The organism is Cohnella baijiui (assembly GCF_020731285.1).
Lineage (GTDB): Bacteria > Bacillota > Bacilli > Paenibacillales > Paenibacillaceae > Cohnella.
The window spans coordinates 1-57,671 of the sequence record NZ_JAJFOW010000038.1 but is presented as its reverse complement, the minus strand read 5'-3'; the positions used below and the strand labels follow the sequence as shown (position 1 = coordinate 57,671).

Annotated in this window: 43 protein-coding genes and 2 riboswitches (1 of these 45 running past the window's edge); of the genes, 4 read left to right on the top strand and 39 right to left on the bottom strand. The window is 62.3% G+C overall.

From position 1 onward, the window contains the following. Nucleotides 1-759 carry the 5' portion of an alpha/beta hydrolase family protein gene (locus LKX83_RS25540; RefSeq protein WP_227885669.1) on the bottom strand. 63 nt of this gene lie to the left of the window's left edge, so 759 of the gene's 822 nt are visible here — the first part of the coding sequence; the start codon lies at nt 757-759; its stop codon lies beyond the left edge, outside the window. Nucleotides 760-1,611: 852 nt separating this feature from the next. Here LKX83_RS25540 and LKX83_RS25535 point away from each other — a divergent pair. Next, nucleotides 1,612-2,823: a bis-aminopropyl spermidine synthase family protein gene (locus tag LKX83_RS25535; protein WP_227885668.1), complete on the top strand. Its 1,212-nt coding sequence runs from the start codon at nt 1,612-1,614 to the stop codon at nt 2,821-2,823. A gap of 350 nt (nt 2,824-3,173) precedes the next feature. On the opposite strand, the gene purD is transcribed toward LKX83_RS25535, so the two are convergent. The 15 genes from purD to LKX83_RS25460 form a co-directional block, all read right to left on the bottom strand. After that, nucleotides 3,174-4,433 (bottom strand): phosphoribosylamine--glycine ligase, encoded by a 1,260-nt coding sequence (gene purD / locus LKX83_RS25530; RefSeq protein ID WP_227885667.1) that lies wholly within the window; start codon nt 4,431-4,433, stop codon nt 3,174-3,176. A gap of 217 nt (nt 4,434-4,650) precedes the next feature. Beyond that, nucleotides 4,651-6,198 carry a bifunctional phosphoribosylaminoimidazolecarboxamide formyltransferase/IMP cyclohydrolase gene (gene purH / locus LKX83_RS25525; RefSeq protein ID WP_227885666.1) on the bottom strand — a complete coding sequence of 516 codons (1,548 nt, stop codon included), beginning with the start codon at nt 6,196-6,198 and terminating at the stop codon, nt 4,651-4,653. A 33-nt stretch (nt 6,199-6,231) separates the two neighbouring features. Continuing rightward, nucleotides 6,232-6,849, bottom strand: coding sequence for a phosphoribosylglycinamide formyltransferase (purN, locus tag LKX83_RS25520; protein WP_227885665.1), 618 nt, complete (start codon nt 6,847-6,849; stop codon nt 6,232-6,234). Further along, nucleotides 6,849-7,892, bottom strand: coding sequence for a phosphoribosylformylglycinamidine cyclo-ligase (gene purM, locus LKX83_RS25515; protein ID WP_227885664.1), 1,044 nt, complete (start codon nt 7,890-7,892; stop codon nt 6,849-6,851). The genes purN and purM overlap by 1 nt, the downstream gene beginning before the upstream one ends. Before the next feature lie 764 nt (nt 7,893-8,656). After that, nucleotides 8,657-10,201 carry an amidophosphoribosyltransferase gene (gene purF / locus LKX83_RS25510; RefSeq protein ID WP_227885663.1) on the bottom strand — a complete coding sequence of 515 codons (1,545 nt, stop codon included), beginning with the start codon at nt 10,199-10,201 and terminating at the stop codon, nt 8,657-8,659. Beyond that, the gene (gene purL, locus LKX83_RS25505; RefSeq protein ID WP_227885662.1) at nt 10,186-12,429 is read right to left on the bottom strand and encodes a phosphoribosylformylglycinamidine synthase subunit PurL; all 2,244 of its coding nucleotides are present in this window, start codon (nt 12,427-12,429) and stop codon (nt 10,186-10,188) included. Before purL ends, purF begins: the two co-directional genes overlap by 16 nt. Then, nucleotides 12,407-13,099 carry a phosphoribosylformylglycinamidine synthase subunit PurQ gene (gene purQ / locus LKX83_RS25500; protein WP_227885661.1) on the bottom strand — a complete coding sequence of 231 codons (693 nt, stop codon included), beginning with the start codon at nt 13,097-13,099 and terminating at the stop codon, nt 12,407-12,409. Before purQ ends, purL begins: the two co-directional genes overlap by 23 nt. Nucleotides 13,100-13,105: 6 nt before the next feature. After that, nucleotides 13,106-13,348 (bottom strand): phosphoribosylformylglycinamidine synthase subunit PurS, encoded by a 243-nt coding sequence (gene purS / locus LKX83_RS25495; protein WP_227885660.1) that lies wholly within the window; start codon nt 13,346-13,348, stop codon nt 13,106-13,108. A 65-nt stretch (nt 13,349-13,413) separates the two neighbouring features. Then, on the bottom strand, nt 13,414-14,304 hold the full coding sequence (locus tag LKX83_RS25490) for a phosphoribosylaminoimidazolesuccinocarboxamide synthase (RefSeq protein WP_227885659.1): 891 nt from the start codon (nt 14,302-14,304) through the stop codon (nt 13,414-13,416). Nucleotides 14,305-14,335: 31 nt separating this feature from the next. Next, complete coding sequence (gene purB, locus LKX83_RS25485; protein WP_227885658.1) at nt 14,336-15,631, bottom strand: adenylosuccinate lyase; 1,296 nt, start codon at nt 15,629-15,631, stop codon at nt 14,336-14,338. Between the two features lie 6 nt (nt 15,632-15,637). Then, nucleotides 15,638-16,933, bottom strand: coding sequence for a 5-(carboxyamino)imidazole ribonucleotide synthase (purK, locus tag LKX83_RS25480; protein ID WP_227885657.1), 1,296 nt, complete (start codon nt 16,931-16,933; stop codon nt 15,638-15,640). Next, nucleotides 16,930-17,415: a 5-(carboxyamino)imidazole ribonucleotide mutase gene (gene purE / locus LKX83_RS25475; RefSeq protein WP_227885656.1), complete on the bottom strand. Its 486-nt coding sequence runs from the start codon at nt 17,413-17,415 to the stop codon at nt 16,930-16,932. The genes purK and purE overlap by 4 nt, the downstream gene beginning before the upstream one ends. A 199-nt stretch (nt 17,416-17,614) precedes the next feature. Beyond that, a riboswitch (purine riboswitch) is annotated at nt 17,615-17,716 on the bottom strand. A 220-nt stretch (nt 17,717-17,936) separates the two neighbouring features. Next, the gene (locus LKX83_RS25470; RefSeq protein ID WP_227885655.1) at nt 17,937-19,328 is read right to left on the bottom strand and encodes an NCS2 family permease; all 1,392 of its coding nucleotides are present in this window, start codon (nt 19,326-19,328) and stop codon (nt 17,937-17,939) included. Nucleotides 19,329-19,466: 138 nt separating this feature from the next. After that, nucleotides 19,467-19,567: riboswitch (purine riboswitch) on the bottom strand. A gap of 768 nt (nt 19,568-20,335) precedes the next feature. Next, on the bottom strand, nt 20,336-21,856 hold the full coding sequence (guaA, locus tag LKX83_RS25465) for a glutamine-hydrolyzing GMP synthase (RefSeq protein ID WP_227885680.1): 1,521 nt from the start codon (nt 21,854-21,856) through the stop codon (nt 20,336-20,338). Between the two features lie 102 nt (nt 21,857-21,958). Beyond that, nucleotides 21,959-23,263 (bottom strand): polysaccharide deacetylase family protein, encoded by a 1,305-nt coding sequence (locus LKX83_RS25460; RefSeq protein ID WP_227885654.1) that lies wholly within the window; start codon nt 23,261-23,263, stop codon nt 21,959-21,961. 225 nt (nt 23,264-23,488) lie between these two features. Here LKX83_RS25460 and LKX83_RS25455 point away from each other — a divergent pair, with 225 nt between their 5' ends. Then, a complete protein-coding gene (locus tag LKX83_RS25455) occupies nt 23,489-23,863 on the top strand; it encodes a YciI family protein (protein ID WP_227885653.1) in 375 nt (124 codons plus the stop codon). A 21-nt stretch (nt 23,864-23,884) separates the two neighbouring features. Here the strand turns inward: LKX83_RS25455 and bcp are convergent, their stop codons facing one another. The 14 genes from bcp to LKX83_RS25385 all read right to left on the bottom strand — a co-directional run bounded on the left by bcp (nt 23,885) and on the right by LKX83_RS25385 (nt 42,268). Beyond that, a complete protein-coding gene (gene bcp / locus LKX83_RS25450; RefSeq protein WP_227885652.1) occupies nt 23,885-24,355 on the bottom strand; it encodes a thioredoxin-dependent thiol peroxidase in 471 nt (156 codons plus the stop codon). A gap of 330 nt (nt 24,356-24,685) precedes the next feature. After that, a complete protein-coding gene (locus LKX83_RS25445) occupies nt 24,686-26,839 on the bottom strand; it encodes a Sip1-related alpha-galactosidase (protein WP_227885651.1) in 2,154 nt (717 codons plus the stop codon). A gap of 101 nt (nt 26,840-26,940) precedes the next feature. After that, entirely contained in the window at nt 26,941-27,963 is a 1,023-nt protein-coding gene (locus LKX83_RS25440; protein ID WP_227885650.1) for an ROK family protein, read from the bottom strand. Further along, the gene (locus LKX83_RS25435) at nt 27,960-28,592 is read right to left on the bottom strand and encodes a D-sedoheptulose-7-phosphate isomerase (protein ID WP_227885649.1); all 633 of its coding nucleotides are present in this window, start codon (nt 28,590-28,592) and stop codon (nt 27,960-27,962) included. Before LKX83_RS25435 ends, LKX83_RS25440 begins: the two co-directional genes overlap by 4 nt. 17 nt (nt 28,593-28,609) lie before the next feature. Further along, nucleotides 28,610-31,054: an alpha-mannosidase gene (locus LKX83_RS25430; RefSeq protein ID WP_227885648.1), complete on the bottom strand. Its 2,445-nt coding sequence runs from the start codon at nt 31,052-31,054 to the stop codon at nt 28,610-28,612. Nucleotides 31,055-31,249: 195 nt separating this feature from the next. After that, the gene (locus tag LKX83_RS25425) at nt 31,250-32,731 is read right to left on the bottom strand and encodes a sedoheptulokinase (RefSeq protein WP_227885647.1); all 1,482 of its coding nucleotides are present in this window, start codon (nt 32,729-32,731) and stop codon (nt 31,250-31,252) included. After that, entirely contained in the window at nt 32,728-33,990 is a 1,263-nt protein-coding gene (locus LKX83_RS34500; protein ID WP_227885646.1) for an amidohydrolase family protein, read from the bottom strand. The genes LKX83_RS25425 and LKX83_RS34500 overlap by 4 nt, the downstream gene beginning before the upstream one ends. 127 nt (nt 33,991-34,117) lie before the next feature. After that, on the bottom strand, nt 34,118-35,467 hold the full coding sequence (locus tag LKX83_RS25415; RefSeq protein ID WP_227885645.1) for an ABC transporter substrate-binding protein: 1,350 nt from the start codon (nt 35,465-35,467) through the stop codon (nt 34,118-34,120). A gap of 136 nt (nt 35,468-35,603) precedes the next feature. After that, the gene (locus LKX83_RS25410) at nt 35,604-36,431 is read right to left on the bottom strand and encodes a carbohydrate ABC transporter permease (RefSeq protein WP_227885644.1); all 828 of its coding nucleotides are present in this window, start codon (nt 36,429-36,431) and stop codon (nt 35,604-35,606) included. 12 nt (nt 36,432-36,443) lie between these two features. Further along, nucleotides 36,444-37,316, bottom strand: coding sequence for a carbohydrate ABC transporter permease (locus LKX83_RS25405; protein ID WP_227885643.1), 873 nt, complete (start codon nt 37,314-37,316; stop codon nt 36,444-36,446). Between the two features lie 5 nt (nt 37,317-37,321). Beyond that, nucleotides 37,322-38,335: a LacI family DNA-binding transcriptional regulator gene (locus tag LKX83_RS25400; RefSeq protein ID WP_227885642.1), complete on the bottom strand. Its 1,014-nt coding sequence runs from the start codon at nt 38,333-38,335 to the stop codon at nt 37,322-37,324. Between the two features lie 1,269 nt (nt 38,336-39,604). Further along, nucleotides 39,605-40,399 (bottom strand): ABC transporter permease, encoded by a 795-nt coding sequence (locus LKX83_RS25395; protein ID WP_227885641.1) that lies wholly within the window; start codon nt 40,397-40,399, stop codon nt 39,605-39,607. Between the two features lie 4 nt (nt 40,400-40,403). After that, the gene (locus LKX83_RS25390; protein WP_227885640.1) at nt 40,404-41,198 is read right to left on the bottom strand and encodes an ABC transporter permease; all 795 of its coding nucleotides are present in this window, start codon (nt 41,196-41,198) and stop codon (nt 40,404-40,406) included. Next, on the bottom strand, nt 41,195-42,268 hold the full coding sequence (locus LKX83_RS25385) for an ABC transporter ATP-binding protein (protein WP_227885639.1): 1,074 nt from the start codon (nt 42,266-42,268) through the stop codon (nt 41,195-41,197). Before LKX83_RS25385 ends, LKX83_RS25390 begins: the two co-directional genes overlap by 4 nt. A gap of 175 nt (nt 42,269-42,443) precedes the next feature. Between LKX83_RS25385 and LKX83_RS25380 the strand changes: the two genes are divergently transcribed. Beyond that, on the top strand, nt 42,444-43,448 hold the full coding sequence (locus LKX83_RS25380; protein WP_227885638.1) for an LCP family protein: 1,005 nt from the start codon (nt 42,444-42,446) through the stop codon (nt 43,446-43,448). 119 nt (nt 43,449-43,567) lie between these two features. Beyond that, entirely contained in the window at nt 43,568-44,884 is a 1,317-nt protein-coding gene (locus tag LKX83_RS25375; protein WP_227885637.1) for a glutamate-1-semialdehyde 2,1-aminomutase, read from the top strand. Nucleotides 44,885-45,017: 133 nt separating this feature from the next. Here the strand turns inward: LKX83_RS25375 and LKX83_RS25370 are convergent, their stop codons facing one another. The 9 genes from LKX83_RS25370 to LKX83_RS25330 form a co-directional block, all read right to left on the bottom strand. Then, nucleotides 45,018-46,028: a glycoside hydrolase family 53 protein gene (locus LKX83_RS25370; RefSeq protein WP_227885679.1), complete on the bottom strand. Its 1,011-nt coding sequence runs from the start codon at nt 46,026-46,028 to the stop codon at nt 45,018-45,020. Nucleotides 46,029-46,201: 173 nt separating this feature from the next. Further along, nucleotides 46,202-48,319, bottom strand: coding sequence for a beta-galactosidase (locus LKX83_RS25365; protein WP_227885636.1), 2,118 nt, complete (start codon nt 48,317-48,319; stop codon nt 46,202-46,204). A gap of 63 nt (nt 48,320-48,382) precedes the next feature. Beyond that, entirely contained in the window at nt 48,383-49,465 is a 1,083-nt protein-coding gene (locus LKX83_RS25360; protein WP_227885635.1) for a glycoside hydrolase family 53 protein, read from the bottom strand. A gap of 6 nt (nt 49,466-49,471) precedes the next feature. Continuing rightward, nucleotides 49,472-50,350 (bottom strand): carbohydrate ABC transporter permease, encoded by an 879-nt coding sequence (locus LKX83_RS25355; RefSeq protein ID WP_227885634.1) that lies wholly within the window; start codon nt 50,348-50,350, stop codon nt 49,472-49,474. A gap of 12 nt (nt 50,351-50,362) precedes the next feature. Next, nucleotides 50,363-51,259, bottom strand: coding sequence for an ABC transporter permease (locus LKX83_RS25350; protein WP_227885633.1), 897 nt, complete (start codon nt 51,257-51,259; stop codon nt 50,363-50,365). 209 nt (nt 51,260-51,468) lie between these two features. Then, nucleotides 51,469-53,190, bottom strand: a complete 1,722-nt coding sequence (locus LKX83_RS25345; protein WP_227885632.1) for an extracellular solute-binding protein — start codon at nt 53,188-53,190, stop codon at nt 51,469-51,471. A 127-nt stretch (nt 53,191-53,317) separates the two neighbouring features. Further along, complete coding sequence (locus LKX83_RS25340) at nt 53,318-54,949, bottom strand: response regulator (protein ID WP_227885631.1); 1,632 nt, start codon at nt 54,947-54,949, stop codon at nt 53,318-53,320. A gap of 15 nt (nt 54,950-54,964) precedes the next feature. Further along, nucleotides 54,965-56,704: a sensor histidine kinase gene (locus LKX83_RS25335; protein ID WP_227885630.1), complete on the bottom strand. Its 1,740-nt coding sequence runs from the start codon at nt 56,702-56,704 to the stop codon at nt 54,965-54,967. A 230-nt stretch (nt 56,705-56,934) separates the two neighbouring features. Beyond that, complete coding sequence (locus LKX83_RS25330; RefSeq protein ID WP_370639133.1) at nt 56,935-57,231, bottom strand: hypothetical protein; 297 nt, start codon at nt 57,229-57,231, stop codon at nt 56,935-56,937. Nucleotides 57,232-57,671: the final 440 nt, after the last annotated feature.

Here is a 57,671-nt window from a genome sequence, read left to right as displayed (position 1 = left end):
CGCCTTGAACAGCTCTTTTTTGTGCGCGCCTTGGGAGTAGGTGTGATCCGCCTGGAAGAGGATCGTCTTCTCGCAGCGCCCTTCTCCCCGGAGCCAAAACGTCTTCTCCAGCAGGAACGTGTAGTCCACCGGGATCGTCTCGTCGCCGGTGCCGTGCACGAGGAGGACGTCGCCCGGAAACTTCTGCGTCTCCTGGAACGGCTGATGCTTCATGAGCGCGTCGAAAAAAGCCGGCGTGATCGCATAGCCGAGATAGTCGGATTCGCCTTTGGTGACGGCCTCGTCGTACGTTTTCCGCCCCACGATGCGCAGGATGTCGTTGAACGGATACCCGACCGGCGACCAAAGGGCGAGCGACTTCACGCGGCGATCCCGCACGCCCGTCAGGAGGGCGACCGACCCGCCCAGACTGTGGCCGAGCAGCGTCACGCGCAGCGGATCGACGATGTCCAGTCCGAGGGCATAATCCAGAACGGCGCGCGTCTGCTCGATCATCGAATCCAGCCCATGCTCGCCATACACGCCCTCGCTCTCTCCGCAGCCCGCGAAGTCGAAGCGAATGACCAGGTTTCCCTGACTCGCGAACGACCGCGCGGCCAGCACGAACAAGCGATCGACCCCGATCCGGTTGCCGACAAAGCCGTGATTGATGATGACGAGCGGCAGCTTGCGGTCGCCGCGGCATTCCTCCTGCGGGGGGTAGTGGATGGTGCCGGCCAGTGTCAGACCTTCATATTTGATCGTCAGCGAACGTTCCATGACGCAGCCTCCTCGCTTATTCCTTTAATTCCGATTAATTTACTATGTTTTAAATCCTATCACCTTCGTCGTGTGCTGTCAAGCCGGGAAAAAAGATGGGATGAAGAGCAACAAGCAGCGTTCTCGGGGCCTTTGCGGAACCGGCAGCGATACTTTTGACGGTGCAGCGTGCTGGAGGCCGCTAGTTTCACATGCTCGAGGAGATTTGCAAATTTATCGATTCTATTATGGATGTTCATCTTCAATCACGATTGGCTTTTGGCCGCTATTGCCGTGTTATACATTAGAACTTCTCCGGTTTGGCCGCTATTCCAAATAGAGATGTTCCGACTCCTTCTTATTAGAATGCATAGTGTAGCATAACAAGAGTGAATTTATTCCTGAGGTACGCTCATGCTTGCTCATTTTGCTCGACTTGACTATAGAAATCGTGTGTTGTAATATGAAATAATTATCACTGAGGAGAGATGATTTATGTCGGCGGTAGTTCTTAACTAATCCAATTCCATACTTGAAGCTTTCAACAGTCCAAAGGACCAAATGCTGAGAAAGCATGGTTTGTTTTTTATGGACATTTTGAAGCTTCGGAATTTAGTTAAGAACAGCGGATAATAGTCTTAGCCTTAGTGCTGCCTATTCTTATGCACCCACAATCCGTGCTGCGTTCAGCTCGGATTTTTTATTTTTTTCGGTGTATATCTAGGTAGTGTCTCAAAAGGGCAGGGATGACGTTTGTTCATCTCTGCCCTTTTTGTTTTTCAAAAACGGGAGTGATGACATGTTGAAGGCGGATGGCACCGTGCAGACAGGACAAATGAATCAAAGTTGGGATGAGTTTATAGGAGGGATAACGTGAAAACGTACATTGAACAAGCAAGTCAACATATCCGGCTGCAAGAAGGGACACAGGTCATAGAGCAAGTGTTCCTCGAATGCTACCTGAAGCCGGGAATTTCAACGAAAGAACTGGCTCGTAAAACGCTTCTTCCGACACCTGTAGCTGCGGCTATCAAACGGGAATTGATAAAAGCAGGGGCGCTCGTACAGGACCGAGGGACCCGCTGCACGGCTGAAGGACTCGCATGGATCGAGCGGGAATGGGGATTCCGCGGTCTCGATCATTCCCTTTTTCACGAGTTGCTTGGTGAACCAAAATGGATTGAGGGTCTGAAGGAAATGCTCGCTACTTTGGAGGAGATTTTTGCGCTGCGGCCGTCCGTAGATGTTCAGATTGATCAATCTAAATGTACGCCGGAAACAAGCCTGCGTAGGGCTATACTTTGTTTGAAGCAGCATGCGTTGATTGGAAAGAGGATTTTATGCGTCGGCGATGATGACCTGGTAAGTGTATCCATCGGTCTTCTGCTGCAGCGGTTGTTTCCGGATCGCGGGCATACAGCAACGCATGTGGATGTTCTGGATATTGACGAACGATTCTTAGGGTATATTGAAACGATTGCAAAGAAGTGGGGGCTGCAGATTCATGGACACCGGTTGGATTTAAGGGAGCCGCTGCCAGAAAGCCTGCAAGGGAAGTTTGATTGTTTTTTCACGGATCCACCCTACACGCTCCAGGGGATGAGTTTATTCGTATCGCGCGGCTTACAGGCGCTGAAGAGGGAGAAGGGGCTACCGATTTTCCTGTCTTTTGCCCATAAACCTCCGGCGATTATGCTTGCCATGCAGCGGGAATTTGTACGCATGGGGCTGACGGTCAGCGCAAATTTCCCGCAATTTAACGCCTATGAAGGCGCGGAAATGATTGCGAATCGAAGCCAGATGTTCATTTTACGGACTACGGATCGTTCAAAACCCGAATATCCGGAGAAATTCACGGACGCCTTGTATACCGGCGAAGTGAAACAAACCCTCCGTACCTATCGTTGCAAGCAATGCTCAAGAGATGTACATGTCGGCATCCATGGAGAGATTGCGACCATCGAGCAGCTTAAGAATGAAGGGTGTGCGGGTTGCGGCCATGATACGTTTGAGATGATTGCCAAAAAGCAGGACATCCAAGTAGGGAACGACAAGGGTGATCCTACGGCAGATCGAAATTGGTGATTTGACTCAAGCCGGAAGGGACGAGATGCACGGAAAGGGAAAGAACTGAAACTTATAAATGCCGAATGACGGACAAACTAGGGACAAACCCATTCCGCGGAAGAAGGTGAACGGAGATGACGACGTTCGTGTCCTGGCTGTCCCACCACGTCCTGACGGCGATTCTGATCGTCGGCACGATCCTCGCGGTCGGCTATGTCGTGAAGAACCGCAAAAGCTTGTTTTACAAGCAATGATGCGCAATTTCCGCGCGCCTATTCAGGCGACACTTGGCATCCGCCAAAAAGAAAAAGCCGCCGAGCGACCCTTTCCGGGCGTTTCGGCGGCTTTGGCCGCGGCTGCCCGGCTTGTTAAACCAGGGCCTTGGCTGCGATATCCGTACGGTTGATCTTGCCTTCAAAGGAGATGCGCTCCGCGGCTTCGTACGCCTTGGCCCGCGCCTCGGCGATTCCCGCGCCCCGTCCGACGACGCCGAGCACGCGACCGCCGGCTGTGGCGATCTCGCCGTCTTTCTCCACCGTACCGGCATGAAACACCAGCGCATCCCCGGCCTGGTCGAGACCGCGGATCGGCAGCCCTTTCGGGTAGTCGCCCGGGTAGCCCCCGGATGCCAATATGACGCAGACTGCCGCCTCGTCGCTCCAGGCAATGTCAATTTCGTTCAGACGGCCGTTCAGCGACGCCAGGAAGATGTCTACGAGATCGGTTTTCAGCCGCGGCAGAACGACTTGGGTCTCCGGATCGCCGAAGCGCGCGTTGAACTCGATCGTCTTCGGGCCGTCGGCCGTGATCATGAGTCCGGCAAACAGCACGCCGCGGAACGGGCGCCCTTCGGCGACCATCGCGCGGGCCGTCGGCTTCACGATGCGCTCGATCGCTTCCTCGATGATCGCGGGGTCGATGTGCGGCAGCGGGGAGTACGTCCCCATCCCGCCCGTATTCGGCCCCTTGTCGCCGTCGAAGACCGGCTTGTGATCCTGGGCGGCCGGCATTGCGCGTACCGTCTCCCCGTCCACAAACGCTAGGATGGACATTTCCTGCCCCGCGAGGAATTCCTCGATGACGACCTTGTCGCCGGCCGCGCCGAACGACTTGTCCACCATCGTCTCGCGCAGCGCCTGTTCCGCTTCTTCGCGCGTGAAGCAGACGGTGACGCCTTTGCCCGCCGCCAGGCCGTCCGCCTTGATGACGATCGGGATCGGCTGCTCGGCCAGGTAATCCCGCGCCGCAGCGTAGTCCGTGAACGTCTCGTACTTGGCGGTCGGGATATCGTATTTTTTCAGCAGATTCTTCATGAAGATCTTGCTGCCCTCGATCTCGGCTGCGTTTTTGCGCGGCCCGTACACCGGCACCTTCGCCGCTTCGAAGGCGTCGACCGCCCCCGCCGCGAGCGGATCGTCCGGACCGACGACGACCAGGTTCACCGCGTTGTCCTGCGCGAACTGAACGAGCTTGTCGAACTCCATCTCCCCGATCGGCACGTTTTCGGCCAACTGCCCGATCCCCGCGTTGCCCGGCGCGCAGAAGATTTGCTCCACCTTCTCGCTCTTCTTCAGCGCCCAAATGATCGCGTGCTCGCGCCCGCCCCGTCCGATAACCAATATCCGCATGTCTTCAGTTCCCCCTCATCGCATGAAATGCCGACTTTATGAATGTGGCCGCGCGACGCCTCGTAATCCGACTATTTCGGGTTACAGTCCGCAATCTCGCGCCTCCGCGCCGTGCCCCCGGCCGCCCAAGCCTAATCCTCGTCCGCGCAGAGAAAATAGCGTTACGCCGTAACGCTATTTCTATCCGCCGGGTTCCCCCGATGCGGACGCGCTATGATCAGTGCTTGAAGTGGCGCACGCCCGTGACGATCATCGCGATGCCGTATTTGTTCGCGACGGCGACCGACTCTTCGTCCTTGATCGAGCCGCCCGGCTGGATGACCGCCGTGATGCCCGCCTGGGCCGCCAGCTCCAGCGTGTCGCCCATCGGGAAAAACGCGTCCGAAGCAAGCACCGCGCCCTTCGCCTTGCCGCCCGCTTGCTCGATGGCGATGCGCGCCGCGCCGACGCGGTTCATCTGGCCGGCCCCGACGCCGACCGTCTGATTGCCCGCGGCGAGCAGGATCGCGTTGGACTTCACATGCTTCACGACCTTCCACGCGAACAGCAGCTGCTTCAGCTCTTCCGGCGTCGGCTGGCGTTCCGTGACGACCTTCAGGTCGGACTCGTCCAACGAATGCACGTCGCTCTGCTGAACGAGCATGCCGCCTTCGACGCTCGTGACGAGCCATTCGGGCTCGCGCTCCGCCGCGCTGGCCGTCTTGCCCGTCGCGAGCAGGCGGATGTTCTTCTTGCGCTGCAAAATCTCGAGCGCTTCGGGCGTGAAGTCCGGCGCCAGTACGATCTCGAGGAAGATTTCGCTCAGCCGCTGCGCGGTTTGCGCCTCGATCGTCCGGTTCGCGGCGACGATGCCGCCGAAAATCGACGTCGGGTCGGACGCGTACGCTTTGACGTAAGCTTCGTCGATGTCTTTGCCGATACCCACACCGCACGGGTTCATATGCTTCACCGCGACGACGGCCGGCTCGTCGAATTCGCCGACGATCGCGAGCGCCGCGTTCGCGTCGTTGATGTTATTGTAGGACAGCTCCTTGCCGTGCAGCTGCTTGGCCGTCGTGATGTTGGCGCCCGAGGCGATCGGTTTGCGGTAGAAGGCGGCCTGCTGATGCGGATTTTCGCCATAGCGGAGCTCCTGCACCTTCTCGTAGGTGACGGTCAAGCTTTCCGGCAGCGGCTCGCCGAGCTGCTTGGCGAAGTATTCGGAAATGAGCGCGTCGTAGGCGGACGTATGGCGGAATACTTTGGCCGCGAGGCGCTTGCGCGTCTCGAGCGTCGTGTCGCCGCCGCCGCGGATCTCCTCGAGCACCTGCGCGTAGTCGCCCGCGTCGACGACGACGGTGACGAAGGCATGGTTTTTGGCCGCGGAGCGCAGCATCGTCGGACCGCCGATATCGATGTTCTCGATGGCGTCCTCGTAGCTGACGTTCGGCTTTGACACCGTCTCTTTGAACGGATACAAGTTCACCACGACGAGGTCGATATAGTCGAGCCCCAGCTTGTCCATCGCTTCGCGGTGCTCCGCGCTGTCGCGGATGGCCAGCAGACCGCTGTGCACAGCTGGATGCAGCGTCTTCACGCGTCCGTCCAAAATTTCCGGGAAACCCGTTACGTCCGAAATGCCGATGACCGGCACGCCTTCCTTTTCCAGCAGCGCGTGCGTCCCGCCCGTCGAAATGATCTGCACGCCTTGCTGTGCCAGCTCGCGGCAGAACTCCGTGATGCCCGTCTTGTCGGATACGCTGACCAGCGCTCTTCTGATCGCCATGATTCCCCAACACTCCTCTTCGCTATCGCTTGATTATCGTCTCACCGTTACGATCCGCCCGTTCAAAGCTACCCGGCCCTCGGCAATCCACCGGACCGCTTCCGGCAGCAGCGCATGCTCGACCGCGTGCACCCGCTCCGCCAGCGTTTCTTCCGTATCGTCGCCCCGAATCTCGACCGCTCGCTGCGCGATGATCGGTCCCGAATCCATGCCGCCGTCCACGAAATGCACCGTCGCCCCCGTCAGCTTCACGCCGTATTCCAGCGCCTGCCGAATCGCCCGGACGCCGGGAAAGGCGGGCAGCAGCGCCGGGTGAATATTGATCATCCGGCCGTAATACGGCGCGACGAGCACGTCCGTGATGAGACGCATATAGCCGGCCAGGACGATCAGCCCGATATCCGCTTCCCGCAGCTTGGCCACGATCTCCGCCTCGTAGGCTTCGCGGGACGGATACGCCTTCGCCCGAAACGCGAAGACGTCGATCCCGAAGCGTTGCGCCCGCTCGACGACGGGAGCGTCGGGCTTGTCGGTGACGAGCAGCGCGATTTCCGCCCCGAGCGCGCCGCGCCCGGCGGCTTCCGCCAGCGCTTGGAAGTTGCTCCCGCTGCCCGACGCGAAGACCGCGATCCGCAATGGGGTAGCCGGCATTAGAGCTCGACGCCCCCGAATGTGACGATGCGGCTGCCTTCGGTCACACGGCCGATGAGATACGCGGCTTCGCCGTTTTCCTTCGCGAGCGCAAGCGCCTGTTCGGCCTGCTCGGCCGGAACGACGAGCACCATGCCGATGCCCATGTTAAAGGTCGTGTACATATCGCGGTCGGAGATGCTGCCGTCGCGCTGCATGAGGCCGAATACCGGCTGCACCGGCCACGAGCCGCGCTCGATGTCGACGTTGACGCCTTCCGGCAGCACGCGCGGGATGTTCTCGATGAAGCCGCCGCCCGTAATATGCGCCATCCCTTTGACCCGAACGTGCTCCAGCAGCTTCAGAACCGATTTGACGTAGATGCGGGTCGGCTCGATCAGCACTTCGCCCAAGGTTTTGCCTTCCAGCTCCGGAAGCTTGTCCGCCAATCCGTAGCCTTGCTGCTCCAGCAGCAAACGGCGTACGAGGGAAAAGCCGTTCGAGTGGACGCCGCTCGAGCCGAGGCCGATGACGGCGTCGCCCGGCGCGATCGAGGAGCCGTCGATCGCCTTAGGCTTGTCCACGATGCCGACCGTAAAGCCCGCGATGTCGTACTCCCCGTCCTGGTACATGCCCGGCATTTCCGCCGTCTCGCCGCCGATCAGCGCGCATCCGGCTTGCTCGCAGCCGTCGGCTACGCCTTTGACGATCGCTTCGATCTTTTCCGGCACGAGCTGTCCGCAGGCGAGGTAGTCGAGGAAAAAGAGCGGCTCCGCGCCCGTCACGACGACGTCGTTGACGCACATGGCGACCGCATCGATGCCGATCGTGTCGTGCTTGTCCATCTGGAACGCCAGCTTCAGCTTCGTGCCGACGCCGTCCGTGCCGGATACGAGCACCGGCTCCTCGTACTTGTCCTTGTTCAGGCCGAACAGCCCGCCGAATCCGCCGAGCCCGGTCAGCACCTCGGGGCGGAACGTTCTTTTGACGTGCTTTTTCATCCGTTCGACCGCTTCGTTGCCCGCGGCAATGTCGACGCCGGCCTGTTTGTACGCTTCGGACACAGTGTAAGCCTCCCTGATAAGTTTCATTAATCGGAGCTTCTGCTGCAAAAGTGCAGGCAAATCCCGTCCACGGTCCCGCGGCATGACGGAAACCGGCGGGAGTTGGCTGCATCTTTGCAGATGGTGCGATTGTACATCTATAACGGTGCCATAAAGCCCGCTAGGAGCAAATTGGTGCAAGTATACATGTACTTCTGTGCTATAGCGCCCACTGCGAGTAATTAAGTGCAATTGTACAGCTATCTCGGCGCCATAAAGCTCGCTAGGAGCAATTAGGTGCAAGTATACATCTACTTCGGTGCCATAAAGCTCGCTAGGAGCAATTAGGTGCAAATGTACATCTATTTCGTCGCTTTATCGCCCATTTGGAGCAACTAGCTGCATTTGTACAACTAAATTTGTCCCATTTCCGTTATCGAGCCGTTTTTCACGAAAATAGAGGTATTATTGCAACTATATGGTCATTCTCGGGGAAAAGCGGGTCAAATAGGTGTAGGATTGCAACTAACCGCATCTGGCCGCATGCGTGCGGGATGGAGATGAAGCGCAGCGGCCGCCGCCATCGTGCTGCCAGACCGCTCACAGTCGCAGGCTCGCAGCCATGCGTCGGCCCGGCCGACCGCTCGCAGCCGCCGACTCGCATCCTACACGACGGGCCAGACCGGCCATCCCAAGGCGGCCGGCTTGCCCTAGCCGCCATGCGCTGCGCGCCTATCCGACGGCGCAATGCCTACCCGACGCGCAGTGCCCGCGCGTACAGCAGCTCAGTCGCAGCTGCAGGACGTCGCCTTGGCGTGCTCGAACTCCACCCGCGTCGGGTAGTCGTTCGTGAAGCAGCCGAGGCACAGACCGCGGTCCTGCTCGTCGGGATGGCCGCCGACGGCTTCGAGCAGCCCTTCGCGGCTCAGGAAGTAGAGCGAGTCTGCGTTGATCGCCTGGCGGATCTCCTCGACCGTCTTGCTCGAGGCAATGAGGTCGCGGCGGTCCGGCGTGTCGATGCCGTAGTAGCACGGGTTCGCGAAAGGCGGCGACGTGATCCGCACGTGCACCTCGAGCGCGCCCGCCTCCCGCAGCAGGTTGACGATGCGCAGCGACGTCGTGCCGCGGACGATGGAGTCGTCGATCATGACGACGCGCTTGCCCTGCACGACTTTGCGCACGGCGGAAAGCTTCATCTTGACGCCCTTCTCGCGCAGCTCCTGCGACGGCTGGATGAACGTGCGGCCCGTGTATTTGTTTTTGATCAGTCCAAGCTCGTACGGGATGCCGGTCTGTTCGGCGTAGCCGATCGCGGCGGAGATGCTGGAGTCGGGCACGCCCGTGACGATGTCCGCGTCGACGAACGCCTCCTGCGCCAGTTGCTGACCCATCCGCTTGCGGGACATGTGCAGGTTGATGGCATTGATGTCGCTGTCCGGCCGCGCGAAATAAATGTATTCCATCGCGCAGACGGCGCGGCGCTCGAGCTTGGCGAAGCGGTCCTCGCGCAGTCCGTCCTTGTCGAGCACGAGCAGCTCGCCCGGCTGGACGTCGCGCACGTACTCCGCGCCGATCGTCTCGAAGGCGCACGACTCGGACGCGAAAATATACGCGTCGCCCAGCCGCCCCAGGACGAGCGGGCGCAGTCCGTTCGGATCGCACGCGGCGATGAGCCGGTCCTTGGTCATGATCAGGAAGGCGAAGCCCCCGATCAGGCGGGAGAAAGCGTCCTTGACCGCCTCGACCAGATCTTTGGGCGAGCGCGCGATCATGTGCGCGATGACCTCGGTGTCGCTCGTCGTCTGAAAGATCGAGCCCATCTCCTCGAGCTCGCGCCGGATGATCGGCTCGTTCACGAGATTGCCGTTCGTACAGACGGCGAGATCGCCGTCCCGGTACTTGAATACGAGCGGCTGCGCGTTCGCGAGCCGGCTCGCGCCCGCCGTGGAGTAGCGGACGTGGCCGATCGCGTTCTTCCCCGTTAGGGCTTCCAGCCTGTCGCGGTCGAACACTTCCTTCACGAGGCCCATCCCGCGATGATAGTGGAACGTCCCCTCGTCGGACGTGCAGATGCCGCAGCTCTCCTCGCCGCGGTGCTGCAGCGCGTGCAGCCCGTAGTAGGCGAGCGAGGCGGCGTCGGGGTGGCCGAACACCCCGAAAACGCCGCATTCTTCCTTCAGCTTGTCGAAGATCTCTTCACGACCGTTGCCCTGGTTATAGTAGTCTCCGGTCCAGAAGCGCGCTTCGGCGGGCGCGAGGCCCTCCGTCTGCGTGCCGGGCAGCGCGGGGGCCGCGCCGGCGGGGCTTCCGGATTTTACTGCATCCGGCATGGGATCGCTTCCTTCCATTCGTGGCGGAATTCGTTCACAGATGCGTCGATAGCCGTATGTCCGTTCACCGCGATCGTCAGGCGGTCGCCGCCAACCGTGCCGAGCCGTTGCGCGGGCACGTCTTGGGCGGACATCCAAGCCGCCAGCTTCTCCGCTTGCTCCGGCTTCGCCGACAGGAGAATCCGCGATTGGGATTCGCTGAACAGCGCGAGGTCGGGACGCAGATTCGTCGCGAAGTCCACCCGGGCGCCGAGGCCGCGGCCGAAGGTCGCTTCGGCGACGGCAGCCGCGAGGCCGCCCTCGGACAGATCGTGCGCGGAGGCGACGAGCCCTTGGCGGATGGCGCCGAGGACGGCGCCGTGCAGCGCCTTCTCGACTTCGAGGTCGATCTCCGGCGGACGGCCTTCGGTGAGGCCGTGCACCGCGTACTGGAATTCGCTGCCGCCGATCTCCGCCTTCGTCTCGCCGAGCAGGAAGAGGACGTCGCCTTCGGCTTTGAATTCTTGCGTCGTGATATGATCCAGATCCGTAATCAGGCCGACCATGCCGACGACCGGCGTCGGGTAGATCGCGCCCTTCGTATTCTCATTGTATAGCGACACGTTGCCGCCGATGACGGGCGTCTCGAGGAAGCGGCAGGCTTCGGCCATGCCGTCGACGGCCTTTTCCATCTGCCAGAACACTTCCGGCTTTTCCGGAGAGCCGAAGTTCAGGTTGTCCGTGATGGCGAGCGGTTCGCCGCCGGAGCAGACGATGTTGCGCGCCGCTTCGGCGACGGCGATGCGTCCCCCGACTTCCGGATCGAGATAGACGTAGCGGCCGTTGCAGTCGGTCGTCATCGCCAGCGCCTTGCGCGTGCCGCGGATCGCGACGACGGCGGCGTCCGAGCCCGGCACGACGGCCGTGGACGTGCGGACTTGGTAGTCGTATTGGCTATATACCCACTCTTTGCTCGCGAGCGACGGGGAGCCGAGCACCTTTTTCAGCGCGTCGTTCAGGTCCAGCGCCTGCTCGTAGCGGTTCGTATCGATCGAGCCGTTTTTCAAGTAGTAGTCCGGCACCTTCGAAGGCTTTTCGTAAATCGGGCAGTCGTCGACGAGCGCCTTGACCGGCATGTCGGCGACCTGCTCGCCCTTGTGGAACAAGCGCAGACGACCGTCGTCCGTTACTTTGCCCACCTTGGCGCAATGGAGGCCCCAGCGCTCGAAGATCGCCTTCGCCTGCGCTTCGTGCCGCGGCTCGGTGACGAAGAGCATCCGCTCCTGCGATTCGGACAGCATCATCTCGTACGCGGTCATGCCTTCCTCGCGCTGCGGCACCTCGTCGAGGTACAGTTCCATGCCGTTGCCGGCCTTGCTCGCCATCTCGGCGCTGGAGCACGTGAGACCTGCCGCCCCCATGTCCTGGATGCCGAGGACGATGCCGGAGTCGATCAGCTCGAGCGTCGCTTCCATGACCAGCTTCTCCATGAACGGATCGCCGACCTGGACGGCGGAGCGCTTGGCCTCGGATTCGGCGGTCAGGTCTTCGGATGCGAACGTCGCGCCGTGGATGCCGTCGCGGCCGGTGGCCGGGCCGACGTAGAAGACGGGGTTGCCGACGCCTTTGGCGACGCCGCGCTGAATCTTGTCATGATCGATGAGGCCGACGCACATGGCGTTGACGAGCGGGTTGCCTTCGTACGCTTCGTCGAACATGACCTCGCCCGCGACGGTCGGGATGCCGATGCAGTTGCCGTAGCCGGCGATGCCGCTGACGACGTGCTCGAACAGGTAGCGCACGCGGTCGTTCTCGAGCTTGCCGAAGCGCAGCGAGTTGAGCAGCGCGATCGGACGGGAGCCCATCGAGAAGATGTCGCGGATGATGCCGCCCACGCCCGTGGCCGCGCCTTGATACGGCTCGACGGCGGACGGGTGGTTGTGCGACTCGATCTTGAACACGACGGCCTGCTTGTCGCCGATGTCCACGATGCCCGCGCCTTCGCCCGGGCCCATCAGGACGCGCGGTCCCGTCGTCGGAAAGCGGCGCAGCAGCGGCTTGGAGTTTTTGTACGCGCAATGCTCCGACCACATGACGCTGAACACGCCGATCTCGGTGTAGTTCGGCCGGCGGCCCAGAAAGTCGCAAATGAGTGCGTATTCGGAGTCGGACACGCCGAATTGCTTGTAGATTTTCTGCTCGGCGATCTGCTCGATTGTCGGTTCTTTAGCGGACACTTGCTGCGCCATTGCGTTCCCTCCAAGCGTTGAGTACTGACCTGAACATGCCGGCGCCGTCCTCCGAGCCGAGCAGCTCGCTGACCGCGCGTTCCGGGTGCGGCATCATGCCGACGACGTTGCCTTCTTCGTTGCAGATGCCCGCGATGTCGTCCACGGAGCCGTTCGGATTGTCGCCGGTATAGCGGAACACGATCTGCTCGTTCGCCCGAAGCCGCGCAAGCGTCTCGTCGTCGCAGTAGAAGTTGCCTTCGCCGTGCGCGATCGGGATGCGGATGACGTCGCCGTGCTCGTAAGCATTCGTGAACGCCGTCTTCGTGTTTTCGACCCGCAGGTCGACCGGGTGGCAGCGGAACTTGAGGCTCTTGTTGCGGATGAGCGCACCCGGGAGGAGACCCGCTTCCGTAAGGATCTGGAACCCGTTGCAGACGCCGAGGACGAACTTGCCTTCGGCCGCGGCCTTGCGGATCTCGTTCATGACCGGCGCGAATTGCGCGATGGCCCCGCAGCGGAGATAGTCCCCGTAGGAGAATCCGCCCGGCACGAGAATCGCGTCATAGGCCGACAGGTCGGTAGCCGTATGCCATACATAGTCTACGGGTTGTCCGACCGTGTCTTCGACCGCCTTCAGCATGTCGATGTCGCAGTTGGAGCCCGGAAATACGATGACCGCGAATTTCATGAGGTTTCAGCCCTCCAGTTCGAAGCGATAGTCTTCGATGACGGTGTTCGCGAGCAGCTTTTCGCACATCGCCTTGATGCGCTCCTCCGCTTGCGCGCGGTCGGTCGTCGACAGCTCGAGCTCCAGATACTTGCCGATGCGCACTTTGCCGACTTCGTCGAAGCCCATCGTGTGCAGGGAGCCGAGGACGGCGTTGCCTTGCGGGTCGAGCACGTTCTCTTTGATCGTCACGTAAACCGTTGCTTTCATGGGTGGGGTCTCCTCCTGATCTAGGGAAAAGTTAAAAATGCTTGATTGCGAGCTGCGCGAATCGTCTAATCTTCGCTCACGGCGAGACGGCGGTAGATGTCCCGGTAGCGCTCGGTCGTCGCCTCGACGACGGCGTCCGGCAAGCGGGGCGGCGGGCTGATCTTGTCCCAGTCCGAACCCGCGAGATAGCTGCGCACCGGCTCCTTGTCCATGCTGTCGATCTCGACGTCCAGCTTGTAGTTTTCCTGCGCCCAGAACCGCGAGGAATCCGGGGTGAACAGCTCGTCGATCAGGATGATGTCGTCGCCGATCAGCCCGAACTCGAACTTGCAATCCGCCAAAATGATGCCTTTGGCCTCGCAAACGCGGCGGCCGTATTCGTATAGATGAAGGCTCTTGTCCCGCAGCGCCTCGGCCAGCGGTTGGCCGACCCGGCGCGCCATCTCCTCGAAGGGGATGTCCTCGTCGTGGCCGATGTCGTTTTTGCCCGCAGGCGTAAAGATCGGCTGTTCGAGCTTGCCGTTTTTGCGGAGCCCCGCGGGCAGCGGAATGCCGTTCACTTCCCCGTTCTGCCGGTACTGCCGCCAGCCGCCCCCCGTGATGTACCCGCGGACGACGCACTCGATGTCGATGCGCTTCGCTTTCTTGGCAACCATGATGCGTCCGGCCAGCCTGTCCGGCTCGGAAACGAGATCCCCCAGCCGCGAGACGTCCGTATGGACGACGTGGTTCGGCTGAATCTCCTCGGTGAGCGAGAACCAGAAGGAGCTGAGGCCGTTCAGCACGCGCCCCTTGTCTGGCACCGCCGGGTCGAGCACGTAGTCGAAGGCGGAGATGCGGTCGGTGACGACGATCAGCAGATGCTCGCCGAGATCGTAGAGTTCGCGTACTTTGCCTTTGTGGAGCAGGGGGGCCCGGACGAGCCCCTCCGCGGTGGTTAACGCTTCGGTCGGCATGACGACCTCCTAGGGTTCGGAATGAGGAATGCTAGTTCAAGCCCAGACGCTCGAAAATGGTATCGACGTGCTTCAGGTGCCACGACGGGTCGAACGCGTCCGCGATCTCCTCCGCGGAGAGCGCCTCCGTGATCGCCGGCGTCGCGGAGACGATCTCGCGGAAGTCGCGCTGCTCCTCCCAGGCCTGCATCGCGCGCGGCTGAACGGTGTCGTACGCCTGCTCGCGGCTGAAGCCTTTGTCGATCAGCTTCGTCATGACGCGGCCCGAGAACGGCACGTTGTACGTGCTGCGCATGTTGCGCTTCATGTTCTCCGGGAATACGGTCAGGTTTTTCACGATATTGCCGAAGCGGTTCAACATGTAGTTCAGCAGCATCGTCGCGTCCGGCAGGATGATCCGCTCGACCGAAGAGTGGGAGATGTCGCGCTCGTGCCAGAGCGAGACGTTCTCGTAAGCGGTGATCATATGGCCGCGAATGACGCGGGACAGGCCGCTGATGTTCTCGCAGCCGATCGGGTTGCGCTTGTGCGGCATCGCGGACGAGCCTTTCTGCCCTTTGGCGAACGGCTCCTCCACCTCGCGGAATTCGCTCTTCTGCAGCGCGCGGATCTCGGTCGCGAACTTGTCGAGCGACGAAGCGATCAGGGCCAGCGTCGCCATGTACTCGGCATGGCGGTCGCGCTGCAGCGTCTGCGTCGAGATCGGCGCCGCGGTGATGCCGAGCTTGCGGCAAACGAACTGCTCGACGAACGGATCGAGGTTGGCGTAGGTGCCGACGGCGCCGGACATCTTGCCGAACTGCACGTTGTCGGCGGCTCGCTTGAACCGCTCGAGGTTGCGCTTCATCTCTTCGTGCCACAGCGCCAGCTTCAGGCCGAACGTCGTCGGCTCCGCGTGCACGCCGTGGGTGCGGCCCATCATCGGCGTCGATTTATAGCGGATCGCTTGGTTGCGAAGAATATCGATGAAGTTCGCGATGTCGCGTTCGAGAATTTCGTTGGCCTGCTTCAGCAGGTAGCCGAGCGCGGTGTCGACGACGTCGGTGGAGGTCATCCCGTAGTGGACCCATTTGCGCTCCGGCCCGAGGCTCTCGGACACCGCGCGGGTGAAGGCGATGACGTCGTGGCGCGTCTCCTGCTCGATCTCGTAGATCCGGTCGATGTCGAACTTGGCGTTTTTGCGAAGCTCCGCCGTGTCCTCCTTCGGAATATGCCCAAGCTCGGCCCACGCCTCGCAAGCGCACAGCTCGACTTCCAGCCACGCTTTGAATTTGTTTTCCTCGGTCCAGATGGCCCGCATCTCGGGGCGGCTGTAACGTTCGATCATATCTGATTAGACCCTCCAGATCTTTGATTGGTCGATCCACGCCAGCGCTGTCTCGACGTCCTGCGCGAGTACGTTGACGTGGCCCATTTTTCGCTTGATCTTGGCTTCGGCTTTGCCGTACAGATGCACCTTCGGCACGACGCCCAGCCGCTCGGCCGCGGGATCGGTCTCCCGCATCCATTCGAGCAAAGGCTCGACGTGCTCGCCGAGAATGTTGGCCATGACGACCGGCGTCAGCAAGCCGGGTTCGCCGAGCGGCAGATCGCAGATCGCGCGGATATGCTGCTCGAACTGCGACGTCTTGCAGGCTTCCATCGTGTAGTGGCCGGAGTTGTGCGGACGCGGCGCCAGCTCGTTCACGTAAAGCGCGCCGTCCGCCGCGACGAACATCTCGACGGCGATCAGCCCGACGACGCCTAGCGTCTCGGCAATCGACACCGCGAGCCGCTCCGCCTCCGCGCGAATCGTGTCGTCCACACGCGCGGGAACGATCGATAAATGGAGAATATTGCGAACGTGAATATTCTCCGCCGGCGGGAACGTTCGGATCTCGCCCGATGGCCGCCGGGCCGCGATGACCGAAATCTCGCGGTCGAAATCGATGAATTTCTCCAGGACGAGCTCGATGCCAGCCTGCTCCGCTTCCTCCCAGGCCGGCGCCAGCTCGGCCTCCTCGCGGAGCACCCACTGGCCCTTGCCGTCGTAGCCCCCGGTGGCCGTCTTCAGGACGGCAGGCAGGCCCAGGCGGGCGGCGGCTTCGCGCAGCGACGCGAGGCTGGCGACCTCGGCGTACGGGGCTACACGCGCGCCTGCCGCTTCAATGGCGCGCTTCTCGCGCAGCCGGTGCTGCGTCGTGTGGAGGAGGGCGCTGCCCTGCGGGACGTACGACTCGCTCTCCAGCATGGCGGCGACGCCCGCGTCCACGTTCTCGAACTCGTACGTGATGACATCCGACCGACGCGCCAGCTCGCGCGCGGCCTCGCGGTCGGAATAGCCGGCGACGATCTGCGCCGCCGTCTGGCCGCAGGGCGCGTCCGGCGTCGGATCGAGCGCCACGAACTTGTACCCCATCCGGCTGCCGGCATGCGCCAGCATCCGGCCGAGCTGCCCGCCGCCCAGGATGCCGATCGTCGCGCCGGGCAAGATCGTGCGCGGTTCCGCGCCGCCGCCCTCCGCCTTCGGGGACGCCGCTTGGCTCTCCCCTTGGCCGCCGAAGCCCGTGCCGACCGGCCCGCAGACATCGCCTTCGCACGAGAAGCCTTCGCCGTTCAGCAGCTGCTCCAGATCCCGGTTCAGGCTCATGGCAGCTCACCGTTGTCGAGCACGTGCTGCGTCGTACGTTCGCGGCGTTCCGCGACCCGCGCCTGCACCTCGGGGTCGAACGCTCCGATGATCTGGGCGGCCAGCAGGCCCGCGTTGGTCGCGCCGGCCGGGCCGATCGCCACCGTGCCGACCGGGATGCCGCCCGGCATCTGCACGATCGAAAGCAGCGAATCGAGCCCGTTCAAGGTCGAGGACTTGACGGGCACGCCGATGACGGGCAGGACGGTCTTCGCCGCCACCATGCCCGGCAGATGGGCGGCTCCGCCGGCGCCGGCGATGATGACCTTCAGGCCTCGCCCGGCGGCGGATGCCGCATATTCGAACATCAGGTCCGGCGTTCGATGCGCCGAAACGACTTTTTTCTCGTACGGGACGTTCAATTCCTCCAGCACGTCGCACGCTTTTTTCATCGTGTCCCAATCCGACGTGCTCCCCATGATGACGCCGACCATTGCCGCCATGGCCTGATCTCCACCCTTTCCCCGCAGATGTTCTTATAATGGAATAAAAAAAGGGCGACGGGTAACTGTTGTCAGCATTCCCCATCTCGCCCGTCTTCTCTCAAGACACCCTATTCGCTTCAGCCTGCGGCCCGCCGGACGCCACATAGGCGCAATGCGCGGACGGTCCCGTTGTCGCGGGTCGCCGGACCGGCATTCCACCTTGCGTCCAGGAGCTCGTAGTCCGAAAATTTAGGGTTCTCGGGTAGAGACGATCGGGCCGTATTCCCGATGATATACGAGCGATTTTCAAGTTCCAAGTTTCGGTCTTAAGTGTACCGCAAACCTTACATGCCTGTCAAACGAAAGGCGAACGCTTTTCTTGCTTGAATTTACGAATGTTCGGATTTTGACAAAACCCCTTTTTCGACAGGCCGAGCACGAATAAAACCCCGCCCTACCTCCCTCGGGGGGAAGTAAAACGGGGTTGGGAACCACCTGATTGGCAAGCCGTCAAGAGACGGCGCGAAATGCGGCCAAGCTTACCCTGCGGATCCGACGAAAATGTAGCGGGCGATGACGAGGACGAACAGAATCCACATCAGCCAATGGATCTGATATTTCTTGCCCCCGAACAGGCTCGATACGAGCGCCAGGACGACGTAAGCGATGATGCCGAAGGAAATGCCGTTTGCGATATTGTACGTGAAAGGCATCATGGCGACCGTCAGGAACGCCGGAATGCCGATGACCAGATCGGAGAAGTCGATCTCCTTGACGGATTGCATCATGAGCACGCCTACGATGATAAGCGCCGCGCTCGTCGCCGGCGTCGGGACCAACAGCGCGATCGGCGCGAGGAACAGCGAAAGCAGGAACAGCACGCCCGTCGTAGAGGACGTGAGGCCCGTGCGTCCGCCTTCCGCGATGCCCGCGGAGCTCTCTACGTAAGCGGTCATCGTGCTGGTGCCGAGCATGGCGCCGCCGCTGACGGCGACCGCGTCGACGAACATGGCCTTGCCTACGCGTTTGTTGCCTTCTTCTTTATTTTTGAAGAAGCCGGCGCGGTTGGCCGTGCCGACCAGCGTGCCGAACGTGTCGAACAGCTCGACGAACGTAAACGTCGCGATCGCGGACAGCAGGCCGGTCGTCATCAGATCGGCGAAGTCGAAGTCCCAGAAGTTCAGCTTGTCGAACTCCGGCACCCAGGTTGCGGACTTGAGCGAATCGAAGCTGACGACGTCGACGCCGGGGATCGCGCCGATCAGCGTCGTGATTAGGATGCCGAACAGGATCGCGCCCTTGACGCGCAGTACCATGAGGACGCCGATGATCAGCAGGCCGACGATCGTGAGCCAAACCGAAGGCTCCGCCAGGTCGCCGAGATGCAGGATCGTTTCGTTGCTGTTCAGATTGACGTAATTCCCGGCGCCGTAGTCGTTGAACGGGCTCAGGGAGATCGTCAGCAGGCCGCTGTTTTTCAGGCCGATGATGGCGATGAACAACCCGATGCCGACGGTAATTGCATGCTTCAGTCCGTCCGGGATGGCGACGAGCAGCATCTGACGGACGCGGGTAACGGTAAGAATGACGAAAATGATACCGGAAATGAAGACGGCTGCGAGTGCCATCGAAGGCGTAATCGGGTGCCCCGTGGCTTTGGAAGTGATGACGGTCGTGGCGAAGTAGGCGTTCAGGCCCATGCCGGGCGCCAGCGCGACCGGGAAATTGACGAAAAGCCCCATTGCGATCGTAAAGATGCCGGCGGCAAGCGCGGTCGCCAGGAAGATCCCATACGCGTCCAGCCCGGATCCTCCGAGGATGAGCGGATTGACCGCCAAAATGTACGCCATCGTCATAAACGTCGTGATCCCCGCCATGATCTCCGTGCGTACGGTTGTTCCCAGTTCTTTCAGCTTAAAGAAACGTTCCATCGTTTCAAAAGCTCCTCCCTTGTCTGGTGATATGAAATGGATAAACCGTATAAAAATCAAAAAACCTAGAAGAATTCTCCTCTAGGTTCCGCACAACCGCGAAAATCCATACGCCGGGGATCGCGCGAAGCCCCGTGCTTATGCGTTTTCGCTTTCCGTAGCTAGATCATTTGCGGTGACCTCGTAGAGACTTCCGGGCCGATTCCCGGAATTATACGAAAAGGATATATGCAGTTGTTGATTGTCCACAACCCATTCTAGGTATTTTGTAGGGTTGTGTCAACGGATTTTTCGAATGATGCCGCTCCGGGAGGTCCGAATGTTCGGAAAATTTCCGTTTACAGCGCTTGCATACGAAATTGTGCGTTCGAACCGGAGCAAATTGGACCATTTCCAAGGGGGTTGGCGAATACCTAGCCTGGCAAACCCCGCCTCAGGGGACATGGAGGATGCCGCAGCAGGGTTGCGGGCATGCCTCCTGTCCGCGCGCGGCTAGCAGCCGAATAGGGTATATTACGCTCCCTATTTCGCACGCACCCTCGTCCCAACGCCGAATAGGGAACAATTTGTTACCTATCTTGCTTCTAACCCCGCCGCACGGCCGAATAGGGAACATTTCGCTCCCTATTTCGCACGCCCTAACGTCCTCCGCCGATTAAGGAACAATTTGTTACCTATTTCGCACCCGGACCCACCGCAAGGCCGAATAGGGAACATTTCGCTCCCTATTTCGCACGTTCTCTCGTCCCACCGCCGAATAAGGAGCAATTTGTTACCTATTTCACACCTGATCCCGCCGCACGACTAAATAGGGATCATATCGCTCCCTATTTCGCACGCCCTAACGTCCTCCGCCGAAATAAGGGACTATTTGTTCCCTATTCCGCATCCATATTTCACATCCGCCTCGCCCGCCGCCGCCCCCCTCACCCCCAGGACGCGCAAAAACCTCCGAGCCCGGTAGCTCGGAGGTCGTATAGGCGCTTAGCGCCGCTTGCCGAATGGCGTTACTCCCACTCGATCGTGGCCGGCGGCTTGGAGGTGATGTCGTAGACGACGCGGTTGACGTTTTGTACTTCGTTAACGATGCGCACGGAGATCTTCTCCAGCACGTCCCACGGGATGCGCGCCCAATCGGCGGTCATGCCGTCGATGGAGGTGACGGCGCGGATGCCGACCGTGTACGAGTACGTGCGGCCGTCGCCCATGACGCCGACGCTCTTCATGCCCGGCAGCGCGGTGAAGTACTGCCAGATCTCGCGGTCGAGCCCCGCATTCGCGATCTCGTCCCGGAGAATCGCGTCGGACTCGCGGACGATCTCGAGCTTGTCCTCGGTCACTTCGCCGAGCACGCGGATCGCCAGCCCCGGTCCCGGGAACGGCTGCCGCCAGACGATCGCGTCGGGCAGGCCCAGCTCGGAGCCGACCTTGCGCACTTCGTCCTTGAACAGCGCCTTCAGCGGCTCGACGAGCTTGAACTTCATATCCTCGGGCAGACCGCCGACGTTGTGGTGCGACTTGATCGTCTGCGCCGTCGCCGTGCCGCTCTCGACGATATCGGTGTAGAGCGTGCCCTGGGCGAGGAAGGCGAAATCGTCGAACTTCGCGGACTCCTCCTCGAACACGCGGATGAACTCGTTGCCGATGATCTTCCGCTTTTTCTCCGGATCTTCCACCCCGCGCAGGCCGCCGAGGAACCGCTCGCTGGCGTCGATCTTCACGACGTTCATCTCGAACTTGCCGACGAACGTGTCCATGACGCTATCGGCTTCGCCCTTGCGCAGCAAGCCGTGGTCGATGAACATGCACGTCAGCTGGTCGCCGATCGCACGGTGGATAAGAGCGGCCACGACGGACGAGTCCACGCCGCCGGACAGCGCGCAGAGCACCTTCTGATCGCCCACCTCGCGGCGGATGTCCGCGATCGTGTCGTCGATGAACGACTCCATGCTCCAGTCGCCTTTGCAGTCGCAGATGCGGTACAGGAAGTTGCGGATCATCTCGTTGCCGTACACCGAGTGGCGCACCTCGGGGTGAAACTGAACTGCGTACAGGCGGCGCTCGGGATGGCTCATCGCCGCGACGGGCGCATGCGTCGTGCTCGCGTCGACCCGGAAGCCGGCCGGCAGCTCGGTCACGTGATCGCCGTGGCTCATCCAGACGGTCTGACGGGCTTCGAGGCCGTGAACCAGCTCGCTGCCAGGGGCGAAGTCCACGTCGGACTTGCCGTACTCCCGCTTGTGCGCCGGTTCGACCTTGCCGCCCTGCTGGTGCGTGATAAGCTGCATGCCGTAGCAGATGCCGAGGATCGGCACGCCGAGGTCGTAGACGGCCGGATCGACCGAAGGCGCGCCTTCGGCATAGACGCTCGCAGGTCCGCCGGAGAAGACGATTCCCTTCGGCTGCAGTTGGCGGATCTTGTCCGCGGGCGTATTGAACGGGAGCAATTCGCTGTAGACGCCGAGATCGCGAATGCGGCGGGCGATGAGCTGGTTGTACTGACCGCCGAAGTCGAGGACGACGATCATTTCATGCGCTTGATTATTCACTGTGTGAACCGAGCCTCCTAGGTTGCTAACGGGAATCGCGGCGAAGCCTGCCGATTGTACGTTTCGCTGGGTACAAGCAAATCAATTGTTGTCATTATAGCTTTGCCCCTCCGACAGCGTCAAGGCAACCGGATCGTCGGCCGGAGCCTTCAAGAGCGCCGTCCGGAGCGCGTCCAGCGGGATCATCGCGCCGCCGCTCTTCTCGACGACCGGGACGCGCCAGCTGTGCGCCTCGCCGGCTTCGTTCGTCGCGACGAGCGTCCCGCTGTCGAGAGACAGCGTCAGCGTGCGGTCTTGCGCCGCGTAGGTGGATTGCCGAGCTACAGGATCCCATTCCGCGGTCCCCTCCATCCGGTCCGCCCACAACCGCAAGGAGACATAGGGTGCTCCCTTGACGTAGACAAGATCCGATGGCAGCATGTTCCACTCCGCGAGCCAGGCGGCGGATGCCGCCTCGTCCTCCGGCGCGGCTGGCGGCGCGATCGCCTCGGCCGCGGGGACGGCCGCTCCGGCTCCGCCCAGCCAGGCGACCGCCGTCTCGAGCGAAGGCTCCTTGCGGCTCCATTTCAGCTGGTCGGCCAGCCGGAAGACGGTCGGCGTCACGGCGTCCGACAGCTTGCCGAACGTATAGCCTTGCTTTTTATAGAAGGCGATGATCGCGGGGAGCGCTTTGACCGACTCGTCGTGCCCCTTCCCGTCGTGCATGAGGACGATCATCTCGGTTTTCAGCTTGGTTCCCTTCACGTTGGCGACGATTTCGGAGGCGGGCACGTTTTTGCGGCGCGCGTCCCCGCTGTCGACGTTCCAGTCGAAAAGGATGTACCCCGCTTGCTGCAGCGAGTCGAAATACAACCGGTCGAAGTTGCCATACGTCCCGCCCGGCGCCCGCAGCAGCCGCGTCTGCACGCCGGCGGTGTCCGCAATGATTTTCTCGGTCGCAACGACCTGATCCGCGAAGTTGTGGAAACTGCCGTACAACTCTTTGTAGACGTGATCGTAAGTGTGGTTCCCGATCGCGTGCCCGGCCGCCGCGATGGCGCGCAGCTTGTCCGGATGGGCTTTGACCTCGGCGCCGAGGACGAAGAAAGTCGCAAGCACCTTCTCTTTTTTCAAAATGGCGAGCACCTGGTCCGTCAAGTTGCTCGGACCGTCGTCGAAGGTCAGGTAGACGGTCGGAGGATGCTTGACTGCCGAAGCGGACGCTGCTTGAGCCGAAGCGGACGCCGCGGACGCGATCGCCGCGCCCGCTGTGCCCGGAACACCCGCGATCCCGCCGGCGATGCCGACGAACGCGAGCAGTCCGAGCCATATTACCCACGCTTTGGCGCCGCTTCGTTTTCCGGCCCTTCTCCGCTTGCTTCCGTACGTTTGCGCCCGCTCTCTCATTTTCCGTTCCTCCCATATCGCGATAACCTATCATTTTCTAAAATATATGGGAGACTTCCAATCCATATGTCTCTATTATAAGAGACGCCGGACGCAGGCGACCATACGTATGCTAACCGGTTTGGCCTCTATGCGATATATTTTTTGAAAAGCCGTCGATATTTCGCCGCGCCGTTCGTCGTCTGGAATAGATACGCCAAAATCCGTTGAAAAGGAGATCGAACCATGAAATTTTTGTGCCTGGGGTACCTGGATTCCGAGAAAATGAACGCCTGCCCCAAAGAGGAGATCGATGAAGTTATGGCCGCCTGTCCGCCTCATCTCGAGCAGCTTTACCGGACCGGTCAAACGAAACTTGATGCCGGCCTCTCCCAGGACGCGAAATGCCTGCGGCGGGTCGGCGGGAAATTGTCGATCACGGACGGTCCTTTTATTGAAACGAAGGAAATGATCGGCAGCGCGTTCCTCGTCGAAGCATCGGATATGGAGGAAGCCATCCGCGTAGCCTCCCTGCATCCCGCCGTGCAGCTTGCCGCGGGAGAGCGGTTCGGATGGGGCGTCGAAATCCGTCCCATCCATTACTTCGAAAAGTTGGATTGACCGGCAAACGGCCGGCTCCTCCTACGTTTTCTTTGCCGCTTCCAGCACTTTGGCGATATGTCCCTTCACCCGGATGTTGCGCCATTCTTGCCGAAGAATGCCCGCCTCGTCGATCAGAAACGTCGACCGCACGATGCCCATGTATTCCCGGCCGTACAGCTTCTTCATCTGCCAGACGCCGTACTGCTCCGCGATGGCATGATCGGGATCCGACAGCAGCAGGAAAGGCAAGCCGAATTTGTCCGCGAATTTGCGGTGGGACTTGAGATCGTCGGGACTGATGCCGAGCACGACGGCACCCGTCTTGTCGAAGTCCGGCACCGCGTCGCGGAAATCGCAGGATTGCTGGGTGCAGGTCGGCGTATCGTCCTGCGGATAAAAGTAGATCACGACCTTCCGGCCGCGGTATTGGCTGAGCGAAACGGTCTTGCCGTTCGATGCGGCAAGCGCGAAATCCGGCGCCGGCGCGCCGATCGTTAATGGGGTTGTCATGCGGGTGACTCCTTCGGTTCGCTTTGGTTTGACAACAGCGTACCACGAGTCGAACCGCGGAGCAAAACCGGCCGGGGCTAGCAAGCGCTTTCGGCATTCGATGGCTTCATTTGACGTTAGCCGTCGTTGCCGTCGCCACTGCGCCAGATTTTGCCGTTATTTCCCGGGAAAAGAAAAGCCGGATTCGCCAACGTGCGCACGTTTGGCGAATCCGGTCAGGCGCGGGTGCGGAAGAGCGTCGGAAACCGACGAGCGGTCGAAAAAAGCGTTGGCGGCCGCCCGGGAGATGCGACATTACCCGAACGTCAAGCACGGTTTCGTATTTCGCCCTTAGCCGAAGCGGATGTCGACGTCGCGCGATCCGTTTGGCAGCACGACTTCATACAAGCCGCCGCCGAGCGGAGCGGCCTCGATGTCCACCCCGTCGATCCGGACGGCGGAGGGCGCGCGATCCGCGACGAACGCGAACGTCCCGCCTTCCTTCAGCCGGACCGTCGCCCTCCGCTCCTCCATCCGGCAGTCCGCGATCGCATGCGCGGACACGTATTTGTCCGTCAGCCCGATCGGGGCAAAGCCATACGCCCCTTGAAGCGGCACGATCGTATATAACGCGCAGCCTTCCGGGCCGAGACGGAACGGGACCGCCGCCTCCGCCCCGACGACCGACGCCGACCGGGAGAAATGCTCGTAAACGGCAAAGCGCTCGCCGGCCAGCCCCGGCACGTCGCCGGGGCCGACGGTCCCTTCGACATCGGCCGCGCCTTCGGTCAGATGGAAGGCCGCGACGACGCCCGCTCCGCCCGCCGTATTCCACAGCTTGAGCGGCACCGGCTCCCGGATCGGGTCGCGAAGCAGGCAGTCCGTCGTCGGGTTGGACGTCCGGTCGCAGCGCAGGATCGTCCCGTCCGCGTAGACGAGCGGCCGCAGCTTGGCGGCGTCGGTCCGGCCCGGCGGATCGCTGATATAGACGGGACCGCCGCTGACGGCGCGCAGCACCGCGTTTTGCACGTCGTCGTGGTTGCGCGTCCAGAACATATCCCAGTCGCCCCAGTAAAAAGCGCCGTGCAAATAAGAATTATAAGCGTTCTGCAGCGCATGCTCGGCGAACCCTCTCCGCTCCTGCGGCACGAAGTCGTCGCTGCTGCGGGAGACGGCCGAGCGCGGCCGGTTCCATACGCTGTCCGCCGACATGCCCATGCAGTTGATGATCGCGTCGTCGAAGTGCAGCGCGACGGACGCTTCGAGCGCGTCGTGCGAGGCGGCGGCCGCTTCGCAGGCGCCGTGCGCGCCGCTCCACAGATGGGCGACGGCGCTCTGGCTGTCCACCTTGACGAAGTCCACGCCTTGGCGCTTCAGCCATCCGTGCCAGCCGTGCCAAAAGCCGAAGCCGGCGCCGGGCTCGGGAGCGGGCAGCAGAAGGCCCCGCGCGTTCGTCCGCAAGAATGGCGCGTACGCGCGCGCGATCGTGCTATCGGGATCGACGCCGTTCCAGTAGCCGGCGATCGTGTGCCAGACGCCGACGCGGCCGATGCCGTACCGCTCCTTGAGCGTCCGGACCGTGCGGCCGAGACCGCCCGGGAACTTGACCGGGTCCGCTTCCCAGGCGGCGAGCCGCCCGTCCTTCACGGTCGACCAGCCGTCGTCGATCATGAACCACCCGACCGGAACGTCCAGCTCGCGCAGCTCCTCCGCCTTCGCGAGCACGCCTTCCTCGTTCACTTGGTGGTAGAACGCGTCCCAGCTGCACCAGCCGAGCTTGTCGAACAGCGCAGGATACGTCTTGGCCGCCCGCGTCCGTCCGGGATGCCCCAATGCCGCCATCGCCGCTTCCGCATGGCGCTCGACCAAGGCATACGGGTCCGCGCCTTCGCCGAAGACGAATGCCGCGCTCTCGAGCCGGGTCAGCCCGGCCCGACCGGTCGACAGCCGGATGCCGACGCCGCCCTCTTCTCCCTGGACGTCCGCTCTGACCGTAGGACTGCAAACGGGGAGCAGGTGCGCGTAGCCGCAGTCCGCCGCCTGGGCCAGCAGCGACTGCGTTCGCGCAGGCACCTCGGACCAGCGCGAGCCGAACGCGGGCCGCGCCCACCAGTCCTTGTGCTGATAGCCGGCCATCCATCGGCCCTTCGCCTCGCTTGCGGACAACCGCAGCAGCAGCGCGCCGTCGGGCGCGAAGACGGTTTGCCCGCCGAAGGCGTTGTCGTTTGCGATCTCGCCGGTAACGGTGCCGATCGCGAATGCGTCGTATCGACGCAGCGCGAGCGAAACCCGCACCTTCCCCTCGGAATTCGCGAACCGCAGCAGCGTCTCCCGGTATTCCCCGAGCCGGTCCGCGCCCGCGGACGTTTCCGCCTCCGCCGACGGGGACAGCGGCAGCGTCGTCGTTCCTCCCGCGCCCGCCGTGCCGGCCACTTGCGCTTCGCAGGCCACGCGCCCGCGCCACGCCTTATCCGCCGGCGCGATCAACGTCATCCATCCGAACATGCCGAGCGCCTCCGTTTCTTTCCTTCCGTTATCCGTTTCTTTCAGTTATCCGTTTCTTTTATTCCGTTAAACATTCGCTTCTCCATTCGCATATCGCGGGATTATATCCGATCCGAAATCGCCGCTTCGCCGGCCTGCTCCAGCGCGTGCATGGCGACCGACAGACCGGCCGCGTCGCCCACCTGCTCGCGCAGGGCCGACGGCAGGATGCGGCATGCCGCGAGGGCGTTCGGCAGCGCTTCCCGCCGCAGCTCCTCCAGCACGATCGGCGCGAGCAGCCGTTCCTGCCGCGCATAAATGCTCCCGATGACGATGCGCTCGGGGTTCAGCACGTCCACCAGCATCGCAAGCCCCCGGCCCAGCTGCTGTCCGACAAGCCGGATGACGACCGCCGCGAGCTCGTCGCCTGCAAGCGCCGCCTCCGCGACGTGCCGCGCCGTTATCTCGACCGGCGCGCCGTCCGCCGCAGGAGCGCCCAGCAGCGTCTCCCGCCCCAGCTTCCGCCAATCCTCGATCATGTCTTCGGCGAGTCGGGCGATGCCTCCGCCGCTGCAGAAGCCTTCGAACGATCCCGCCTTGCCGTAGCCGCGCGGGCCGTCCTCCGCGAGCCGGACGTGGCCGACCTCGCCGGCCATGTCGTTCGCCCCGGCGTACAGCTTGCCGTTCAGGATGAGGCCGGCTCCCATACCCGTGCCGAACGTGAGGAACACCATATGTTGCGCGCCTTTGCCCGCTCCCCAGCGCCACTCGGCCAGCGCGCAGGCGTTGGCGTCGTTCTGCAGCGCCACAGGCACGCCGAATCGCTCGCGGAACGGGCCGACGACGTCGATGTCGTCCCATCCGGGCAGGTTCGGCGGCGACAGCACGCGGCCCCGCGCGCTGTCGAGCGGGCCGCCGCAGCTGATGCCGATCGCCTGCAGCGCCCCGCCCGTCCCTTCCGCGTCCGCATGCTCCGCCAGCAGCTCGGCCAACGCTTCGCTCAGCGCCCCGATCGCCGTCCGGGGATCGGAAGGCGTCGGAAAGCTGCGCTTCCCGAGAAACAGCACCTCGTCCGCCGTCGCCGCGCCGACGACGACCGCGCACTTCGTCCCACCGATATCGACGCCCGCGAGCAACCGCCTCATGGGAAGAACGCCTCCTCCAGCCGGACGCACAGCGCATGGTAGATCGGCAGATGGCGCTCCTGGATGTCCGGCGTCCGGTCGTACGGCACGCGGATCGTCACGTCGCACAACGTCTTGAGCCGCCCGCCGCCCCGGCCTGTGAGGCCAATCGTCCGCATGCCGACCGCCTTCGCCACCTGCACGGCGCGCACCACGTTGGCCGAGCTGCCCGACGTGCTGAAGACGACGAGCGTGTCCTCGGGCCGGCCGTAGCCGTATACCTGCTGGGCGAACACCATGTCGGCCGCCACGTCGTTGATGTAAGCCGTCGCGAGCGCCGACTGGCTGACCAGCGAAATCGCCGGCAGCGCGCCTTGCAGCCGGTCGGCCAGGTAAGCGCCGTCCTCCTCGCCCCACATGAGCAGCTTCTCCCGCTCCGCCGGCGCGAGCCGCCGCGGCGACAGAAAGCCCTTCATCAGCTCTCCGACCACATGCTCGCAATCGGCGGCGCTGCCGCCGTTGCCCGCGAGCAGCATCTTGCCGCCCCGCGCGAACGAGTCCCGCGCCGTTTCGTAAGCGAGCGCAATGTCCTCCAAGCATGCCGACAGCTCGGGGTAGCGGTCCGTCAGCTCCTCGAATACGCCGTTCATCGTCCCCACTCCTTTCTTCAGCCGATTCCGCGCTCGAGCAGATCCGTCTCCGTCACGGCCGACGCCGGATCGCGCGGCACGCGGAACGTCTTGATCTCGTTCGGACCAAACGAGGCGCGGATGACGCGATTCCACAGCGGCAGCGCGATCTCCGCGGTCGTCGCCTGCTTCTCGGTTTCGTAGCATCTGACGATCAGGTCGTCGCCTTCTTCGGCAAGCTTGATCGCGCTCACCACGATGTTGTCCCGGTCGGTCGACACGTACGCGTCCCGCTGCGGCAGCGGCCCTTCGTGATGCGTCTCGATGACCGAGGTCGGCCGGCAGTTCAGCTCGGCGGCCCGCCGCACCGTCCCCGCCTGCTCCCAGCCGCCTTCGTGAGGCAGCAGCGAATAGGAGAAACGCTGGATGCCCTGATCGATAAAGGCGTACTCGCCGTCCGGCTCGGGCACGTACGGATCGTGATGCGCGTAGATCGGGCTGCGAAGCACGGTCAGCGCCAACTCTCGGTTCCGACAGCTGTAGCTGTATTTAGCGTCGTTAAGCAGGCTCATGCCGTACACGCGGTTCGTCTTGCGGGTGATGCCCGTCAAGTCGACCCAGCTCTGGCCCGGCTCCTCCTCGCCGTTAGTCTCCCGCTCGATCGTGCCGTACGGGATTTCGTAGGTCAGCTTGCTGAAGACGGTCTCGACCGGGAAGACCAGCTTCAGCATTTTGAACGTCTCGCGCCAATCGACCGTCACCTGCACGTCGATCTGATCCCGGTCCGGATACATCGCGAAGTCCTGGATCAGCTTGGAGCTGCCATAGGCGCTGACGACCCGGATGACCGACTTGACGGGGCCGTGCTCCGCACGGAATACCTTGACGGCCTCGAAGGCGCCGACCGGCTTGTCGAAGTGCAGGACGTCGTGGCTCCACGTATCGGAGCGGTCCTCGAGCACGACCGGCTTCGCCGCCGGGCCCGCGAACACCTCGTAATCGGTCCGCTTGTCGCGCAGGCTTTTGATCCACCCCGTATCGCGGTCGAATTCGAGGCGGAACCGGCCGTTTTCCAGCACCAGATCGCTGGCGGCGATCGGCTCGCCGACCGGACGCAGCGATTCGGATGCGAGGACGAGCCTGTACGTGCGGTATCCGAGCGGCGGCAGCTCCGCCATGAAGCTGAGCCGGAATCTCCCGCCGGCGGACGCCTGGGACCGGACCGTTTGGAACGGAACCGGGGCGCCGGTTTCGTCCGTCAGCACCGTCTTCGGGCCGATGCCGCCGACTTCGAGCTCCACGTTTGTCACGCTCGGCCAGGCGTGCGGGTTGAAGACGACGATCGGCTTCATCCCCTCGTCCTGCTCGATGCCGACGCGCCAGGACAGCGACTGGACGGCGTAGTTCAGCGTGCGGTCCGCGATCGCCATCGCCTCGCCGTACAGATAGCGCGCGTCCTCGTACGCCGACTCCAGGCTCGTGCCGGCCAGGATGTCATGGAATTGGTTGAACAGGACGTTTTTCCAGGCGCGGCCGAGATCCGCCTTCGGATACGGCTGGCCCGTGATCCAGGAGGCGAGCGCCGCGTACTTCTCCGCCGCGGCCAGCCGGTTTTCCGCCTGCCGGTTCCACTGCTTGATGCCCGAGTGGGCCGCGTAGCAGCCGCTGGCGTGATGCTGCAGGTCGTCGTGCACGACCGGCAGGTCGAGCCCCTTGTCCTCCATGTCCCGGAAATACCGGTCGGGCGTCGCGAAGACCAGCTTCGGCAGATCGGGCTCGCCGTTCAGCCGCCGAATGCTCTCGATGTTCTCCTTGGTTGGGCCGCCGCCATGGTTGCCGACGCCGTAAAACAGCATCAGGTCGTCCAGCGGCGCCTTGAACTCGCCGAGCGTCCGCCTGACGTGGCGATCCAGTTCCTGTCCCCAGCTCAAGTATTCGAATAGGATGCGGAACGTCAGGACGCGCGAGCCGTCGTCGGACTCCCACCAGAAAAGGCGGCCGGGCAATCCCTTCTCTCCAGGCATCGGACGCATCATCACGTAGTAGTCCATACCGCTCTTCTTCAATATTTGCGGCAGCATGCCGTGGTGGCCGAAGCTGTCGACGTTGTAGCCGACCTTGGCCATGACGCCGAGCTTTTCCTGAAAATAGCGCTGGCCGTACAAGCTCTGGCGGACGAAGGACTCGCCCCCCGGGATGTTGCAGTCGGGCTGGATCCACCAGCCGCCTACGATGTTCCACCGGCCCTCGCGCACCCGCCGCCGGATCTCCTCGAACATGCCGGGATCGTTGTTCTCCACCCACTCGTACATCGCCGCCGAGCTGGACGTGAAGATGAAGTCCTCCGATTCGTTCATCCGGTCGAGCGCCGAACGGAACGTCGCCTTGGCTTCCTGGAATCCCTCCTGCCACTGCCACAGCCAAACCGGGTCGAGGTGGGCATTGCCGATCATATACAGCTTCTTGTCCTTCATCTCTGCCATCGTTTCCTCTCTCCTTCCGCGTGCTTCCGCGGGATATTCCGCATCGACGGACCCGTCCGCTCCGCAAGCCTGATGCTTCTCCCCGGCGCTCGTTCCTCGTCGTGCCATTACTTCCTCCGTTCGCGTCCGTAGCCTGCCCGAGTCGAGACGTCACTTTCCCCCGTTCGCGTCCGCAGCCCGCCCCGCGTCGTGCCGTTACTTTCCTCGGTCCGCGTCCGCAGCGCGATCTGCGCGGTCTCCCGCGTCCGCTTCCTCGTTCTCCGCTGCTGTCAGAAGTGGCTGACCCATGCGCGCGAGCGCCGCCTCGTGGTCCGGATAAAGACCTGCCGCCACTGCCGCGTGAACCGCCGCGCCGAACGCGGCCTCTTCCCCGGCGGCCGGCAGCCGCACCGGCATGCCCAGCCGGTCCCGCAGGAGTCGGCGCAGCGCCGGATTGCGGCGGATGCCGTTGCCGGAGCCGATGGCGACTTGCGCGGCGGCGCGCAGCGGCGCAGGCATCGCGTCCCGGAATGCCGCGAGCTCGTCCGCGAGCCCCGCGAGGAAGCCCGCGGCGAGCCGCTGCGGCGACCAGTTGGCCTCGCCGAGGCCCACGATCGCGCCGCGGCGGTCCGGCTCCGCCCGCGTCCCGTAGAAGGACGGGTTCACGCGCGGGAGCGATAGCCCTTCGTCCAGCGCCCGCAGCGCGAGTCGGTTCAGCGTCTCGTAAATGCTCTTCCGATCGGGCACGGTCCCCGCAAACGCGAGGCACGTCTCCGCGACGAACCTGGCGAGCAGCTCGTAAACCTTGCCGCCCCCGAGCGTCGCGCCGACGAGCAGGTAGCCGCCGCCGGGGAACGGCCGCAGCTCCAGCCCGCTGGCCCCCACCACATCGACGTGATCCCCCGTGAAAGCCGACGTCTGCGCGCCCGTGCCGACGTTGAGCAGCAAGCTGCCCGTCAGGGCCGGCACCGCGCCGAGAAAGCTCGCCTGGTTGTCGCCGACGGCGCAGGCGACGATCCGGCCCTCCTCCGTCCGGCCGAGCGCAGCTTCGCCGGGACCGGCCACGTCCGGCAGCAGGCGCGGATCGATTCCCGCGCGCACGACGGCTGCCTCGTCGAACGCACGCACCTTCAGGTCGAACAGGCCTAGCGCCGCGGCGTGCGAGGCGTCCGTCCGCGGCGCCGCGAGGCCGCACAGCCGCATCGCGACGTAGTCGCCGATCGTGCACAAGTGGGCGGCCTCCGGCGGAACCTCACCGGAGTGCGCCAGCACGGCGTGCGTCACGAGGCCGTACCCCGCGGACAGCGGGTAGCCCGTCTCCTCCCGAAGACGGCCGACGTGCGTCCGCCCGTCCGACAGCTTCCGCTCGCCGCGGGCGTCCTGCCACGTATATAGCGGGCTGACCGCGCGGCCGCCGGCGTCAACGTAGAGCATGCCGTGCATCTGCGACGAAACCCCGATCGCCGCGACGCGCGCCAGCACGTCGCCGGGACATGCGTTCAGCAAATCCCGCACCGCCCGAACGATGCGGTCCGGATGCTGCAAACGCTCGTCTGCGCGCCTGGCGGGGACGTCCGCGCCATTCGGCGCGTCCGCCGCGTATACGGTCCGGCCGTCGTTCGCGTCAGCTGCAACGAGCCCCAGCGAAGTCGTGCCGATATCGATTCCGATCGTATAGACCGGCGCAGTCTCGGTCACTGCCATCCCTCCAGCCGATAGATCTCGATCAGATTGCCGCGGAAGATCCGCTCCGCGAACGCGATCGCTTCCTCCTCCCGCAGCGCGCCCTGTTCGACCTTCTCGCTGAGCGTTTCGCCCACGATTCGGCGCGCGAGCTGCAGATGCGCATAGGTGCCCTCGATATGGTTGTAGTCGCCGCCGAATCCTTGGATTTTGTTCGCAGGCACCATTTCGATCGACTGGTGCAGGATCGTCTTGGCCGCCGTAGGCGAGATGATATAAAGCCAGGTGAAGTCCGCATAGACGTTCGGAAAGTTTTTGGCGATGCTGAGGTACGCCTGATGATATGGAAATCCGCCGTGCAGCAGGACGAACTTCGCTTCCGGATACGCGTGAAACAGCGGAATGAGCCCTTCCACGTTCGAATGCGTGATGACGTTGCCGTTGCCCGAGACGCTCGTCTCGTGATGGCCCGTATGAATCTGGATCGGCAGGTCGTAGACCACCGAGCGCCGGATGATATGATGGATGAGATAGTCCTGCAGCGGAACGGTTTCCGCCTGGGAGAGCCCCTCTTCGAGGCGGCTGGCGAGCAGCCGGTTGAAGACGCGCTCGGCTTCGTCGAACGTCGGCTTGCCGCTGGCCAACGTGCGCCAGTACGCATGCCCCAGCTTGGTCGCGACCATGCCCTCCGACTTGAATCTATGCAATAAGGCGTCCACCAAGTCGAGGTATTCGCGGAAATCGCGCGCGGTCGCGCCCGCGTCCCGCTCGACGGCCAGGATGTCCTTCAGCGTTCGCAGTTTAAAGGTATAATCGAGAAACAGGATCGGCCGGAACCGGCCGTAATCGAGCTTGGTCGTCTGAATCAGCGTGAACGCCAGATCGATCCCCGACCGCTCGCCCAGCACGTGATCGTACCATTGCGGGTCGCGGGTGGCGGCCAGCACCTTCTCGTTGGCCTCCAGGATGCCCTGGACGGTCCATTCGGTCATTCCGTACAGCTCCTCCATCGACTGGCGGAACATCCGCGCGTACGTCGTGTTGGAGGTCCGCTCCCAGTAGGTCAGGAACGTCGCCGCCCGCTCTTCGTCCGAGATCGGAAGCTTGCGATCCAGCGCGCCCCGCGCCATGCCGGCGGTAATCAAATCGGAGTCCAGGTAGTGCAGCAGGGAGAAAAAGTCGTGATTCTCCCGGCGCCGGATGTCCGGGGTCGCCAAATGCTCGTGTCCGTCGATGATCCGGAGCTGGCGAATATGGTCGTGTATGCTTTGCACGGTAACTCTCTCTCCTTCCAAGCCGGGACGGAAGCCCGTCTTCGGCGGCGTTGCCGTCTGGACGTTCGGCGCCCGGCCGGAGGGGAATCCGCCGGATTCCCCTTGCCGGCCGATCGCCCGTCTGATCTTAGTCCGTCTTCAGTTCCGGGAACGCGTTCTTTACTTCCTTCTTGAAGTCGCCGACGACTTTGTCGTAAGGGGTGTTGTTGGTGATGCCTTGGCTGGCGACTTTCCGCCACAGGGAGAGGATGTCCTCGCCGTATTTGTCCGCGGACAGCGCCGGCATCTCCTTGATCGTGTCGTAGTACGGCTTCAGAATGTTCTGGTCGCCGAAGAAGGCCGACTTGAACGTATCGAGGTTTTTCTCGTAGACCGCCTTGTTGCCCGGCATGTTGCCCGTCTTGCCGAGGTTGTAGTCCTGCCATTCGGGGCTTGCGATATACTTGAGGAACTCGTAGGCCAGCTCCTTGTTCGGCGACTTGTCGTAAATGCCGCGGTACGTGCCGCCGGTGTAGAAGCCGAGCGGAGCCGGCGCCACGCCGAATTTGCCGACCGCCTTGTCGTCCTTGTTGTCGACCATGAAGCCCGCCCAAGCCGGCATCGACGTCAGGACGACCGTGCCGCTGTTGAGCGCGGTGCCCCAGCCCGCCGACATGAACGGCAGCTTCGCGTCGACGTTGCCCGCGCGGATCTTCTGCTGCAAGTCGTACGTCTCCTGCCACTTCGGATCGATGTTCAGCTTGCCGTCCTTCACCCAGGGCTCCGTGTTGTAAGCCATGATGTCGAACAGATCGCCCGCGTTCTCGATGAGATGGACTTTTCCTTTGCTGTCCGCGTACACCTTTTCGCCGAGGGCGATCAGTTTATCCCAGCTGCCGACCATCTCGCCGATTTGGGCGGGGTCGTCCGTGCCGAGGTATTGCTTCGCCGTCTCGCGCAAATACCAGAAGCCGCCCGGCGAGGAATGGTCGGAGATCGCCTTCAGCTTGCCGTCCGAGGAGCGGCCGAGGCCTTGCACGTAAGGGATGTAGTCCTTCACCAACTCTTCCCCGCCCATGGCCGACAGGTCGGTCAGGAACTTGGAGTCGATGAACTTGCCGATGTAGCCGCGTTCGAGATCGAAGATGTCCGGCAGATCCTTGCCCGTCTGCAGCGCCGTAAGCAGCTTCGTTTGGTACTGGTCGCCCGGGAACATTTTCACTTCGACCTGGACGCCCGGGTTTTTCTCCTCGAATTTCGCCGCCATATCCTTCACCTGGTCGAAGAACGTCCAGATGACGAGCTTACCCTTGAGCTCCGGCGCCGACGTCGAAGGCGACACGGAATCCGAAGGCGAGGCGGACGGCGAAGCCGTGTCGCCGGAGGAAGCGGAAGCGGGCGGCGAAGCGCCGTTTCCGCCCTTGCCGCCGCATGCGGACAGCAAAGTGATCATGAGCACGACAGCCAGCACGAACGGTAACCCTTTTCTGAAGTTCAAACCAATCGCCCCTTTGGATAGATTGAACTAGCCGCATTTCTCTGTCATTTCGACCCTTGTTAGCGTTTGCGTTTCCACAAATGACTTGCGCCTGCCCGCATCACCTCTTTCTCAGTTGTCCCCGTCTTCGGTTCGCTTAACCTTTGACCGCGCCGGCGGCCACGCCGCTGATGATCTTGCGGGACATGACCGAGAAAAAGACGAGCAGCGGCACGACGGAGATGACGATGCCGACGTATTGGGCGCCGAAATCCGACGAGAACTGCGACTTGACGCTCGCGATCATGACGGGCAGCGTTTGCTTGTCGTTGTCGAACAGGATGATCATCGGGGTCAGGAAGTCGTTCCATTTGCCGATGAACGAGAAGATGGCTAGCGTGGCGATGGCCGGTCCCATGAGCGGGAGAACGAGCCGGTGGAAAATCTGCAGCTCTCCGCACCCGTCGATCCGTCCGGACTCGATGATCTCGTCCGGGATGGACGCGTCGGCGAACTGCCGCATCAGGAAAATCCCGAACGCGTTGTACAGGGACATCAGAAGCAGCGGCCAGTACGTGTCCAGCAGGTTCATCATGTTCATGACTTTGTAGAAGCCGATGATGCCGAGCTGCCCGGGAATCATCATCGTGCCGAGCACGAACAGGAACAGCCCGCCGCGGTAGCGGAACCGGTACTTGGAGAAGCCGTAGCCGGCCAATGCCGCGAAGTACACGTTCAGCGCGGTCGCCGTGACGGAAATGAACACGGTGTTGGCGAAGCCTCGCCAGATGTTCACCGCCTCGGTCAGCCGCTCGTAGTTGTTCGCCAACTCGGCGCCGGGCCAGAGCAGCAGCTTGCTCGCGATGTCGGCGTTGGCGTGGGTGGACGTGATCATCATGCTGTAGAACGGCACAAGGCAAACGAACGTCACGGCGGCAAGGAAGAGATACACGAACGTTCGGGAGACGGTCAAACCGGATCGCATGGCGGGTACCTCCTAATCCTTCAGCCTGGACGCGCGGGCGGTGATCGCCGTAAAGAACATGACGACGATAAAGATGCCGTAAGCGATCGCCGAGCCGTAGCTGTAGTCGAAATTTTTGAATGCCGTCTCGTACAGGTACATGATCATCGTCCTGGTCGAATTGCCCGGCCCGTCGCCCAGCATGAGCGGCGCGTCGAACAGCTGCAGACCGCCGATGACGGACGTGATGAACGTGAACAGAAACACCGGACGGAGAAGCGGCAAGGTGATCTTGCGGATGATCGTCCCCTTGGTCGCCCCGTCCACGGCCGCCGCTTCGTACACCTCGCTCGAGATGGACTGCAGGCCGGCGATGAAGACGATCATGTTGAAGCCGAAATATTGCCAGCAGATGACGGAGGCGACGATGATTCGAGACCACCACGGGTTGTTGAACCAGTTGATCGGATCGTGGATGAGCCCGATGCTCTCCAGCATCTTGTTGATGCTGCCGGTCTGCCAGTCGAACATGAGACTGAACAGGACGCCGAGCGTAACCGGCGTGACGATGTGCGGGAAGTAAAAGATCGCTCGGAAGAAATGCTTGCCCTTGACGAACCGTTCGTTGAGAATGAGCGCGAGGGCGAGCGCCAGGATAAGCTGGGGAACGATTGACATCACCCAGATGACGAGCGTGCTTCCGATCGTCTGATAGAAGAAGCTGTCGTGCAGCAGCCGCGTGTAGTTGGCGGCCCCGACGTAGACCGGGTCGCTGAACCCGTCCCATTTGGTCAAGCTGAGGTAAAAGGTGTAAAGAATCGGCGCGAGGCCGACGACCGCGAAACCGATGAAGAACGGCGCGATGAAGAAATAGCCGTAAAACGATTTGTCGATCTTTGAATGCACAGGCCTCAACCCTTTGCGTGTGGAATGTCGCAAGAATCGCGAACGACGAGCGTGGGGCTTAACAGCCGGGCGGCGAACACGGGTGCCGGCTCCCCCTCGATGCGGCGGAACAGCCCTTCCGCCGCCTGCATGCCGATTTCGAGAAACGGCTGGCGCACGGTCGTCAAGGAAGGGAATACCCATTCCGAGATGGTGATGTCGTCGAAGCCGACGAGGGACAACTGGCTCGGTACGCTGAGGCCGTGCTCCTGAATGGCGCGCAGCGCGCCGATCGCCGTCTCGTCGTTCGAAGCGACGACCGCGGTGAAGCCTTGAAGCTTTAGAAGCCGGCGCATGGCCTGATAGCCGCCTTGATTGCTCCAGTCGGATTCGACGATCCATTCGGGACGGAACGGCAGCCCCAGCGCCTCCATCGTCTGGCGGAAGCCTTTGAGCCGGTACTTGTTCGCGCCGGCATGCTCCGGTCCGGCGATGTAGGCGATGCCGCGGTGGCCGAGTCCGTGCAGATAGGAGACGATCTCGGCGACGCCCGAAGCATTGTCCACATCCACCGACAAGAGCCCGTCCATCTCGCCGTGATCGCCGACGAGCGCGATCGGGTAATCCTCCGCTTTGTACGCTTCGAGATCCTCCGCCGCCCGCTTTTGGAAGCTGACGAGGATGAGACCGTCCACCTGCCCCTCGTAAAGCAGATGCAAGAAGGCGCGTTCGCTCTCGTAGTTGGACGTCCAGCTGTAGAAGATGCAATTGTAGCCGCGCTTGTTGGCGGTTGTCTCGATGCCCCGGATAATGCCGGAGTAGAACACGTTCGAAATGTTGTCCACGACGACGCCGATCGTATTCGTCTTGTCCATGACAAGCCGGCGGGCATTGGCGTTGCGGTGAAAGTTCAGCTCGCGGATCGCTTTGTCGAGCGCCTCCTGCGTCGCTTTCTTGACGGGCTGGCCGTTCAGGTAGCGGGAGACGGTGCTTTTGGACGTATTGGCAAGGCGTGCGACATCGTGAATGGTCGGTCCCATAATCATTCCTGCTTTCGGAAAGGTTGTTTCCCAGTTTTGGGAACGTTCCCATTTTAGCATGAAACACGGAGTTTGGGCATGGCTTTCGGATGTGCGGTTCCGTTCTCCGGTTGTCTGCATGAAATGAACGGCGCTGGGACCGCTTCGCTTCGAAGGAACGCTTCGAGAACCATTTTGGGAACGTTCCCATTTTGTCGGAAAAGACAACATCCGCATTAGATTTTTAATCGACAATCATTCTTGCTTCGCTCGATGCCTTCGGATCAATAACGTTGCCGGAGGACCGGTGCAAGGCTCGCTCCGCAATTTTGGGAACGTTCCTATTTTGAGCGAAAGTCCAACTTCATGTGCCCATATTATCCCGCGCTGCCGGTTTTGTCAACGCTTTTTTGTAAGCGCATCCTCAACCTTTCCGCTCCTCCTTTCGGTGATGCGCGATCTGCCTTCGCATGCACGCGTAAAGCGGCGTTGCTTCTCATTACCCGCTTGCCAAGGCTTCAACCCCACGCCCGGCAGCCTTTCGGGTCCCCGCTTTTCCCCCGCCGCATCGCGCCCATGCGCGAACGTCTTACCACTCATCGCCCTCTCCGACGCATTCACGCGACTATGTGCGGTAACTCTTACCACTCCCCCCTCTCCGACGCCGCATCGCGCCTATGTATGGTACGTTGTTCCGCTCATCGCCCTCTCCGACGCATTCACGCGACTATGTGCGGTAACTCTTACCACTCATCACCTTCCAGACACCATCTCACACCTATGTACGGTACTATTTACCGCTCATGCCCTCTCCGACGCCACAGCGCGCCCATGTACGGTACGTTGTTCCGCTCATCACCCTCCAGACGCCGTAACACGCTCATGTTCGGTACTTTTCCGTTCATCGCCTTCAGACGCATTCACGCGATCGAATGTGCGGTAACTTTTACCACTCATCCCTTCTCCGACGCCGCATCGCGCCCTATGTACGGTACGTTGTTCCGCTCATCACCCTCCTGACGCATTCATGCGACCATGTGCGGTAACATTTACCACTCATCGCCTTCCAGACGCCATTCCACGCCTATGTACGGTACTTTGTTCCGCTCATCACCCTACAGACGCCATTCCACGCCTATGTACGGTACTTTGTTCCGCTCACCACCCTACAGACGCCACAGCGCGCCCAAGCACGTTACTTTTCCCCGCTCCCCCCTCCCACCCCGCGGCCCATCAAAAAACCGCCCCTCCCCAGGCTTCGCCTGGAGAGGGACGGTCCATATCGCCCAATTACGAACCAGCGCCGCGGTAACGCTTGACGCCGCGGTTCCAGACGACGAGGCCGATCGCCCCGACGATGAGGCCGACGACCGGCGTCAGCCACGCCATCGATCGGTCCGCATGCTCTGCAAGGAAGTACGACGCCGGGTAAACGCCGACGAACGCGAACGGCAGCACCCACGTCAGCAGGAAGCGGATGCCTTTGTTATAAATCTGGATCGGATAGCGCCCGTAGCTCTGGATGTTGTACATGAGCGGGATGATGCCCGTCGGCGCGTCCGAGTAGAACGAAATCGCCGCCAGCGTCGTGTAGATACCCGAGTAGATAAGGACGGATCCGATCACCATCACGATCAGCACGAACGGATCATACCAATGGAACGGAAGCCCCAGCTCGCCCCATGCGGCGCCCATGATCCCGATGCCGACGAGCGAGCCGACCAGAGACGGGGGATCGACGTTTTCCAGCATGACCTGCGCGAGCGAATGGGCCGGTCGCGTCAGGATGCGGTCCATCTCGCCTTTGATGATGTACCGATCGCCGAAGTTCCACAGGTTGGTGAAACAGCCGAAGACGCCTTGGGCGATCATGAAGTAGCCGTAGACGAACACGACTTCCGACTGGTTCCAGTCTCCGAGCGCGGGCGTGTGCTGGAACACGACGAAGATGAAGACCAGGTTCATGAGCGAAAACATCAAATCGCTGACGACCTCGACCCAGAAGTCGGCGCGATAGGTCAGCTTGGTCTTGATATAGTTGGCGAGATACTCGCGAAACAGCTCGAACGTATAAGCGATTCGCATGGTTTCAACCCCCTTGCACGAACAGCCGGCGTCTCGCCGACCGCCACATCGCGAGAATCGGCACGATGAGCACGGCGAACCAGACGACCTGCACGAGAAGCGCGCTCCACGTCTCCGCACCGTTCAGCCGGCCCGTGAACACCGAGCCCGGCAGGTAGGTGATCGCCTGGAACGGCAGCCAGTTCAGCACCGCGCGCGCCCACTCGGGGAAAAACGCGATCGGTACGATGACGCCGGAGAGCAGATCGACTGCCACGCGCTTCATCCGCATGAGCCCTTCGTTGTTTTCGACGAAGAAGGCGAACAGCCCGGTCAAAATGTTGAGCTGCGAATTGATGAGGAAGCTGAACCAGATCATCACGAAGAAAATGATCCAGCGCATCGGGTCGGCCGGCAGCGTCACCGGAAAGATCAGCGTCGCGATGATCATCCCCGGCACCATGAACAGCAGGAGGCGGAACAGCCCTTCGCCGAAGCCCTGCATCATTTTCACCATCAGATAGGAGTACGGACGCGTCATCTGCACCGCCACGCTGCCGTCCCGGATGTCGTTCGAGATTTCCCTGTCGAGATTGTTGAAGTAGAAGGCCCGGGCCATCCAGGATACGGCCACGTACGTCGTCATCTGCGCAACCGTAAAGCCCGCCAGCGTGTCCGCCTGGCCGTAGATGGCCTTCCACATGAAGTAATAAGCGCCGATGTTAATGGCATAAATAATAATGCCGCTGTAATAATTCACGCGGTAAGCGAGCATCATGAGAAATCGGATACGGATAAAGTCGAGATAGGCGCTCGTCACGATCGAACCGCCTCCGCCCGTGCGGTGGGCTCGCGCTCGTCAAGGTTCGCGTCCGCGCGCTGTTGATCCGTCTCCGCGCTGCCCGTCCGGTAGATTTCGCGGACGATCTCCTCGGTACTCGTCTCGAAAATTTTGATATCGCTGATGTCCGTCGTCCCGACGACCCGCGACAGCACGTCCGACACGTTGATCTCGAGCGGGATCCACACTTTGGCGGTCTGCTCGTTCTCCTTCGTCCAGCGGACGTCGAGGCCGCCGGTCAGCGCCTCGAGCCGTTCGTTCGGGATCGGGTCGTTGAACTGGAATTGCACTTCGCGGCCTTTGCCCCACCGCGCCTTCAGCTCCTCGAGACCGCCGTCGTAGATAATGCGGCCGTCGTCCAGCATGATGACGCGGGAGCAGAGCGCTTCGATGTCCTGCAGGTCGTGCGTCGTGAGCAAGATCGTCGTGCCGTGCTCGCGGTTGAGCCGCTTCAGAAATTCGCGGATCTCCGTCTTGACGACGACGTCGAGGCCGATCGTCGGCTCGTCCAGGAACAAGATGGACGGCCGATGCAGCAGCGCCGCCGCCAGCTCGCAGCGCATCCGCTGACCCAGGCTCAGCTTGCGCACCGGGCGGTTCAGCAGCTCGCCCAACGCGAGCGTCTCTACGAGCTCGTCCAGACGCTGCTTGAAGTCGGCTTCGCCCACGCGGTACACCTTGCGCAGCAGGCGAAACGACTCGATCACGCCGATGTCCCACCATAGCTGGCTGCGCTGTCCGAAGACGACGCCGATACCCTGCACGAACCGTTCGCGGTCCTTGTGCGGGACGAACCCGTTCACTTGAATGTGGCCGGACGTCGGGACGAGTATGCCCGTCAGCATCTTGATCGTCGTCGATTTGCCGGCTCCGTTCTCCCCGATATAGCCGCAGATTTCGCCCTGCGGAATCTCGAAGCTGATATCCTTGACGGCCGTCACTTGGGTATGCTCCCGCTTGAACAGGTCGAGCATGGCGCCTTTGAGGCCTTCTCGGTTTTTCTGCACATTGAACTGTTTTCGCAGCTGTTTGACGTCGATGGCTAGCATATTTCCCTCCATTTTCGACTTTACTTGATTCTAATCGCCGAAAAACTTTATAATTTTAATGATTCGGGCTGCATAAACATACAGACGGGCTTCGGAAAATTCATTTGCCCGCTTTCGCCCGCACATGCTATCTTACAGGACAACTACACCTGCGTAAACGAAGGGAACCACAGGGATGCGGAAAAAGTGGAAATGGACGCTGATTAGCGTCTTGGCCGTGCTGGTCATCGTGCTCGGCTACGGCTCTTGGTACGTATACAGAGGTTATCAAGGCCTGGAAAACCTCCAGAAGCCGAAGGAAGAATCCCGCTTCGGCCAGTTCGAGGAGAAACCCGAGGAAAAACCGCCGGAATGGACCGGGACCGAGCGGGTGAACGTACTGCTCATGGGCGGGGACAACCGCGGCCTCGAGGAAGGCGAGACGGCCCGTTCGGATTCGATGCTGGTCGCTTCGTTCGATCCGGCCACCAAGCGGGTGCATCTGTTCTCGATTCTCCGCGACACCTACGTGAAGATCCCGGAGCACGCCTCCAACCGAATCAACGCCGCACTCTCGCTCGGGGGACCCAACCTGGCGATGAAGACGATCGGCGACCTGACGGGCCTCGATATTCAATATTATGTGTACGCCGATTTCCAAGGCTTCATCAAGCTCGTCGACGCGATCGGCGGCGTGGACTTCTACGTGGAGAAAGACATGCATTATACGTCCAAAGCCGACAAGCACATGTTCGACATCGACCTGAAAAAGGGCCAGCAGCATCTGGACGGGGATCACGCGCTCCAGTACGTCCGCTTCCGCCACGACGCGATGAGCGACTTTACCCGGACGGAGCGCCAGCGCGCCTTCCTGGGGGCCGTGGCCGACAAGCTGCAGACCGGCTGGAACATCCTGAAGCTCCCGGAAATCCTGAACAAGGTCAATCCGTACATCGAGACGAACATGTCGGTCGACGACATGTGGAAGCTCGCGAGCCTCGGCTACAAGTCCCATCAGGCGGGCTCCGCGCAGCTGCCTCCGATGAACCTGCTCACGGACAAAGACGTCGGCGGCTCCTCCGTCCTCGGCATCACGGACGAAGACAAGCTGCGGGACTACGTGCAGGAAGTGCTCGGCGAGGACAAGACGGAAGCGCCGGCCTCGCCTTCCGCCTCCTCTTCCGCTTCCTCGTCGCCTTGACGCTGGGAGCGCCTTACCGAACTGCCGTCTGGACGACAGACGGCGGTTTTTCTTTTCCCCGAGGCCTGGCCTAACCGTTCGGCACTCGAGAAGACCGTTATGACCAGGAGGATATTCATATGAACGCAAGAACCGAATCGGCACGGCTGTACGAAGCCGCGCAGCAGCATATCGTAGGCGGCGTCAACAGCCCCTCCCGCTCGTTCAAGGCGGTGGGCGGCGGCGCCCCGGTCTTTATGAAGCGCGCCGAGGGCGCTTATTTCTGGGACGTGGACGGCAACCGCTACCTCGACTATCTGGCGGCATTCGGTCCGATCATCACCGGCCATGCCCACCCGCGCGTGACCGAAGCGATCGTGCAGGCCGCGCGGAACGGCACGCTTTACGGAACGCCGACCGAAGGCGAGGTCGCGCTAGCCGAACGGCTGAAGCTGGCCATCCCGTCGATGGACAAGGTCCGCTTCGTCAACTCCGGCACGGAGGCGGTCATGACGACGATCCGTGTCGCCCGCGCCGCCACGGGGCGGAACAAGATCGTGAAGTTCGCCGGCTGCTACCACGGCCACTCCGACCTCGTGCTCGTCGCGGCCGGGTCCGGCCCGTCCACGCTCGGCATTCCCGACAGCGCGGGCATCCCGGTCAGCATCGCCCAAGAGGTCGTCACCGTGCCGTTCAACGAAACGGACGGCCTGAAGCAAGCCCTCGAGCGCTGGGGCGACGATATCGCCGCCGTCCTGGTCGAGCCGATCGTCGGCAATTTCGGCATGGTCATGCCGAAGCCCGGCTTCCTCGAGGACGTGTGCCGCATGGCCCGCGCGGCTGGCGCCCTTGTTATTTACGATGAGGTCATCACGGCGTTCCGTTTCCACTACGGGACGACCCAGACGTACGCTGCGGCGTTCACAGACTTCGCCGCAATCGAGCCGGACTTGACCGCCCTCGGCAAAATCATCGGCGGCGGCCTGCCGATCGGCGCCTACGGCGGCCGGCGCGAAGTGATGGCCCAGGTCGCGCCGCTCGGTCCCGCCTACCAGGCGGGCACGATGGCCGGCAACCCGGCGTCGATCGCCGCGGGCATCGCCTGCCTGGACGTGCTGCGCGAGCCCGGCGTCTACGACCGCATGGAGGCGCTGGCCATCCGCCTGGCGGACGGGCTTCGTGCGTCGGCCGACCGCCACGGCGTCCCGCTTACGATCAATCGGATCGGCGGCGCGCTGTCGACGCATTTTTGCGACCATCCGGTGACCAACTACGAGGAATCGCAGGACACGGACGGCGAAGCGTTCGCCCGCTTCTTCCGCGAGATGCTGGAGCGCGGCATCTACCTGGCCCCTTCCAAGTACGAAGCCTGGTTCCTCACCACGGCGCATACCGAAGCCGACATCGACGCCACGCTCGAAGCGGCCGACGCCAGCTTCCGGGCCATCAGCCGCTAAAAGCCCGTTCAGGCAGGCGCTAATGCGGATATCACTTGAAGTCCTATAGGCCATGGAAACATCAAAGAACCCCCTCGCAATCGGCAGGATGCGAGGGGGTTCTTCGCTTTTAAACGGCGCTATGCGCCGCGTTTCAGTTCAGGAAGCCTTCCAGCGCGGCAGTCGGCTTGCCGTCGGATTGCCAAGCGCCTTTGCCGTAGCCGCCGTTGTATCCCGGCGTCGCCTCCGGCTCCCAGTAAAAGACGCCCGCGCCTCTTCCGCCGGACAAATTGCGGATTTTCGTCTTGATGTCGGCGATGAAGCTCTTGGCTGCGGCGGGCTGATTGTAGTCCATGCCAATTTCGGTGATCATGATCGGCTTGCCGTAGCGGGCGATCATGTCGTTCGCGTTGGCGATCGTCTGGGTCACCTTCGTCGACCAGTCGGACGCGCTTGGATAGAGCGACATGCCGATCATGTCGAAGGTCGCTCCGTTCGCGACGAGACCGCCGATGTTCCAGACGAACAAGGAATTATCGTACCCGTTCGCCAGATGGACGATCGTCTTCGTGCCGCTGCTGATCGACTTGACGGCGTTGTTGCCCGTGTTGACCAGCCAGGCGTAGTTTTTCATGTTGGCCGAAGCCTTCCCGTCTTCCCACAGCATGCCGTTGTTCGTCTCGTTGCCGATCTGCACCCAATCCGGCGTCACGCCGTTCGCCTGCATCGTCGTCATAACGTCCCGCGTCCAATTCCATACGGCGTCCATGAGCTGCTGGAACGTATAGCCCGCCCAAGCTGCGGGCTTCGTCTGCTTGCCGGGGTCGGCCCAGGAGTCGCTGTAGTGCAGCGTCAGCATGACGCTCATCCCCGCCGCCTTGGCTCGTTTCGCCAGCGCGGCGGCGCGGTCCTTGTTCAGATAGCCGTTGCCGTAGTCCGAGGACGGATTGACCCAGACGCGGATGCGCGCGGAGTTGATCTGGTAGTCGTTTTTGAGAATGTCCAGAATATCGCGCTGCACGCCGTTTTTGTCCTTCCACTTGTAGCCCTGCGCTTCCATGCCGGCCACCCAGCTGATATCGGCCCCTTTGGCGAAGGCCGGCGCCGCTTCGGCCTTCCGCGGCTCCGAGCCCGCTCCCGCGAACCAAAGCGCGGCCAGCAGCATGACGGACAGCAGGCAGACGATCGACTTGCGAAGCATCATCCCGATTCCTCCCGTTAGTCGGATTGGGGGGAGCGTCGCTCCTCCAGGCTTAGCGTAAACGCTGGAGCGCCAGGAGCACAGGATGGGATGTGAACAATTCGGATGTTTTCACAAGGAGCTTCGGCGAAGCGGCCTTACCCGTTCGCGGATGCCCGCCGCAGCACCCGCGAGCCGTTGGCGGACAGCGTCAGCGCCGGCCCGGACAGCGGCTCGCCCGTTTCGGCGTCGATATAGACGCGACCGTCCAGAGGCACGATCCGCTCGCGGCCGCTGAAGTTCAGGACAAAGACGAAGTCCGTCTCGCCGTCTGTGCGCACCTGGGCCGTGACGCCGTCCGGCAGCGCCGTGTCCAGCGCGCGGGGCAGGCGCAGCGCGCTCGCCAGCCACCCGTAGAAGTCCGCGTAAAACGCCGGCTCCGCCCGCGTCGCCAAGTAGTAGGCTTTCCCTGCGCCGAGCCGATTCACCGTGAGCGCCGGACGCCCCGCGTAAAAGTCGCTGCCGTACGCCGCGAGCGCCTCCGCCCCCTCCAGGTGCACGAGCTCGCACAGCTCGCTGGACACATAGGCGCGGCCGAGGAGTATGCGTCCGCCTTCCGGCTCCTTCCGCTCCTCCGCCGCTCCGTTCGGCCCGTCGAGGGGGACCAGGCTGTTCGTTTCCCCGTCGTACAGCGCGTCCATCTCCTCGGCCCAAATGCCGAGCGTCCGCCGCAGCGGCCCGGGAAAACCGCCGAGATGGCACAGATCGCGCTCGTCCACGATGCCGGACCAATAGGTGGACACGAGGACGCCGCCCGCCTCCACGTACCGCTCCAGCCGCGCCCCCGTCTCTGACCGGCACAGGTAGAGCATCGGCGCGACGATCAGATCGTAGCGGCCGAGGTCGCGTTCCTCTTCGGAGCCGATGACGTCGATCGGAACGCCGAGCGCCCAAAGCGCCCGATAATGGTCGAGCACAGCGTCTTCGTAATGGACGCCGCAGTTGCGCGGCCCTTGCGCGTCGCAGACTGCCCACCGGTTGTCCCAGTCGGTCAGGATCGCCGCGCGTGCCGGCGTCGACGTGCCGACGACGTCCCGCAGCGCCGCGAGGGCGCCGCCCAGCTCCGCCACGTCGCGGAAGACGCGGGTATGCTCGTGACCGACGTGATCGACCACGGCGCCGTGCAGCTTTTCGCTGGAGCCGCGGCTCTTGCGCCACTGGAAATACTGGACCGTGTCCGCGCCGTGCGCGACGGCCTGGAGCGAGGACAGCCGGTGCATGCCCGGACGCTTCAGCTTGCTCACCGGTTGCCAGTTGGTCAGGCTCGGCGTGCTCTCCATGAGCATGAACGGCTTGTCCTTCAGCGAGCGGAACAGATCGTGGTTGAACGCAAACCACGCCGCCGTTCGGCTGTCGTCCGCCGCATCGTGCCAGGTCGGGTACGCGTCCCAGGCAATGACGTCGAGCAAGCCGGCGAAGCGGCGGTAGTCCAGCCCCTCGTACCAGTCCATCATGTTCGTCGTGACCGGCAGATCGGGGTTGAACGGACGCACGACCGCGATTTCATGGGCGCAAAAGTCGACCGTGCGGTCCGTGACGAACCGCCGCCAATCCAGGTTGTGCGCATGGACCATCGTCTCTCCATGGGGGGTCGGCGACTCGATCTGGGACCAGCTTGTGTACGTGTGCGCCCAGAAGCTCGTCCACCAGGCCGCGTTCAACGCGTCCAGCGTGCCGTACCGCGCCTGCAGCCATTCGCGGAACGCCTCCTGGCACAGCTCGCAGTGGCAGTCGCCGCCGTATTCGTTGGAGATGTGCCAGCCGACGACGGCCGGATGGCGCGCATAGCGCGAAGCGAGCTTGGCGTTCAGGATCGCCGTCTTCTCCCGGTAGACCGGCGACGTATAGCAGTGGTTGTGCCGATGTCCGTGCAGATTGCGCACTCGGTTCGCGCCGATGCGCAGCACCTCGGGGTAGCGCTCCGACATCCAGGCCGGCCGCGCGCCGCTCGGCGTCGCGAGCCAGGCGAACAGCCCTTCCTCCGCGAAGCGATCGAGTACGCGGTCCAGCCAGTCGAATTCGAACTGCCCCTCCTCCGGCTCCATCGCCGCCCAGGCGAAGATGCCGACGGCCATCACGTTGCAGCCGGCCAACTTCATGAGCCGGATGTCCTCCTCCAACACGGCCGGGTCGTGCAGCCACTGGTCCGGGTTGTAGTCGGCGCCGTGCATAAAGTCCGGAATGCTGCCGCTGATCGGCGGATGCTTTCGTAACATATCGACCTTCCCCTTTCTTTTTCCCTTTACAAAAATACGAGCTGAAATACCCGCCGAATCGGGTTATCCCTCTCCCCGCAGCGCCTCCATCGCCCGCAGCGGGCGGCCCTCGAAGTCGACCAGCGTCAGGTTGCTCCAGTTGTTGCCGTGCCCGACCGACCACATTGGTTTGACCGGCGTCCAGGCCGGCTCCCACCAGTAGTAGCCGTCGCCCAGGCCGCCCGGCGTCTCGCGCACGACCCGGACGAAGTCTCGCAGGCAGCGCGCCTGTCCTTCTTCCGTCGGCGAATAAGCCTCGGGCAGCTGCGCCGCGTCGTGGACGATGAAGTCGAGCCCCTCCCGCTTGTCCAGCGTCCACGGATAGGCCGTCTCCACGACATTAATCGGCTTGCCGTAACGCAGCGCCAGGCCATTCAGCGTCCGGCGCAGGTCGTCCAGCGTGCCGTGCCACCAAGGGTAGTAGGACAAGCCGATGCAGTCGAAGTCCGCGATCCCGTAAGCGCCCAGCCGGTCGAAAAACCGCTCGCTCGCGTCCAGGTCGCCGCCCCGATCGATATGGATCATGATCCGGACGTCCGGCAGCGCCTCCCGGGCGCCGTCCATGCCGGCGCGGACGAGGCCCGCCAGCTTGGCCCACTGGGCGTCGGTATCCCGGTCCCCGTCCACCCGGCCGTCGTCCCAGAGCATGCCCGGCGTGATCTCGTTGCCGATCTGTACCGTATCCGGAGCGGCGTCCGCCCGCAACAACGCCGTCAGCGCGTCCCGCGTATAATCGCGTACCGCCTCCCTGAGCGCCGCTTCGTTCAGCGCCGCCCAAGCCGCCGGCTTGCGTTGGTTCGCCGGATCGGCCCATCTGTCGGAGTAGTGAAAGTCCAGCAGAAATCCGAGGCCGAGCGCCTTGATGCGGCGCGCCACGGAGATCGTCCGCTCCAGATTGCAGTAGCCGCCGGGCGGATCGTTCCAAAGGCGCAGGCGAATCGCCGTCGTCCCCCTCTCCTGCAACACCTGCAGCAGATCGGCCTTTCGGCCGTCGCGATCGAAGTAAACGCCACCGGCTTCCTCGACCTCGTCCAGGAACGACACGTCCATCCCGACGGTAAAAGCCCTCTCCCCAACGCGTCCTTGCGTTGTTTGATCGTCCGCCATTTCCGCTCACTCCTTTACCGAACCCATGACCAGACCTTTGACGAAAAACCGCTGCAGGAACGGATACACGATGAGGATCGGCAGCGCGCCGATGAAGATCTGCGCCGCGTTGATCGTCTTCTGGGAGAGGAGGTCGAACTCCTGCTTCGTGAAGCTCATCGAGCTCATGTCCCGCGAAACGATGACCGTCTGCAGGTACGTGGCCAGCGGATACATATGCTTGTCGCTCAAATACAGCAGCCCGTCGAACCAGGAATTCCAGTGCCACACCATCGCGAACAAGCCAAGCGTCGCGAGGGCGGGCAGCGACACGGGCAGATAGATCCGCCAGAGGATGCCGAGATGGCCGCACCCGTCGATCAGCGCCGCCTCCTCCAGTTCCTTCGGAATGCCGCGGAAAAAGTTCATCAGCAGGATGATGAGCCAGACGTTTACGACGCCCGGCAGCACGAGCACCCAGAACGAATCCACCAGATGCAGGCGCTGGATGACGATATAGAACGGCACGAGGCCGCCGTTGAAGATCATCGTGAACACGAACAGCCAGGCGTAGACCGAACGCCCGCCGAACTGGGCATTCTCCTTGGACAACGGATACGCCGCTAGGCAGGCGACGGCCAAGATGGCGACCGTGCCGAGGACGGTCCGTTTCACCGCCACCCAGAGCGAGCTCAGGAAGACGGGATTGTCGATCGTCTTCGAATAGGCGATCGTGGTGAAGTCGACCGGCCACAGCCCGACCAGATTGCCGTCGGCCGCCGATTTGGCGCTGAACGAGACGGCGAGCACGTGGATCAGCGGGATGACGCAGGCGAGCGCCAGCAGCGACAGGAGGATGACGTTGAAAACGTTGAAGATGCGGTAAGGTACGGTCTTGCGATACATGCCGAAGCCTCCTTAAAACACGCGGTAGTTCGCCCACTTGTAGGCGAGCCGGTACGAGATGACGATCAGGATCATGCTGATGACCGACTTGAACAGCCCGACGGCGGTCGCAAAGCCGAACTGGCCGTCGCTGATGGCCGTGCGGTAGACGAACGTATCGATGATGTCGCCCTTGTCCATCACGAGCGCGTTGTAGAGGTTGAAAATCTGGTCGAACCCGGCGTTCAGAATGTTGCCGAGCGAAAGCGTGCCGACGACGACCGCGATCGGGAGCAGCGACGGGATCGTGATGTGCAGCGTCTGCTTCCAGCGGCTCGCGCCATCCATCTCCGCCGCCTCGTAGAGCGACGGGTTGATGCCCGCCAGCGCGGCGAGAAAGACGATCGTGCCGTAGCCGAACTCCTTCCACACCTCGGACGCGATGACGGTGAACCGGAACCAATCCCCGTCGCCGAGGAAGGGAATCGGCTTGATGCCGAACGCGGCGTGCAGCATCCGGTTGACGAAGCCGCCGTCCGCGGAAAGGAATTCGAGCAGGATGCCGCCCAGGATGACCCAGGACAGAAAGTGGGGCAAATAGACGAGCGTCTGGATCGAGCGGCTCAGGAGCCGCTGTCGCACTTCGTTCAGCAGAATCGCGAAGGCGAAAGGCGTGATCAGATTAAACGCGATTTTCAGAACCGCGATGAGAAACGTGTTCCAGATGACCTGGATGCTGTCGTGACGCTCGAACAGCAGCCGGAAGTTGTCGAGGCCGATCCAGGGCGAGCCGCCGATATGCAGCCAGGGCTTGTAGTCCTGGAACGCCATGACGATGCCGCCCATCGGCACATAGTTGAAGACGATCAAAAAGACGAGGGCGGGCAGGAGCATCAAATGGAACGGCCAAGTTCGTCTGATGTAACGCATGAAGGGTCCTCCTCGAACGGTATAGGGCGATTATAGCAACCGGCTCCGGCGCGAAGTAGCGGGCAAAACCAACATTGATGGCATTATCGCAACCAGTTGGCGAACGGTCCGCGCGAGCGGTTTCTCGGCGATGCGGAGGCGTTCATTCGAAAACGAAAGCCCCGAGGTCCGGCCGGGACCTCGGGGCTGGGAGGCGGGCTCGCCGCTCCTTATTTCGTGTTCTTGTACCAGTCGTTCACTTCTTGCGTCATCTTGTCTCCGCCCGTGGACTTCCAGTCGTTGACGAACTTGTCGAAGCTGTCCGCCGGCTTTTTGCCGTAGATGATCTCGTTAAACGTCTGCAGCTCGATCTTTTTCAAATAGTCCAGCTTGGACTGCATCGTCGGCGTGGACGGGCCGGTGAACATATCCTTGAAGGAGATGTCCGGCTGCGACAGCAGCACTTTGGCGGCGGCCGGCGTCTCCGGTCCGTAGTTGTTTTTGACTTCCTTCTCGAGACGGGTCGTCGGCTCGCTGCCGTCGGCGAGCTTCAGCAGCGCCTTCATCTGGGCGTCCGGGATGCGCGCGCCGTCCTTTACGAGCCAGTAGCGGTTGATGTTCACCTCGCCGCCCGGGATTTTGTCGAGATAGACCGGGTTGCCGCTCGCGTCGAGGTCGTAATCGTAGCCCTTGAACACGCCGACGTCCCACTCGCTTCCCGGCTGCGGATCGGCCAGATGCTCGAACAGATAGTTCTGGTAAGTGAACACCGCTTCGGGGTTTTTCATGTCCTTGTTGATGAGCGTTACGCCGCTCGTGAAGTTCGTGCCGTGGCGGCCGGCTTTGCCGTCCGGTCCGGTCGGGATCGGGTAAGGCTTCCAGACGGCCGTCGGGACGTTCTTGACCGTGTCGAGCAGCGGCCAGCCGCTCATCCAGTACGGCCCCGGGATGATGCCCGCCGTGCCCGCCACCGCCGGCTCGGACGTCTTGTTCTCGTCCCAGAGCGCCGCCTCGCTCGGAATGTAGCCTTTGTCGCGCCATTCCTTCAGCTTGGCGAGCGCCGACTTGGACGCCGGATTGATGGAGCCGTATTCGAGATTGCCGTCCGCCGCCGCGTTCCATTGGCCCGGAATCGTGCCGTAGGCGCCGAACACCCAGGACGGATCGCCCATCCACGTATTCATCGTCGTCTTGAAGCCGATCGACAGCGGCAGCACCTTGTCGGGCGCGAGGCCGTCCGGGTTTTTGTTCTTGAACGCGTCCATCACCTTCTCGAGATCGTCCAGCGTCTTCGGCGCCTCGAGGTTCAGCTTATCCAACCAGTCCTGGCGAATCCATAGCAGATAGTCGTGGTTGTACGCGTAGTCGAGAACCGGGATGCCGAGCTTTTGGCCGTCGCGGACGTACGGATTCCAGACGTTCGGGTCGAGGTTCATCGCCGTCTTCCACTTGTCGTTCGCGTACTCGTCGAACAGGCTTCCCACCTCGCGGAAGGCGCCGGTGTCGATCAAGTCCTGCGCGAGCTGGGCGTCGCCGACGGTCACGACGTCCGGCAGCTTCTGCCCGGATGACATCGCGAGGCGCATCTTCGTCGCGAACGCGCCGTTCGTATCCGTCACCGACCATAGCGAGTCGATCTTGATGCCGAGCGTATCGAGCGCCCACTTGGTCGCGACGTTGTTCTCGATGGACTCGCCGTTTTTGAACTTGAGCGCCGGATCGACGCCCCACACGGTCGTGATCGTCACGGGCGGATCGTACTTGTCCTTGTACGCGCTCGAAGCGCCGGATGCGGACGGCGATGCGCCTGCCGATGCGGGCGCGCTCTCGGATGCGGACGCGGACGGGCTGGCGGCCGGCTTGCCGCCGTTTCCCGCGCACGCGGACAGGCTGGCGACAGCCAGCATCAAGGCGGCGCCGGCAGCGAGCTTAGGTTTGGAGAAGGTGGTCATGGTCGTGTCCCCCTACTAGGCTTTATTTAGGCTTATGGCTAAATTATAAGGACGGGGGAAGCGCGAACCTACGTCATTAATCGAACATTTCTGCACCTTTCACAACCAATCGCCGCGCCGGGCGACCTCAGTCCCGGTACGCGTTGGGGGTCATGCCGTAAAACTTCTTGAACATCTTGCTGAAGTACTGCGGGTTTTGATAGCCGAGCTCGGTCGTGATTTCGTAAATCTTTTTGTTCGTGTGCTTGAGCAGGTAGAGCGCCTTCTCCATCCGGATGCGGATGATGTAGTCTCCGAGGCTTTCGCCGGTTTCGCTTTTGTACACTTTGGAAAGATAGACGGGGTGCAGGTACACCTTGTCGGCGATCGTCTTGACCGAGATGTCGAGGCCGATGTCGCGCGTCACGAGTTCCCGCACCTGCTTGACGAGCCGGCTGCGGGTGTGCGTATCGCTCTCGGACAATTCCCGCTTCAGCTTGGCCAGCAGCTCGAGCGACCAGGCACGCAGCCGCTGCGGCGACTGCAGCATGCGCCGCTCGGCGGCCGGATCGGGAGCGCCTCCGTCGATTTCGGCGACGAGCAGCCCTTGCTTGTGGGCAAGGTAGAGGCAGGCGTTGGCGATGCACAAGTACACCTCGTACAAATGCTCGTCCGTGTAGCCCTGCTCCATCCGCTCGAGGTCTCCGAGCACGTCCGCGATCTTCTCCTCGGCGGCTTCCCATTGTTTAGATTCGAGCAGATGGATGAGTGTCGGCGGCTTGTACAGCGACTCCAGCGACTGCACGCCGGCGCGCCGGCGAGGCAGATCCTCAAGGAAAAGCGCCGCCTCCCCCCGCGCGCCGGCGTGCTCGAACAGGGCGGTCAGGCCGCTCCGGTAGGCGGACGCCAGCTCCTCGGGAAACAGAAACCACGGGCTGACGACGATCGAGATGCTGCCCTTGAGATAGTTGCGCACCTGGCGTCCGATCTCGGCGGCCAGCCGCTCGAGCTCCGCCCGGATCGGCTTGGCTGCGATGCCGCCGGCTTCGTCCGCCGCCCGGTCTACCGTGGCGAGCAGCACCAGGCAGTCGTGCGGGGCTTTGCTGTGCCAGACGCGGAAGCCCGAGCCGAGCACCTCCTCGGCGATGTTGCCGACGGCGTACTCCATGAGCGATAGCGACTCGGCGTCGTACTCGGCGAAATGCCCGCCCAGGCGAATCTGCAGCATCAGGGCCGGCGCCTCCTGCGCGATCGGCACCTCGTACTGCCGCAGCTTGTCCGCGAGCGTCGCGCTTGGCAGCTGGCGGCCGAGCAGCAGATCGTGCATAAGGCGCTCGCGCAGCAGCGCCCGGTCGGACTTGAGATCGTAGAGCAGCCGATTGTACCGCTCGGCCTGCTCCCACTCGTCGCGCAGCGACGCGATCGCATCCGTCACGCTCCGGACGAACTCGTCGTCGTCGACGGGCTTCAGGATGTAGCCGGATACGCGCAGCTCGATCGCTTTTTTCGCGTATTCGAAGTCCGAGTGCCCCGTCAGCAGCAGGCAGCGCAAATGCGGCCACTGCTCGCCCGCCATCCGGACCAGCTCCAGCCCGTCCGTCTCCGGCATGCGGATGTCGCTCACCAGGATGTCGACCTCTCGTTCTTCCAGCATGCGCAGCGCGGCGGCAGCGGAATCTGCCGTATAGACGTGGCCGACGCCCATGCGTTCCCAGGGAATCGTCTTGCGGAGACTCTCGGTCACGTACACCTCGTCGTCCACCAGCAATATTTCGATCATCTGCCGTCCTCCTCTCTATCTGCCAAAGCTGACCCTGTTCCAACTGAGCTCGACGCGGAGACCGCCGCCCGGGCCCGCGGACAGCGCCACTCCCGCGTCTTCTCCGTAGCGAAGCTGCAGACGCTGGTTTACGTTCCACAGGCCGCAGCCCGTCTCCTCGGCGAGCGGCGCGGACAGCTTGTCCCGCAAACGCCGCATCGCGTCTGCGCTCATGCCTTTGCCGCTGTCTTCTACGACGATCGAGATCCGTTCGCCATCCTCGCCGGCCGTGAGCCGGATCCAGCCCTCGCCCGCTTTTCCCTCGATGCCGTGCAGCACGGCGTTCTCCACAAGCGGCTGAATGAGGAGCGGAGGCACCTCCAGATGGCGCAGCCAGGAAGGCAGCTCCACCTCGAAGCGGAGCCGTCCGAGACGCATTCGCTGAATTTCCAGATAACTCGTCACGAAGTCCAGTTCCTCCGCCAGCGTCACGAAATCCCGCTCCTGGCGCGTCGTGTAACGGTAGTAGCTCGAGAGGCTCGCCGACATGGCGACGATCGCCTTGTAGTTTTCCAGCTTCGCCATGCTCGAGATGAACGAGAAGCAATTGTAGAAAAAATGCGGATTGATCTGCGACTGGAGCTGTTTGAGCCGCGCTTCGCGGACGTGGATTTTCTCCAGATATACTTTGCCGAACAGTTCCTGGATCTGCTCCACCATCGAGTTGAACCGCATGAAAACAAAGCTGAACTCGCCGTTGCCTTTCGGCACGAGCCGGACGGAGTAGTCCTCCTGCTTGAGTCGCTGGAAGCTCTGGACGAGGCGCTTCATCGGCACCTGGACCTGGGCGTACAGCATGTACGCCAGCACGCACCCCATGAGGAGCAGCGAAGCGAGCGCCGCGTAGAACAGCAAGTTCGTCTCCCGGATCGGGCGGACGACGTCGGCGTAAGGGATATAGTCGATCAGATACCAGCCGGTGGACGCGGACAGCTTCGTATTGACGAGGTAGGTGCCGCCTTCCAGCTCGAGCGTCTGGTTGTTCGTTTCCTGCAGGCTGCCCCGCTTCAGCGTCTTCACCAGCTCGTCCGCCACTTGGCGGTCGGCCGTGGCGTTGTAGATCGTGCCGACGCCTTCTTTGTAGTAGATCGGATTGCGCCGGCTGTCGCTCTTGAACCGGTCGAGCATCGCCGCGATGTTGGAGCTGTCGAACCGTACCTCGATGATCAAGTCGGCTTGGTCCGGGCGGTTGAAGGCGTTGTAGGGCGAAACAGTAAACAAGGAGAACGTATAGGAGCTGCCGGCTTCCCCGCCCGTCGGCTTCACCTGCCATCCGGGCTTCATGCGGGCTTTGAGCTCGGTATCGTCGTAGGGGTCCGCGTCATTGTCGGTGATGACCCGGTTCAACCTGGGCGAATAGATATAAAGGGAGCTCCTCCAGTTGATCGAGCTCTCCTGCGTGCTCAGCTTTTGCTGGATGCGCTTTACGAGCGTAATCGATTCCAAATCGAGGTTCGGCGAGCCGGCCGGTAACGTATCCCTCAGCTCAGAAATATCCGGATCGTGGACGAGCAGATTCGGCCACATCGTGATCGAGTCGATATTCGCATCCACCTGGGATTGAAAAAATTCGAGCTTGCTTGTATTGGACTTGTTCAGCTCGTCCCGCAGCACCTCGGTTCCCCGATGGTTCGCCCAGTAGTAAACCGCCGCGATGGGCAGGAGCAGCAGCGCGAGGATCAGCACGATTTTGCGGAACAGGTTGATTCTGGGCATCGGGTGCGGGGCCCCTCCTATGCAGGCGTGATGGGTGCGGGAACAAGCCGTCGCCCGCGCGGACGCGGAGGAACGGCCGTATCCTTTATCTTATAATAGCGGGGCGGGCGCTTGTAGGAGAAGGTCGCAATTTTTCTGCACTTTTGACAGCTTTTCCGCGCTTCATGGTGGCGGACCGGCGCAAAAAGGGAGGGCAGCCTCGCGGCTGCCCTCCCTCGGTTCCTTCGCGCTTACTCTTGCCGGCCGTACCGGTCGTCGACTTCCTTCGCCATCTTGCGGTAAGCCGCCGTCTCCTCCGCCACGGGATCGCGCTCCGTCTGGATGCGGATCTCCCAGCGGGGCCGAAGCCGGTCCACCGCTTCTTCGGCGGGATCCCTCGCCTCGGCGTCGACCCCTTCGTTCAGCGCGCGGGCCAGCTCGGCCTCCGCCGGCGTCATGAAAGCCGCTTCGTCGTCGCGCACCGCCTCTTCCTTGGCGGCCGGTTCGGCCGGAGCCGGCTTGCGCTCGTCCTCTCGCTCTATCGGCATTGCCAACGCCTCCTCCGCTCTAGGATGATCGTTATCGCTCCTTCTCATGTGCGATACCGCACGGCTGACCGGCGGGAGGGCCGGGCGAGCTGGCCGCAAACGGTGGCTTTGCGGCTTGGGCGCGCGGAGATCGTCGACGGTTTCGACGAACTCGGGCCGTACATGGTACTTTAGGGGCGAGATAGTCGAATTTTTCGACGATTGTCGGCCACACACGGTGCTTCGGGCGGGAGTTCGTCGATTTTTACGTCTATCGTCGGCTGTCCACGGTACTTTAGGGGCGAGATAGTCGATTTTTTCGACGATCGCGTCCACCTAATGGTACTTTCGCCGCGAGTTAATCGGTTTTTCCGATTAACTACGACCACCAACGTTACTTTCGAGTCGAGTTAATCGGTTTTTCCGATTAACTACGACCACCAACGTTACTTTCGAGTCGA

Bases quoted from the DNA above. Each gene is read 5' to 3' on its own strand.
- LKX83_RS25455 (WP_227885653.1), top strand. From the start codon at position 23,489: ATGAAATTTTTGTGCCTGGGGTACCTGGATTCCGAGAAAATGAACGCC.
- LKX83_RS25430 (WP_227885648.1), bottom strand. From the start codon at position 31,054: ATGGCAGAGATGAAGGACAAGAAGCTGTATATGATCGGCAATGCCCAC.
- purH (WP_227885666.1), bottom strand. From the start codon at position 6,198: ATGGCGATCAGAAGAGCGCTGGTCAGCGTATCCGACAAGACGGGCATC.
- purE (WP_227885656.1), bottom strand. From the start codon at position 17,415: ATGGCGGCAATGGTCGGCGTCATCATGGGGAGCACGTCGGATTGGGAC.
- bcp (WP_227885652.1), bottom strand. From the start codon at position 24,355: ATGACAACCCCATTAACGATCGGCGCGCCGGCGCCGGATTTCGCGCTT.
- LKX83_RS25335 (WP_227885630.1), bottom strand. From the start codon at position 56,704: ATGCCCAGAATCAACCTGTTCCGCAAAATCGTGCTGATCCTCGCGCTG.
- LKX83_RS25470 (WP_227885655.1), bottom strand. From the start codon at position 19,328: ATGGAACGTTTCTTTAAGCTGAAAGAACTGGGAACAACCGTACGCACG.
- purS (WP_227885660.1), bottom strand. From the start codon at position 13,348: ATGAAAGCAACGGTTTACGTGACGATCAAAGAGAACGTGCTCGACCCG.
- LKX83_RS25410 (WP_227885644.1), bottom strand. From the start codon at position 36,431: ATGCGATCCGGTTTGACCGTCTCCCGAACGTTCGTGTATCTCTTCCTT.
- purD (WP_227885667.1), bottom strand. From the start codon at position 4,433: ATGCGGATATTGGTTATCGGACGGGGCGGGCGCGAGCACGCGATCATT.
- LKX83_RS25370 (WP_227885679.1), bottom strand. From the start codon at position 46,028: ATGCTGCTGGCCGCGCTTTGGTTCGCGGGAGCGGGCTCGGAGCCGCGG.
- LKX83_RS25345 (WP_227885632.1), bottom strand. From the start codon at position 53,190: ATGACCACCTTCTCCAAACCTAAGCTCGCTGCCGGCGCCGCCTTGATG.
- LKX83_RS25365 (WP_227885636.1), bottom strand. From the start codon at position 48,319: ATGTTACGAAAGCATCCGCCGATCAGCGGCAGCATTCCGGACTTTATG.
- purL (WP_227885662.1), bottom strand. From the start codon at position 12,429: ATGGCGCAGCAAGTGTCCGCTAAAGAACCGACAATCGAGCAGATCGCC.
- LKX83_RS25340 (WP_227885631.1), bottom strand. From the start codon at position 54,949: ATGATCGAAATATTGCTGGTGGACGACGAGGTGTACGTGACCGAGAGT.
- LKX83_RS25330 (WP_370639133.1), bottom strand. From the start codon at position 57,231: ATGCCGATAGAGCGAGAGGACGAGCGCAAGCCGGCTCCGGCCGAACCG.
- LKX83_RS25360 (WP_227885635.1), bottom strand. From the start codon at position 49,465: ATGGCGGACGATCAAACAACGCAAGGACGCGTTGGGGAGAGGGCTTTT.
- LKX83_RS25440 (WP_227885650.1), bottom strand. From the start codon at position 27,963: ATGAGGCGGTTGCTCGCGGGCGTCGATATCGGTGGGACGAAGTGCGCG.
- LKX83_RS25380 (WP_227885638.1), top strand. From the start codon at position 42,444: ATGCGGAAAAAGTGGAAATGGACGCTGATTAGCGTCTTGGCCGTGCTG.
- LKX83_RS25400 (WP_227885642.1), bottom strand. From the start codon at position 38,335: ATGGGACCGACCATTCACGATGTCGCACGCCTTGCCAATACGTCCAAA.
- purN (WP_227885665.1), bottom strand. From the start codon at position 6,849: ATGCCGGCTACCCCATTGCGGATCGCGGTCTTCGCGTCGGGCAGCGGG.
- guaA (WP_227885680.1), bottom strand. From the start codon at position 21,856: ATGATCGTCGTCCTCGACTTCGGCGGTCAGTACAACCAGCTCATCGCC.
- purQ (WP_227885661.1), bottom strand. From the start codon at position 13,099: ATGAAATTCGCGGTCATCGTATTTCCGGGCTCCAACTGCGACATCGAC.
- LKX83_RS25355 (WP_227885634.1), bottom strand. From the start codon at position 50,350: ATGTATCGCAAGACCGTACCTTACCGCATCTTCAACGTTTTCAACGTC.
- LKX83_RS25435 (WP_227885649.1), bottom strand. From the start codon at position 28,592: ATGAACGGCGTATTCGAGGAGCTGACGGACCGCTACCCCGAGCTGTCG.
- LKX83_RS25395 (WP_227885641.1), bottom strand. From the start codon at position 40,399: ATGCGAATCGCTTATACGTTCGAGCTGTTTCGCGAGTATCTCGCCAAC.
- LKX83_RS25490 (WP_227885659.1), bottom strand. From the start codon at position 14,304: ATGCCGACCGAAGCGTTAACCACCGCGGAGGGGCTCGTCCGGGCCCCC.
- LKX83_RS25375 (WP_227885637.1), top strand. From the start codon at position 43,568: ATGAACGCAAGAACCGAATCGGCACGGCTGTACGAAGCCGCGCAGCAG.
- LKX83_RS25445 (WP_227885651.1), bottom strand. From the start codon at position 26,839: ATGTTCGGATGGATGACGTTGATCGCGCCGGCGGATAAGGCGTGGCGC.
- LKX83_RS25350 (WP_227885633.1), bottom strand. From the start codon at position 51,259: ATGCGTTACATCAGACGAACTTGGCCGTTCCATTTGATGCTCCTGCCC.
- purK (WP_227885657.1), bottom strand. From the start codon at position 16,933: ATGAGCCTGAACCGGGATCTGGAGCAGCTGCTGAACGGCGAAGGCTTC.
- purF (WP_227885663.1), bottom strand. From the start codon at position 10,201: ATGCCGGATGCAGTAAAATCCGGAAGCCCCGCCGGCGCGGCCCCCGCG.
- LKX83_RS25385 (WP_227885639.1), bottom strand. From the start codon at position 42,268: ATGCTAGCCATCGACGTCAAACAGCTGCGAAAACAGTTCAATGTGCAG.
- LKX83_RS25460 (WP_227885654.1), bottom strand. From the start codon at position 23,263: ATGAGAGAGCGGGCGCAAACGTACGGAAGCAAGCGGAGAAGGGCCGGA.
- purB (WP_227885658.1), bottom strand. From the start codon at position 15,631: ATGATCGAACGTTACAGCCGCCCCGAGATGCGGGCCATCTGGACCGAG.